54 protein-coding genes (2 of these 54 cut by a window edge) are annotated in these 57,671 nt (G+C 43.5%); 29 read left to right on the forward strand and 25 right to left on the reverse strand.

All coding sequences use genetic code 11. From position 1 onward, the window contains the following. Window positions 1–119, forward strand: partial view of a translocation/assembly module TamB domain-containing protein gene (locus tag AC0J2F_RS00585; RefSeq protein ID WP_473008109.1) — the 3' portion only. Its footprint begins 4,324 nt before the window's first position; only the last 119 of its 4,443 coding nucleotides appear in the window; its start codon lies beyond the left edge, outside the window; the stop codon is at window positions 117–119. Here AC0J2F_RS00585 and AC0J2F_RS00590 read toward each other — a convergent pair. After that, the gene (locus AC0J2F_RS00590; protein ID WP_473008110.1) at window positions 116–499 is read right to left on the reverse strand and encodes a RidA family protein; all 384 of its coding nucleotides are present in this window, start codon (window positions 497–499) and stop codon (window positions 116–118) included. The genes AC0J2F_RS00585 and AC0J2F_RS00590 overlap by 4 nt on opposite strands. 10 nt (window positions 500–509) lie before the next feature. After that, the gene (locus tag AC0J2F_RS00595; protein ID WP_473008111.1) at window positions 510–3,290 is read right to left on the reverse strand and encodes a putative LPS assembly protein LptD; all 2,781 of its coding nucleotides are present in this window, start codon (window positions 3,288–3,290) and stop codon (window positions 510–512) included. A 181-nt stretch (window positions 3,291–3,471) separates the two neighbouring features. On the opposite strand from AC0J2F_RS00595, the gene AC0J2F_RS00600 reads away from it, so the two are divergent. The 9 genes from AC0J2F_RS00600 (at window position 3,472) to bshA (ending at window position 13,072) form a co-directional block, all read left to right on the forward strand. Next, window positions 3,472–4,545 carry an N-acetylmuramoyl-L-alanine amidase family protein gene (locus tag AC0J2F_RS00600; protein WP_473008112.1) on the forward strand — a complete coding sequence of 358 codons (1,074 nt, stop codon included), beginning with the start codon at window positions 3,472–3,474 and terminating at the stop codon, window positions 4,543–4,545. A gap of 56 nt (window positions 4,546–4,601) precedes the next feature. Further along, on the forward strand, window positions 4,602–5,558 hold the full coding sequence (locus tag AC0J2F_RS00605) for an MlaD family protein (protein WP_473008113.1): 957 nt from the start codon (window positions 4,602–4,604) through the stop codon (window positions 5,556–5,558). Window positions 5,559–5,561: 3 nt separating this feature from the next. Further along, complete coding sequence (locus AC0J2F_RS00610) at window positions 5,562–6,887, forward strand: 4Fe-4S dicluster domain-containing protein (RefSeq protein WP_473008114.1); 1,326 nt, start codon at window positions 5,562–5,564, stop codon at window positions 6,885–6,887. Then, window positions 6,880–7,212 (forward strand): hypothetical protein, encoded by a 333-nt coding sequence (locus AC0J2F_RS00615; protein ID WP_473008115.1) that lies wholly within the window; start codon window positions 6,880–6,882, stop codon window positions 7,210–7,212. Before AC0J2F_RS00610 ends, AC0J2F_RS00615 begins: the two co-directional genes overlap by 8 nt. Further along, window positions 7,193–7,627, forward strand: a complete 435-nt coding sequence (locus AC0J2F_RS00620) for an LNS2 domain-containing protein (RefSeq protein ID WP_087525317.1) — start codon at window positions 7,193–7,195, stop codon at window positions 7,625–7,627. The genes AC0J2F_RS00615 and AC0J2F_RS00620 overlap by 20 nt, the downstream gene beginning before the upstream one ends. Window positions 7,628–7,630: 3 nt before the next feature. Next, window positions 7,631–8,422: a (Fe-S)-binding protein gene (locus AC0J2F_RS00625; RefSeq protein WP_473008116.1), complete on the forward strand. Its 792-nt coding sequence runs from the start codon at window positions 7,631–7,633 to the stop codon at window positions 8,420–8,422. Between the two features lies 1 nt (window position 8,423). After that, the gene (locus AC0J2F_RS00630; RefSeq protein WP_087525315.1) at window positions 8,424–8,909 is read left to right on the forward strand and encodes an ABC transporter ATPase; all 486 of its coding nucleotides are present in this window, start codon (window positions 8,424–8,426) and stop codon (window positions 8,907–8,909) included. A gap of 20 nt (window positions 8,910–8,929) precedes the next feature. Next, window positions 8,930–11,848 (forward strand): glycoside hydrolase family 3 N-terminal domain-containing protein, encoded by a 2,919-nt coding sequence (locus AC0J2F_RS00635; protein ID WP_473008117.1) that lies wholly within the window; start codon window positions 8,930–8,932, stop codon window positions 11,846–11,848. 90 nt (window positions 11,849–11,938) lie between these two features. Beyond that, entirely contained in the window at window positions 11,939–13,072 is a 1,134-nt protein-coding gene (bshA, locus tag AC0J2F_RS00640; RefSeq protein WP_473008118.1) for an N-acetyl-alpha-D-glucosaminyl L-malate synthase BshA, read from the forward strand. Here bshA and AC0J2F_RS00645 read toward each other — a convergent pair. Next, window positions 13,052–13,555 carry a hypothetical protein gene (locus AC0J2F_RS00645; RefSeq protein ID WP_473008119.1) on the reverse strand — a complete coding sequence of 168 codons (504 nt, stop codon included), beginning with the start codon at window positions 13,553–13,555 and terminating at the stop codon, window positions 13,052–13,054. The two genes, bshA and AC0J2F_RS00645, sit on opposite strands and share 21 nt — an antisense overlap. Window positions 13,556–13,674: 119 nt before the next feature. Here AC0J2F_RS00645 and AC0J2F_RS00650 point away from each other — a divergent pair, with 119 nt between their 5' ends. Beyond that, window positions 13,675–16,584 (forward strand): FAD-binding and (Fe-S)-binding domain-containing protein, encoded by a 2,910-nt coding sequence (locus tag AC0J2F_RS00650; protein WP_473008120.1) that lies wholly within the window; start codon window positions 13,675–13,677, stop codon window positions 16,582–16,584. On the opposite strand, the gene AC0J2F_RS00655 is transcribed toward AC0J2F_RS00650, so the two are convergent. Further along, window positions 16,581–17,411 carry a UDP-2,3-diacylglucosamine diphosphatase gene (locus AC0J2F_RS00655; protein ID WP_473008121.1) on the reverse strand — a complete coding sequence of 277 codons (831 nt, stop codon included), beginning with the start codon at window positions 17,409–17,411 and terminating at the stop codon, window positions 16,581–16,583. The two genes, AC0J2F_RS00650 and AC0J2F_RS00655, sit on opposite strands and share 4 nt — an antisense overlap. Window positions 17,412–17,587: 176 nt before the next feature. Here AC0J2F_RS00655 and aroC point away from each other — a divergent pair, with 176 nt between their 5' ends. From aroC to AC0J2F_RS00680, 5 genes are all read left to right on the forward strand, one after another. Then, complete coding sequence (aroC, locus tag AC0J2F_RS00660; protein ID WP_473008122.1) at window positions 17,588–18,652, forward strand: chorismate synthase; 1,065 nt, start codon at window positions 17,588–17,590, stop codon at window positions 18,650–18,652. A gap of 18 nt (window positions 18,653–18,670) precedes the next feature. After that, the gene (locus AC0J2F_RS00665; RefSeq protein WP_473008123.1) at window positions 18,671–19,993 is read left to right on the forward strand and encodes a dicarboxylate/amino acid:cation symporter; all 1,323 of its coding nucleotides are present in this window, start codon (window positions 18,671–18,673) and stop codon (window positions 19,991–19,993) included. Window positions 19,994–20,107: 114 nt separating this feature from the next. Beyond that, window positions 20,108–20,269: a hypothetical protein gene (locus AC0J2F_RS00670; protein WP_473008124.1), complete on the forward strand. Its 162-nt coding sequence runs from the start codon at window positions 20,108–20,110 to the stop codon at window positions 20,267–20,269. A gap of 50 nt (window positions 20,270–20,319) precedes the next feature. After that, window positions 20,320–20,826, forward strand: a complete 507-nt coding sequence (locus tag AC0J2F_RS00675) for a hypothetical protein (protein ID WP_473008125.1) — start codon at window positions 20,320–20,322, stop codon at window positions 20,824–20,826. Between the two features lie 68 nt (window positions 20,827–20,894). Next, window positions 20,895–21,836, forward strand: coding sequence for a hypothetical protein (locus AC0J2F_RS00680; protein WP_473008126.1), 942 nt, complete (start codon window positions 20,895–20,897; stop codon window positions 21,834–21,836). A 47-nt stretch (window positions 21,837–21,883) separates the two neighbouring features. On the opposite strand, the gene AC0J2F_RS00685 is transcribed toward AC0J2F_RS00680, so the two are convergent. Then, a complete protein-coding gene (locus tag AC0J2F_RS00685) occupies window positions 21,884–22,690 on the reverse strand; it encodes a mechanosensitive ion channel family protein (RefSeq protein WP_473008127.1) in 807 nt (268 codons plus the stop codon). A gap of 120 nt (window positions 22,691–22,810) precedes the next feature. Here AC0J2F_RS00685 and gshB point away from each other — a divergent pair, with 120 nt between their 5' ends. The 3 genes from gshB to AC0J2F_RS00700 are packed head-to-tail and all read left to right on the forward strand — an operon-like array spanning window position 22,811 to window position 25,830. Then, on the forward strand, window positions 22,811–23,839 hold the full coding sequence (gene gshB, locus AC0J2F_RS00690; RefSeq protein WP_473008128.1) for a glutathione synthase: 1,029 nt from the start codon (window positions 22,811–22,813) through the stop codon (window positions 23,837–23,839). After that, complete coding sequence (locus tag AC0J2F_RS00695; protein ID WP_473008129.1) at window positions 23,839–24,669, forward strand: N-formylglutamate amidohydrolase; 831 nt, start codon at window positions 23,839–23,841, stop codon at window positions 24,667–24,669. Before gshB ends, AC0J2F_RS00695 begins: the two co-directional genes overlap by 1 nt. Before the next feature lie 3 nt (window positions 24,670–24,672). After that, a complete protein-coding gene (locus tag AC0J2F_RS00700) occupies window positions 24,673–25,830 on the forward strand; it encodes a flavohemoglobin expression-modulating QEGLA motif protein (RefSeq protein WP_473008130.1) in 1,158 nt (385 codons plus the stop codon). 24 nt (window positions 25,831–25,854) lie between these two features. On the opposite strand, the gene AC0J2F_RS00705 is transcribed toward AC0J2F_RS00700, so the two are convergent. From AC0J2F_RS00705 to AC0J2F_RS00715, 3 genes are all read right to left on the reverse strand, one after another. Further along, window positions 25,855–26,568 carry a DUF4139 domain-containing protein gene (locus AC0J2F_RS00705; RefSeq protein WP_473008131.1) on the reverse strand — a complete coding sequence of 238 codons (714 nt, stop codon included), beginning with the start codon at window positions 26,566–26,568 and terminating at the stop codon, window positions 25,855–25,857. Between the two features lie 156 nt (window positions 26,569–26,724). Beyond that, window positions 26,725–27,132, reverse strand: a complete 408-nt coding sequence (locus AC0J2F_RS00710) for a thiol-disulfide oxidoreductase DCC family protein (protein WP_473008132.1) — start codon at window positions 27,130–27,132, stop codon at window positions 26,725–26,727. Next, window positions 27,129–29,300, reverse strand: coding sequence for an endonuclease MutS2 (locus AC0J2F_RS00715; RefSeq protein WP_473008133.1), 2,172 nt, complete (start codon window positions 29,298–29,300; stop codon window positions 27,129–27,131). Before AC0J2F_RS00715 ends, AC0J2F_RS00710 begins: the two co-directional genes overlap by 4 nt. 52 nt (window positions 29,301–29,352) lie before the next feature. On the opposite strand from AC0J2F_RS00715, the gene ung reads away from it, so the two are divergent. Then, a complete protein-coding gene (gene ung, locus AC0J2F_RS00720) occupies window positions 29,353–30,018 on the forward strand; it encodes a uracil-DNA glycosylase (RefSeq protein ID WP_473008134.1) in 666 nt (221 codons plus the stop codon). A 225-nt stretch (window positions 30,019–30,243) separates the two neighbouring features. Here ung and AC0J2F_RS00725 read toward each other — a convergent pair whose 3' ends face one another. The 4 genes from AC0J2F_RS00725 to AC0J2F_RS00740 are packed head-to-tail and all read right to left on the reverse strand — an operon-like array spanning window position 30,244 to window position 33,281. Then, window positions 30,244–31,119, reverse strand: coding sequence for a substrate-binding domain-containing protein (locus tag AC0J2F_RS00725; RefSeq protein ID WP_473008135.1), 876 nt, complete (start codon window positions 31,117–31,119; stop codon window positions 30,244–30,246). Then, window positions 31,116–31,985, reverse strand: a complete 870-nt coding sequence (locus AC0J2F_RS00730) for a nucleoside phosphorylase (RefSeq protein WP_473008136.1) — start codon at window positions 31,983–31,985, stop codon at window positions 31,116–31,118. The genes AC0J2F_RS00725 and AC0J2F_RS00730 overlap by 4 nt, the downstream gene beginning before the upstream one ends. 12 nt (window positions 31,986–31,997) lie before the next feature. Then, complete coding sequence (locus tag AC0J2F_RS00735; protein ID WP_473008137.1) at window positions 31,998–32,330, reverse strand: translation initiation factor; 333 nt, start codon at window positions 32,328–32,330, stop codon at window positions 31,998–32,000. Further along, the gene (locus tag AC0J2F_RS00740) at window positions 32,331–33,281 is read right to left on the reverse strand and encodes an isopenicillin N synthase family dioxygenase (protein WP_473008138.1); all 951 of its coding nucleotides are present in this window, start codon (window positions 33,279–33,281) and stop codon (window positions 32,331–32,333) included. A 177-nt stretch (window positions 33,282–33,458) separates the two neighbouring features. On the opposite strand from AC0J2F_RS00740, the gene AC0J2F_RS00745 reads away from it, so the two are divergent. The 6 genes from AC0J2F_RS00745 (at window position 33,459) to AC0J2F_RS00770 (ending at window position 39,371) form a co-directional block, all read left to right on the forward strand. Beyond that, the gene (locus AC0J2F_RS00745) at window positions 33,459–35,465 is read left to right on the forward strand and encodes an alpha-ketoacid dehydrogenase subunit alpha/beta (protein WP_473008139.1); all 2,007 of its coding nucleotides are present in this window, start codon (window positions 33,459–33,461) and stop codon (window positions 35,463–35,465) included. A 12-nt stretch (window positions 35,466–35,477) separates the two neighbouring features. Beyond that, window positions 35,478–35,966, forward strand: a complete 489-nt coding sequence (locus AC0J2F_RS00750; RefSeq protein WP_473008140.1) for a 3-hydroxyacyl-ACP dehydratase FabZ family protein — start codon at window positions 35,478–35,480, stop codon at window positions 35,964–35,966. A gap of 6 nt (window positions 35,967–35,972) precedes the next feature. After that, window positions 35,973–37,178 carry a class I SAM-dependent rRNA methyltransferase gene (locus AC0J2F_RS00755; RefSeq protein WP_473008141.1) on the forward strand — a complete coding sequence of 402 codons (1,206 nt, stop codon included), beginning with the start codon at window positions 35,973–35,975 and terminating at the stop codon, window positions 37,176–37,178. 48 nt (window positions 37,179–37,226) lie between these two features. Beyond that, entirely contained in the window at window positions 37,227–37,901 is a 675-nt protein-coding gene (locus AC0J2F_RS00760; protein WP_473008142.1) for a DUF2461 domain-containing protein, read from the forward strand. 83 nt (window positions 37,902–37,984) lie between these two features. Beyond that, window positions 37,985–38,647, forward strand: coding sequence for a hypothetical protein (locus AC0J2F_RS00765; RefSeq protein ID WP_473008143.1), 663 nt, complete (start codon window positions 37,985–37,987; stop codon window positions 38,645–38,647). Next, window positions 38,640–39,371 carry a DUF3307 domain-containing protein gene (locus AC0J2F_RS00770; RefSeq protein WP_473008144.1) on the forward strand — a complete coding sequence of 244 codons (732 nt, stop codon included), beginning with the start codon at window positions 38,640–38,642 and terminating at the stop codon, window positions 39,369–39,371. Before AC0J2F_RS00765 ends, AC0J2F_RS00770 begins: the two co-directional genes overlap by 8 nt. Here AC0J2F_RS00770 and AC0J2F_RS00775 read toward each other — a convergent pair. The 3 genes from AC0J2F_RS00775 to AC0J2F_RS00785 form a co-directional block, all read right to left on the reverse strand. Further along, window positions 39,348–39,755 carry a glyoxalase gene (locus tag AC0J2F_RS00775; RefSeq protein ID WP_473008145.1) on the reverse strand — a complete coding sequence of 136 codons (408 nt, stop codon included), beginning with the start codon at window positions 39,753–39,755 and terminating at the stop codon, window positions 39,348–39,350. The genes AC0J2F_RS00770 and AC0J2F_RS00775 overlap by 24 nt on opposite strands. 128 nt (window positions 39,756–39,883) lie before the next feature. Then, window positions 39,884–42,961 carry a WD40/YVTN/BNR-like repeat-containing protein gene (locus AC0J2F_RS00780; RefSeq protein ID WP_473008146.1) on the reverse strand — a complete coding sequence of 1,026 codons (3,078 nt, stop codon included), beginning with the start codon at window positions 42,959–42,961 and terminating at the stop codon, window positions 39,884–39,886. Window positions 42,962–43,081: 120 nt separating this feature from the next. Continuing rightward, a complete protein-coding gene (locus AC0J2F_RS00785; RefSeq protein WP_473008147.1) occupies window positions 43,082–43,840 on the reverse strand; it encodes an outer membrane lipoprotein-sorting protein in 759 nt (252 codons plus the stop codon). A gap of 129 nt (window positions 43,841–43,969) precedes the next feature. On the opposite strand from AC0J2F_RS00785, the gene AC0J2F_RS00790 reads away from it, so the two are divergent. Further along, window positions 43,970–44,371, forward strand: coding sequence for an acyl-CoA thioesterase (locus AC0J2F_RS00790; protein WP_473008148.1), 402 nt, complete (start codon window positions 43,970–43,972; stop codon window positions 44,369–44,371). Here AC0J2F_RS00790 and AC0J2F_RS00795 read toward each other — a convergent pair. Both AC0J2F_RS00795 and AC0J2F_RS00800 read right to left on the reverse strand, forming a co-directional pair. After that, window positions 44,368–45,621 (reverse strand): mechanosensitive ion channel family protein, encoded by a 1,254-nt coding sequence (locus AC0J2F_RS00795; RefSeq protein WP_473008149.1) that lies wholly within the window; start codon window positions 45,619–45,621, stop codon window positions 44,368–44,370. The two genes, AC0J2F_RS00790 and AC0J2F_RS00795, sit on opposite strands and share 4 nt — an antisense overlap. Before the next feature lie 3 nt (window positions 45,622–45,624). After that, on the reverse strand, window positions 45,625–45,906 hold the full coding sequence (locus AC0J2F_RS00800) for a DUF3817 domain-containing protein (RefSeq protein WP_374959667.1): 282 nt from the start codon (window positions 45,904–45,906) through the stop codon (window positions 45,625–45,627). A 164-nt stretch (window positions 45,907–46,070) separates the two neighbouring features. Here AC0J2F_RS00800 and AC0J2F_RS00805 point away from each other — a divergent pair, with 164 nt between their 5' ends. Further along, the gene (locus tag AC0J2F_RS00805; protein ID WP_473008150.1) at window positions 46,071–48,902 is read left to right on the forward strand and encodes a M16 family metallopeptidase; all 2,832 of its coding nucleotides are present in this window, start codon (window positions 46,071–46,073) and stop codon (window positions 48,900–48,902) included. Window positions 48,903–48,911: 9 nt separating this feature from the next. Here AC0J2F_RS00805 and AC0J2F_RS00810 read toward each other — a convergent pair whose 3' ends face one another. The 7 genes from AC0J2F_RS00810 to AC0J2F_RS00840 form a co-directional block, all read right to left on the reverse strand. Then, entirely contained in the window at window positions 48,912–49,523 is a 612-nt protein-coding gene (locus tag AC0J2F_RS00810) for a M15 family metallopeptidase (RefSeq protein WP_473008151.1), read from the reverse strand. A 35-nt stretch (window positions 49,524–49,558) separates the two neighbouring features. Further along, window positions 49,559–49,984: a hypothetical protein gene (locus AC0J2F_RS00815; protein ID WP_473008152.1), complete on the reverse strand. Its 426-nt coding sequence runs from the start codon at window positions 49,982–49,984 to the stop codon at window positions 49,559–49,561. 872 nt (window positions 49,985–50,856) lie between these two features. Continuing rightward, on the reverse strand, window positions 50,857–52,125 hold the full coding sequence (locus tag AC0J2F_RS00820) for a dipeptidase (protein ID WP_473009350.1): 1,269 nt from the start codon (window positions 52,123–52,125) through the stop codon (window positions 50,857–50,859). Window positions 52,126–52,225: 100 nt separating this feature from the next. After that, window positions 52,226–52,780, reverse strand: coding sequence for an ExbD/TolR family protein (locus tag AC0J2F_RS00825; protein WP_473009351.1), 555 nt, complete (start codon window positions 52,778–52,780; stop codon window positions 52,226–52,228). A gap of 60 nt (window positions 52,781–52,840) precedes the next feature. After that, the gene (locus AC0J2F_RS00830; RefSeq protein ID WP_473008153.1) at window positions 52,841–54,184 is read right to left on the reverse strand and encodes a GntP family permease; all 1,344 of its coding nucleotides are present in this window, start codon (window positions 54,182–54,184) and stop codon (window positions 52,841–52,843) included. Further along, a complete protein-coding gene (gndA, locus tag AC0J2F_RS00835) occupies window positions 54,181–56,043 on the reverse strand; it encodes an NADP-dependent phosphogluconate dehydrogenase (protein ID WP_473008154.1) in 1,863 nt (620 codons plus the stop codon). The genes AC0J2F_RS00830 and gndA overlap by 4 nt, the downstream gene beginning before the upstream one ends. Before the next feature lie 8 nt (window positions 56,044–56,051). Continuing rightward, window positions 56,052–57,062: an SMP-30/gluconolactonase/LRE family protein gene (locus AC0J2F_RS00840; RefSeq protein WP_473008155.1), complete on the reverse strand. Its 1,011-nt coding sequence runs from the start codon at window positions 57,060–57,062 to the stop codon at window positions 56,052–56,054. 62 nt (window positions 57,063–57,124) lie between these two features. On the opposite strand from AC0J2F_RS00840, the gene AC0J2F_RS00845 reads away from it, so the two are divergent. Continuing rightward, window positions 57,125–57,349, forward strand: coding sequence for a hypothetical protein (locus tag AC0J2F_RS00845; RefSeq protein ID WP_473008156.1), 225 nt, complete (start codon window positions 57,125–57,127; stop codon window positions 57,347–57,349). On the opposite strand, the gene AC0J2F_RS00850 is transcribed toward AC0J2F_RS00845, so the two are convergent. After that, window positions 57,346–57,671: the final stretch of a multidrug effflux MFS transporter gene (locus tag AC0J2F_RS00850; RefSeq protein WP_473008157.1), read on the reverse strand. 898 nt of this gene lie beyond the right edge of the window; 326 of the gene's 1,224 nt are visible here — the last part of the coding sequence; the start codon falls outside the window, past its right edge — the gene reads right to left on this strand; the stop codon is at window positions 57,346–57,348. The two genes, AC0J2F_RS00845 and AC0J2F_RS00850, sit on opposite strands and share 4 nt — an antisense overlap.

Consider the following 57,671-nt stretch of genomic DNA (forward strand, 5'->3'; position numbering starts at 1 on the left):
AAAAGATCTTCAATAAGAATATCGAATTGGAGGCAGACAGTACCTTGAATGTGGTCCCAGACGACTCAGACCCAGATCTAGGTCCTGTAAATTTTGGCGGTAGGAAGAACGATAATTAACGTCCGGCGATCATCCCGATCTCCACATTGACGTATTTTGGCAAATTGGCCACTTGTACCGTTTCTCTGGCTGGCGCGGTATCTGCATCAAAGTATTCTCCGTAAATGGCATTCACCTCGGCAAACTGACCCATATCGTTTAAGAAAATGGTCGTTTTAATAACGTTCTCAAAGCTCATATCCGCAGCAGCTAAGACAGCCTTTAAGTTCTCCATGACCTGTCTGGTCTCTGCCTGAATCGACTCCATCACCATTTCGCCACTCTTAGGATCAATGGCGATCTGTCCGGAAGTATACAGCATATCGCCGTACATCACAGCTTGAGAATAGGGCCCAATAGGTGCAGGGGCATCGGTAGTATTGATGATCTTTTTTGCCATAAGAGAAGTATTAAAGTCGCTGATCGGGTCGGCGTTGTTTGTCGTATTTGATATCGCTGAGCACATCCGCAGAGATCCCAACATAAAAGTACCAAGAACTTCGGTTGCTAAAAGGAACCCAAGTAAAGTTCATGTTCCAACTCTCCAGATCTCTATTGAACCGAAACTGTGTAAAGGTGAATCCTTTGTTGGTAAAATCATAACCCGAGGACGCTCCGACAGACCAGCGCGGAGATAGCTCCACATTTCCACTGAACATGAGCGAGTGGGAAGAGATGGTATTCTCGCGTTGGCGGTTGGAATAGGTTATGGTATAAGCCAGGCGCAGGTCCCAAGGGAAACTATAGCGGTAGCGCTGAAACTCAGAAGGGTCTTCCTTATCATCAGGGTCTCTGTTTCTGGCGTTGTTGCCAAATTCGTTGGAATTACCAAAAAGGTCATCCGGGCGACCTCCGTTTCTGAAGGTTTCATTGTCTAGGCGGTCCTCGTCTGTTGCTCCTCCAGTTAAGAAATCTTTACTGTTAAAGGCGTAGTTCATACTCATGTTAAAATCTGTGAGTCGAAACAAACTCCCGCCATTGTTAATGTTCAAGGTGTTTATGCGCTGATTGTTATTGTTGAGTGCGTAGGGGTCCAAACTACCGCCAAAGTTCAGATCCAGCTTGGGCAGTACAGGTAAACTCCCTCTAAAGCTAACAGGAGCTAAATTCAAGGAATCTGCCAAGAGGTTGTAATTGGTGCTGAACGAAAGGTTGTTCAGAAGTATGATCTTTTTAGGCTCTGTAGCTGTCGAGTCTTTGTCGCGAACCTTGGCCTCTATGGTGTTACTGACACTAAAGCCAATATTGCTACTCGCGTTGAGACTAGGAGCTCCGTAGAGCGTGTTTTCGAATCTGGAGTATTGGACAACTTCCTCTCGATCTGGAGTCCCGGCAACCTGAGCTGTATACTCGTCGTAGAACTGCTCAAAACTCGGGGTGTTGCTGTAACTTAGGGTAGGCCGCACTACATGCCTTATGGCTTGGATCTTTCTAGCCGTAGAATCTTTTTTGAGTCCGAAGGGGAAGTTCCCATAAACAGTTGTTCCTAAACTAGCAGAGAAATTATAAGTGCGGTAAGAATCAAAGCCGCGTAAGGTGTCTACGGCAACTCCACCGGCTCCTTCATTGAGCTCCGGATCAAAACTTTGCTCAAAGGTTTTGAAAACCCAAGTCTCCTGATAGTTTGCGCTCACAGAAGCACTGATGTAATTGAGCAACTTAAAGTTAGTGGTAATGGGAATGGTGTGGCGAGCACCCAAACGCGCATCTCGGAACATTTCTGGTTTAAAGAACAGGCTGTCTGTAGTGTTGTACTGATTAATGGCCTGCACATCGTATTGCAGGTTAATGTTTTGAATGATGCCTTTTTTACTGCCAGATTTAGGCGCAAAAGGGAAGACCCTAGAGACATTACCAGTAAAGGTAGGTAAGGTCATAGAGATCTGCTCACTTTGCGAGTTTTGGGTATGTGTGGCCGTTAAGGCTAAGTTTATCTGCGGATTTCCTTGTAGCACTTTGGTGTAAGACACCGAAGAACTCAAGTTGTTGTTCAAAAAGTTGGCCGTGTTGTTTTGGTTCACCGATTGGCGATAGAATTGAGAACTCCCCAGGTTTACAGAGGCCGAGAAACGAGAATTAGGATTGGCTTTAGCGTCTTGGGAATGATTCCAACGCAGGTTGTATATGGTCTGTTGAGCAAAGTCCGGGAATCCGCGTTCGCTGGTCAGGTTGTTCTCGTATCTAAAACTCAGATTTCCGTTGAACTTATAACGCACGCGATACGCACTCTCTACTTTAACTCCGTAACTTCCGTTGGTGAAGTAGTCTCCCATTACGGTGAGATCCGCATAGTCTGCAATAGGAATATAGTATCCGAAGTTCTGAAAAAAGAAACCGCGGTCATTGTCTTCGCCAATAAGCGGTAAGATAAAGCCAGATTTCCGATCTTCAGTCAGTGGAAAAAAGGCAAAAGGCAAACCGATGGGGGTAGGCACATCGGCAATATACATATTGGTGAGCCCGGTTACGATCTTTTTCTTAGGCACGAATTTTACCTTGCGCGCATAGAAATAGTACTCCGGATCGTCCACGTTCTCCGAAGTGGTAAAACGCACGTTACTCATATAGACCACCGAATCGTTCACTTTTTTAGCGACCTCTCCGCGAACGCGAAAACCATTTTGTACCGTGCGCGAATTGTAAATTAGCGCTTTTTGGGTGTCAAAATTAAAGATGATGGAATCCGGTTCTACTTCGCTAGGGCCTTGTGTAAAGACCGGCATTTGGGTATAAGTGCCCGCGGTGTCTACGATTCCCTTGGCGGTGACCTCGTTTTTGTTGTAGTCTAGGACTATGATACCAGCTTCTATCTTCATATCCTGATAGGTCACAAAGGCCTCGTTATAGAGATATACTTTGTTTTCCCTGCGGTTGATAAAAACATAGTCTTTGCCAAAATAGTCGACCACATCGGTGATCACTTCTTGCTCAGGGACCAAACTGTCTCCGGTAATACTGTCTCTTTGAGCAATATTTACCGGCTGGGTGAACAAGCTGTCCATGGCCACACGGGTAGAATCTCTTCTGGCTCTTGGGATAACCACTGACGTACTATCTGGCAAGTCTTGTGCCTGCATCTGGCTCGGCGCTAACATAATCAGCAACAATCCGATCACAAACAAATAAGGCTTTGTCAGAACAGGCAATGCAGTATTATTTTTTAAAACGTGGCTCAATTTTTGACGACTCAAAATTACATTAATTTTTTAGGCCGTTCTTTTAAAAATGCCCTAAATTCATACCATGAAGTAAGTGGCGGTTATTTAGAAGCCTCCAACCTATAAAAAACAGACGCAACTTTGCTGTAAAAGCTGCGTTATTAACAGAAAGATTAACGATTTGCATAGAATACTTTTAACATTTGGATTGCTGATGCTTGGAAGCTTGGGGCTCCAATCTTTTGATGATTCAGCTGTACAAGATTTTGTGGTTGTCCTCGATGCAGGCCATGGAGGTCATGATAGTGGAAAATATTACAACGGCATCAAGGAAAGTGAAATTGCCTTGGCCATAACCTTAAAAGTAGGTGCACTTTTAGAGAAGCAGCCAGGGATCAAAGTGATATACACCCGCAAGACCGATAAATTCGTAAACCTATACGAACGCGGAGCTATAGCCAACCGTGCAGATGCAGACCTTTTTGTTTCCATTCATTGTAATGCGCACAACAGTCAGGCCTATGGAGCAGAGACCTTTGTCTTAGGTTTACACGCCAACAAGCAGAATTTAGAAGTTGCCAAGAAGGAGAACGAGGTGATCTTCTTAGAGGACAATTACGAAGAGAACTACGCCGGATACGACCCAAATTCGCCAGAATCTTTTATTGGTTTAACCTTGATGCAGGAGGAATATCTGGACCAAAGTATCCTATTGGCCAGTTTGATCCAAAACAACTTTGTCAATCAATTGGGACGCAAGGACCGCAGCGTAAAACAGGCCGGTTTTATTGTTTTACACCAGAGCTATATGCCATCTGTTCTAATTGAGACTGGCTTTATAACCAATAAGAAAGAAGGCGCTTATCTGAGCTCCAACAAAGGAAAAACAGAGATGGCCAAGTCCATTAGCGATGCCATTCTATCGTATAAGAAGAGCATCCTTTTGGCTACCCAAGACAGTAAGAATCCGGAGATCACCGAAAAGGAGATCGAAACGGCCATAGCTACCACAGAACAAAACATCTACGAAGGAGTAATCTTTAAAGTCCAATTGGCGGCCAGCAGTAGAGAGCTGGAGCTTCAATCCTATAATTTTAAAGGCCTGCGTGAGCTCAGCATGAGCAAAGAGGAAAATTTGTACAAATATTACTACGGAGAAACCTCAGATTACAACAAGATCCAACTCATGAAGACCTATGCCCAAGAAAAGGGTTATGATTCTTGTTATATCGTTGCTTTTAAGGATGGTAAAAAGCAAAAACTCTCCTCGATTATAAATTCGAATTAGCCCCTAGCGGTTCTGAATTTATTTCTACCTTTGTTTAAACCCAAAAAACACACTTTTTGAAACTTTCCAGAGAACTCAAGACAGGGATACTTGCCGTGGTTTTTTTGCTATTGGCATTCTTTGGGTTTAATTACCTCAAAGGCTCTAACCTCCTAGAAAACGAACGAATTTTTTACGCGACCTATCCACACGTTGGCGGTTTGGCTGTATCGGCTCCTGTTTCTATAAACGGATTGGATGTTGGTAAGGTGCTAGATATTGAGCTACAAGGCGAAAAAGGGGAGCTGCTTGTTAAATTTTCTGTGGCTACGGATTTCGAATTTACCAACAAGAGTGTTGCAAAGATTTTTAGCGGTGGACTTATTGGAGGGCGTTCATTAGCGATCATTCCTGATTTTTCTGATGCACCTACGGCCAAGAGCGGTGATATGCTTACCGGTGAGTTAGAACAAGGTATGATGGATGCGGTTTCTGATCGCCTCTTACCGATAGAACAAAAAGTAAACTTCAGTTTAGAGCAGCTTGACACTATTTTGGTTGGGCTTAACAACGTACTTGACGATAACGGCCAAAAGGCCTTGCAAGAAACTCTGCAAAAGCTAAATGCTACTGCTGGTTCTTTTCAAAGTGCTTCTGCTGAGCTCAACGGGCTAATCAAAGAGAATCGTGCCAAACTCGATAGAACCTTTGCCAACTTGGACAAGACAGCAGAGAATGTCGCAGTACTCTCAGATTCACTATCTAAATTAGAGATCAACGCTATGGTTACCAGTTTGCAGCAGACCATAGACAATGTGAACGATATCATGCTGGCTATTGAGAATGGCGAAGGCAGCATGGGCAAGCTTATAAACGACAACGAACTATACGACAATCTCTCCGGAGCCTCCGGACAATTGGAACAACTGCTAGAGGATATGAAACTCAATCCGAAGCGCTATGTTCATTTCTCGCTCTTTGGTAAACGCGCCAAGCAGTTCGAGGCACCAGAAGAAGCTACAGACGACAACTAACCTATGGAATACCTACCCAACATTCTTTTTGTGATTGTCCTTGTTTTGGGCATTGGCTATTTTACACTGAACATCCGCAAGGTCATTCGCAACATCAAATTGGGTCGCGAAGTAGACTACGGTGACCACAATAAGGAGCGCTGGGGTAATATGGCTCGTATTGCCATGGGACAATCTAAAATGGTTAAGCGGCCAATAGCGGGTTTATTGCACTTTGTGGTTTACGTTGGATTCATTGTGATAAATATCGAGGTCTTAGAGATCATTATTGATGGAATTTTCGGAACCCACAGGATCTTTTCCTTTTTAGGCGGCCTTTACGATGTTTTAATAGGAACCTTCGAGATCTTGGCACTTTTGGTTTTGGTAGGAGTTATTCTATTCTGGACCCGCCGTAATGTGCAACGCATTAAACGTTTTATGAGCCCGGAGATGAAAGGCTGGCCCAAAAACGATGCCAATATCATCTTGTATTTCGAAGTAGTGCTTATGGTCTTGTTCTTGACCATGAATGCTGCGGACTTGAATTTACAACAATTGGGTGCAGCGCATTATACGGCTGCTGGGAGTTATCCGGTAAGTAGTTTTATAGCCCCACTTTTTGAGGGGATGAGTGAGTCGAGTTTGATTTTGTTAGAAAGAACAGCCTGGTGGTTGCATATCATCGGGATCTTGGTCTTCTTGAACTATCTATACTTCTCTAAGCATTTGCACATCCTCTTGGCTTTTCCGAATACTTTTTATGGTAAAGTAACACCCAAAGGGCAATTCGCTAATCTAGACGCAGTGACCAAAGAGGTACAACTCATGATGGACCCAAATGCGGATCCCTTTGCGGCACCAGACTCAGGAACAGAAGAGGAGGCTCCTGCAAAATTCGGCGCCAGTGACGTGATGGATCTGTCCAGAACTCAACTACTTAACGCATATACCTGTACAGAGTGTGGTAGATGTACCAGTGAATGTCCGGCCAATCAGACGGGTAAAAAACTGTCTCCACGTAAAATCATGATGGACACACGTGACCGCTTGCAAGAGGTTGGAAAGAATATAGATGCCAACGGCGAGTTCAAGGACGACGGCAAGCAATTGTTGGGCGATTATATAACACATGAAGAAATTTGGGCCTGTACTACTTGTAATGCCTGTGTAGAGGCCTGTCCGGTTAGTATAGATCCACTTTCCATAATTATGGATATGAGACAATATCTGGTGATGGAACAGTCTGCTGCGAGCAACGAGCTCAACGGCGCCATGACCAATATAGAGAACAATGGAGCCCCGTGGCCGTATAACCAAATGGACCGACTAAATTGGGTGAATGAATAAATGGTTGATTACACTGATCTTTGTTTGTATAGGGACTCTGGCACATGCACAGAGCTACCGCAAGGACTCCTTACAGATAAAAGTGTACACAGTGATCAATTATCAGGGCAGCCATCCGCAGAAAATAGATGTGACCAAGGTCTTTTGCGATTACTGCAACCAGGAGCAGATAGAAGTCATTAAAAAACGAGCTTGGAGTATGACCTACGATCAACGTTATGCTCCAGAAAATAGAATAGAGGAAGGCGAGCGCCGTTTGGCCTTGTTTATCCGGATAGCTAAAAAGGATTTTTCAAAACTAAACAATGAAGAAGGAAGAAGTTGATAAGCTACTCCAGCAGAAAATAGATCAAGGAGAACAAGTAAGCCCAATTTTGCCAGAAGGGGTCAAAAATTATTTGATCGATATAGACGGCACCATTACAGAAGATGTACCCAACGAACAACCGGAGCGCATGGAGACCTGTGAACCATTTCCGGATGCGTTGGAAACTTTGAACAAATGGTACGACGAAGGACACATTATTTGTTTTTTCACTTCCAGAACAGAAGAGCACCGTGAAGTTACCGAGCGTTGGCTCAACAAGCACGGTTTTAAATTCCACAGCTTACTGATGGGCAAACCCAGAGGTGGCAACTATCATTGGATAGACAATCATTTGGTAAAGGCTACCCGTTACAAAGGTAAATTTACCGACCTGGTAGAAAAAGATGTAACCATTCAGGTATTTAAAGAATAATATATGAGCGAAACATTGCGAGTTCCCACTATGGCGCAGATGATGGCCGAAGGTAAAACCCCAGAAGTACTGTTTTGGGTGGGTTGCGCCGGAAGTTTTGACGATCGTGCCAAGAAAATCACCAAAGCCTTTGTGAAATTGCTCAATAAGGCTGAGGTTGACTTTGCTGTGTTAGGAACCGAAGAAAGCTGTACCGGAGATCCGGCAAAACGCGCTGGGAACGAATTCTTGTTCCAGATGCAGGCCATGACCAATATCGAGGTCATGAATGCTTACGAGATAAAAAAAGTGGTCACCGCCTGCCCACACTGCTTCAATACCATAAAGAACGAATATCCGGGGCTTGGTGGGTATTACGAAGTGATGCATCACACCCAATTTCTAAAGTCGCTCCTTAATGAAGGACGCTTAAGCGTTGCTGGTGGCACCTATAAGGGTAAGAAGATCACCTTTCACGACCCTTGTTATTTAGGTCGCGCCAACGGTGTTTATGAAGCTCCGCGCGAGCTGCTGCAAAAATTAGAGGTGGAATTGGTAGAGATGAAGCGCTGTAAGAGTCGCGGGCTTTGCTGCGGAGCTGGAGGAGCGCAAATGTTCAAAGAGCCAGAGCCTGGTACTAAAGACATTAACATCGAAAGAACCGAGGAGGCCTTAGAGACCAAACCAGAGATCATAGCTGCGGGATGCCCTTTCTGCAATACGATGATGACAGATGGCGTTAAGAATGCAGAAAAAGAAGATAGCGTCCAAGTATTGGATGTGGCAGAAATGATCGCAAACGCTCAAGATTTGTAATATGCTAGTTCCTTTTGATTCTTTACCGGATGAAGCTCGGGTCTGGATCTACCAAGCAGATAGAAAAATGACAGAAGACGAGGTGGGTACTATCCTGCCTAAGTTGGAGGAGTTCTTAACCCAATGGACAGCGCACGGCGCTAATCTAAAGGCAGCCTTTAAAATGATGTATCAACGATTCATCATCATTGCCTTAGACGAATCAGAAGCTGCGGCCTCTGGCTGTAGTATTGATGCTTCTGTTCACTTTATCCAGGGCTTGGAGCAACAAATGGGCCTGAGTCTTTTAGACAAGCTGAATGTGACCTATTACAATGGCCCGCATATAGCACATAAATCTTTGGCCGATTTTAAAAAAATGGCTAAGAATCGATCGGTCTCTAAGGAAACCATAGTGTTCAATAATTTGGTCAACACTAAAGGCGAGTTTGAGGAGTTTTGGGAAGTTCCCGCTAAAGAGAGTTGGCATGCTAGATTCTTAGCATAGTTTTTGATCCGATTATAGCTATGAAGAAGGTTCTTGTTATCATTTTGGGGATGATTGCCAGCTGGGCTAATGCACAGCAGATCGATCCTTTACTGCAAACCTCCGGAGACCAATTGGCTCAGGTGGCTTGGGTGGATTCCATTTACAACAGCATGTCGCTACAGGAAAAGGTCGGGCAGCTGTTTATGGTAGATGTATTCTCTCAGGACCCAAAAGCTAAGACAGATAAGGTCAAAGACCTTATAGCGAACTATCATTTAGGTGGGATAATCTTTTCCAAAGGTGGGCCTTACCGCCAGGCCAAACTCAACAATGAATTACAAGCAGCCTCTAAAATACCCTTATTAGTAGGTATGGATGCTGAATGGGGGCTGGCCATGCGTTTAGATAGTACCTATGCCTTTCCTTGGAATATGACCTTGGGGGCGATCCAGAATGATTCTTTGATACGGGCCGTGGGTCGTCACATTGGAGAGCATTCAAAAAGAATGGGTGTACATATCAATTTTGCACCTGTGGTGGATATTAACACCAATCCTAAGAATCCAATTATCGGTAACCGCTCCTTTGGAGAGTCAGCTGCTAATGTTACGGACAAGGCTAGTGCTTTCTTTAGAGGCATGCAAGATGCTGGAGTTTTGGCTAATGCCAAGCATTTTCCGGGACATGGCGATACAGACACCGATTCTCACAAAACCTTACCGACCATAGGTTTTGACAAAGCGCGTCTAGACAGTTTGGAACTCAGTCCGTATAAAAGGCTTATCAGAGAAGGAATTGCCAGCGTTATGGTAGCCCACCTCAATGTTCCTGCCTTAGAGGCCAAAGACGGTTATCCTTCTTCTATCTCTACCAACATAGTTACCAACCTACTCAAAGGAGAATTGGGTTTTAATGGGCTGATCTTTTCCGATGCCCTAAATATGAAAGGGGCCTCGAACTTTAGCGAGCCAGGGGAGATCGATCTCGCAGCCTTTAGGGCTGGTAATGATATTTTATTGATCTCTGAGGATGTGCCCAAAGCGCATGCCAGGATCATTGCTGCTTATCGGGCAGGCGATATTTCCGAGGAGCGATTGGCCTTATCGGTAAAAAAGATTCTTAAGGCAAAGTATTGGGTTGGTCTTAATAATTATGAGCCCGTAGCAGAAGAAAACCTCTTTGAGGACTTGAACACTCCCAAGGACGACGCCTTGAACGAGCTGTTATTAGAAAAGGCCATGACCTTGGTTAAGAACGACTCCGCAGTACTACCAATTAAGGACCTTAAAAAACAGCGCATCGCTTATGTGAATTTCGGAGATGATTCTGGAGCCACCTTTTACGAGCAATTAAAAGCTTATACCAAGGTAGATTGGGTAAAGGCCAATTCTTTGGAGCAATTGATCACTAAACTCAAGCGCTATGACAAGGTGATCGTTGGCTTTCACAAGTCTAACGAAAACCCTTGGAAGTCCTATAAAATGGCCGACAATGAAGTTGTTTGGCTTTATGAGATTGCCCGACAGAACAAAGTGATATTAAGCGTATTTACCTCGCCTTATGCCTTGTTGGACTTAGATACACTGGCCAATTTTGAGGCCGTATTAGTTGCTTATCAGAACAGTGATGTGGCACAACAACTGGCTGCCCAGGCCATATTTGGTGCTCGTGGCATTGACGGTAGACTTCCTGTTGGTGTCAATGCAGCTTATCCGGCTGCTGAGGGTTTAGATACTAAGGCCATAGGCCGTTTACAATACGGTACTGCAGCCTCTGTAGGTTTGGATCCGAAGCTGTTAAAAAAAATTGACACCTTAACTAGAAATGGGGTATGGGCAGGTATGATGCCTGGGGCTCAGGTTTTGGTAGCACGTAAAGGGAAGGTTGTATATCAGCGCAGTTTTGGCTACCACACCCCAGACAAGAAACGTCGCGTAAAGAACGACGATATCTACGATCTGGCTTCCCTGACTAAGATTTTGGCAACACTTCCTATGGTTATGAAACTCTACGATCGTGGAGTGATCAATATGGATACCGAGATTCAAGAATTACTTCCAGATTGGAGCCGTTCTAACAAGGCCACCATTAGTTTGCAGCGCATGCTAACCCATACGGGGAGACTTCAGGCTTGGATCCCTTTTTACTTGCAGACCTTAGATACTGTGATGGATGGACCTTCAGAGCTGTATTACAGCAAGGTACCCACTGACACTTTTAATCTTCAGGTCGCCAATGAGCTTTATATGCGCAAGGATTATCGGGATTCTATTTACGAAGCCATCAAAGAGAGTGAACTCCGCAGCAGAAAAGGATATAAATACAGCGACTTGCCTTTTTACATCCTCAGAAAATATTTAGAAGAGTTTTACGGAAACCCTTTAGAGGATATCGTACAACGTGATATTTACGAACCCTTGGGAGCCAACCTTACCGGCTATAAGCCCTTGGAACGGTTCTCTGCAGATCGGATTCCGCCTACAGAAGACGATTATTATTTTAGAATGCAAGCCGTTCAAGGATTTGTGCACGATCAGGGTGCAGCCATGTTAGGCGGCGTTAGCGGTCATGCAGGGCTTTTTGCCAATTCCAACGATGTGGCAAAGATCATGCAGATGTATTTGTGGGAAGGGACTTATGGAGGAATCCAATTCTTTAAACCCGAAACTTTAGAAGCTTTCAATACTTGCTATTTTTGCGAAAATGATGTGCGACGAGGGGTAGGCTTTGACAAACCACAACTAGGCGATGTAGGTCCTACCTGCGGTTGTGTGTCTATGACCAGCTTTGGGCATTCGGGCTTTACCGGGACCTTTACTTGGGCAGATCCAGAAGAAGAGATCGTTTATGTATTCTTATCTAATAGAACCTACCCAACAGCCGATAATAGAATGCTCATTAGCAGCGATCTGCGCTCACGTATCCAGCAAGCTATCTACGACGCTATTATCCGATAACTCCTATTCGGGTTGTTAAAAAAACCTTAGAGCAGGGCTAGAGTACCAACATTCCTTGTACTTTTACTTTCGAAACTTCAAACCGATCAAGTGAAAATTGCAATTGTATGTTACCCGACCTTTGGCGGGAGTGGAGTAGTTGCTACCGAATTGGGTATAGCTTTGGCTGAGCGCGGTCATGAGATCCATTTTGTGACCTATCAGCAACCCGTACGTTTGGACTTTTTAGCCAAGAACATACATTTTCACGAGGTACATGTAGAGAAGTATCCGCTTTTTCTCTATCAGCCCTACGAATTGGCTTTATCCTCTAAATTGGTAGAAACCGTTAAGCAATACGGTATAGAGTTGTTACATGTACACTATGCCATTCCACACGCATATGCAGGCTATATGACCAAGAAAATGCTTGCAGAGTCTGGCATTCACTTGCCCATGGTGACCACTTTACACGGTACGGATATTACTTTGGTGGGCAATCATCCATCTTTTAAAACTGCTGTTACTTTTAGCATTAATAAAAGCGATGTGGTTACCTCAGTTTCTGAAAGTTTAAAACAAGACACCTTGAGACTTTTCGACATCAAAGTCCCTATAGAGGTAGTGCCAAACTTTATCGATATAAGCGCCCAGCCTCAAGGCTTTACGGAATGTCAGCGCGAACTTATGGCTAGTCCAGAAGAGCGTATCATTACGCATATCAGTAATTTTAGACCGGTTAAACGCATACAAGATGTAGTGCATGTCTTTGAGGCCATAGCCAGAGAGATCCCGGCTAAATTGATCATGGTTGGCGAAGGTCCGGAACGTGAATATGCAGAACACCGCTGCCGCGAGATAGGAATTGCAGACAAGGTGCGTTTTGTGGGTAATAGTAACGAGATAGATAAGATCCTTTGCTTTAGTGATCTGTTCTTATTGCCTTCTGAAAAGGAGAGTTTTGGTTTAGCGGCTTTAGAGGCTATGGCATCTGGAGTTCCAGTAATATCTAGCAATACGGGCGGATTACCAGAAGTGAACAAGGCCGGTGTATCCGGTTACTTAAGCCAGGTAGGCGATGTAGAAGATATGGCGCAAAAAGCTGTAAGTATCTTAAAAGACGATGAAACTTTGGCGCGCTTCAAAAAGCAAAGTCAGGCGCATGCCGCCCAATTCGACATCAAAAAAATAGTGCCCCTTTACGAGGCACTATATCAAAGTGTTTTAAATACAGCTTCGCTTTAGAACTGATAGCGAATTCCCCAGTCCCAAGTCGAAATCGAAATCATCGTTAAAATCTCCGAAACCAATCTCTGGTCTCACGTCTAAGGACAACATTAAGGGAATATTGAAATTGTATTCTATCCCTGCATTTCCCGCAAGAAAAGCAAATGAATCAGTATCATCTGTTCCCGGGATAGGATTATCTATACTATATACTCCAGCACCACCACCAGCACCTACATACCAATTGAAGTTCCCGTCTAAAGGAAAAACCCATTGATGTAGTCCAGTAAGTTTGAATCCGTCGTAATTATTTCCACTGCGGATTCCCAAATCGAATTCTAGTTTTGTGTCTTCAGAAAGACCGCGCTGGTAACTTACTTCGGCGCCAAATCCGTCGTCATCTCCTAAACGGACACCTAAGGCATTCTTTGAAATTCGTTGTGCGTTAGCGCTAAATCCTAAGGCAAATAAGCAGAGGAGGGTAAAAACTGTGGTTCTCATATTATGTCTGTTTAAGAATTACTTCTATAACGAATATACGACAGAATAATTACTTGTTATAGTTGTCTTAGGCTGTGTTTTTTTTGTTTGCTGACCAGATAAGTTAGTACCTTTAAACCATGGCCGTAGCGCAGCGCGAACTCATCCGTCTAAGTAAGAAACTAAAAGGGTCTATCCATTGGGATAGCCTTCACAAAAGCATGTATGCTACCGATGCCTCTGTCTACAGGGAATTACCTTTAGGGGTAGTGTATCCTAAGAATGTCGATGATCTCAAAGCATTGATAGGCTTTGCAGACAAACACAACCTAAGTTTAACGGCAAGGACTGCGGGAACTTCTTTGGCTGGGCAATGTGTTACCGACGGATTGGTTCTAGATTTTTCAAAACATTTTACGCAGATCTACGATATCGATATTGAGCAGCGCCGTGCGGTGGTTGCCCCGGGCGTAATCCGCGATGCCTTAAATGAGACCTTGTCTAAGTCTGGCTTGCATTTTGGCCCTAACACCTCTACTTCTAACCGCTGTATGCTAGGAGGTATGGTTGGTAACAACTCTTCTGGGACTACTTCTATTCGCTACGGAGTGACTCGAGATAAGTTGATCGCTTTAGAAATGGTTCTCTATGACGGCAGTGTAGTGACATTGCAAGACGAGACCATGACAAGTTTTGAGGCCGAAATTGCATCGGGTTCTACTATGGGTAGAATTTATCAAGGATTGCTAGAAAGCTTCAACAGTAAACAAGTGGCTGCAGCGATCTTTGAAGTTTTTCCCAAAGAAGAAATTCACAGAAGAAATACCGGTTATGCTTTAGACATACTCTACCAAATGCAGCCTTTTGGAGGAGACAAACCTTTTAACCTTGCCAAACTCATTGCCGGAAGCGAAGGTACTTTAGGCCTGGTTACCAAGATCACCTTGGAGTTGGATCCACTGCCACCAGCTTACAAAGCCTTGGTGGCTCCCCAATACCACAGTATTGCAGCCTGCCTAACAGATGTTGCTCCGACCATGCAACACCCTTTGTACAGTTGTGAGTTAATGGATAAGAAGATATTGGACTGTACGATCAATAATGCGAAGTATCGCCCATATAGGGCCTTTATCTCTGGCGATCCTAAAGCGGTTCTCTTGTTGGAACTCTGTGAATCCAGTCAACAGCAATTAGAAACTGCAGTAAACGAGCTTTTAGCAAGCTTGCAATCTTCTGGCAAGGCTTATGCCATGCCGGTCTTAAGAGGAGAGCAGATCGACCAAGCGATGGAGCTGCGCAAAGCCGGTTTAGGACTACTTGGGAACATGATTGGCGATAACAAGGCCGTGGCCTGTATAGAAGATACTGCTGTTGCGGTAACAGACTTATCTAACTACATCGCAGATTTTACGGCATTAATGGAAGACTTTGACCAAGAGGTGGTCTATTATGCCCATGCTGGAGCGGGAGAACTTCATTTGCGCCCCATATTGAACCTAAAGAAAAGCGAGGACGTACAGAAATTTAAAGCGATCACCAAGGCAGTGGCAGTACTGGTTAAAAAGTATCGCGGATCACTTTCTGGAGAACATGGTGACGGCATAGTCCGAGGGTCCTTGCTGCCCGAGATGATGGGGGAAACCGTTTACGGATATCTCAAAGCGGTAAAACAGTTGTTGGACCCTAAAGGAATCTTTAATCGCGGGAAAATTGTAGATGCTTGGGATATCGATACCCATTTGCGATACGAACCCGATAGAGAAGAACCTCAGGTAGAAACCTTCTTAGATTTTAGCGAAAGCCAAGGCTTGCTCAGGGCTGCAGAGCAGTGCAACGGTTCTGGGGATTGCAGAAAATTACCCGGAAATGGAACGCTCTGTCCGAGCTATCACGCTACGCGTGATGAAAAGGACACTACCAGAGCTCGCGCTAATGTATTGCGAGAGTTACTCACAGATCCGCAGTATAAAAACCCATTTGCGCATAGCGATCTTAAAAAGGTCATGGACCTCTGTATTAGCTGTAAGGCTTGTAGTAGTGAATGCCCCAGCAATGTCAATGTGGCCAAGTTTAAAGCGGAAATCCAATACCAATACCGCAAGGCAAAAGGCGAAAGCAAAAGAGATCGGTTCTTTGCTAAAAGCGACACGCGGATGGCTTGGCTATCACACTTCCCAAAGACCAGTAATAGGTTGTTTATTTCAGGCTTGTTTACCAATGCTGTTAAAAGTATTTACGGACTCGCTCCTGAAAGAAAATTACCCAAGTTGAGTGCACATCGTTTTAAGTTCAATGGCCCAGAAACAATGCAAAACTCAGATAAACCGCGCGTCTTTTTATTTATCGATGAGTTCTCTGAGTATTTTGACAAAGAAATTGCCCAAGATGCTTATGATCTGCTTCTTGCGTTAGGTTATGTGGTCAAGCCTATTCGTGGCCATAATAGTGCAAGAGCCTTATTGTCTAAAGGTTATTTGCAGGAAGCAACTGAGCATATCAATACCAATGTGCGCAAGCTTGCTCCCCAACTTGGTAAGCACGATCTGTTGGTGGGTATTGAACCCTCTGCTATTTTGAGTTTTAGGGATGAGTACCGCTATATGAGTACAGATAAACAGGCGGCAGAAGAACTCGCGCAGAAAACACTACTGATCGAAGAATTTATAGCGGCAGAAGCAGCGGCAGGCAGAATTAGCTCCGAAGCCTTTACTAAAGAAAACAAGCGTATCAAGATCCATAATCACTGCTACCAAAAGGCCTTGAGCGATCAGAAGTGTACCTTCGATATGCTGAATTTGCCTGAGAATTATAAACCTACTATCATTCCCTCGGGTTGCTGCGGAATGGCAGGTAGTTTTGGATACGAAAGAGAGCATTACAACATCAGCATGAAAATTGGGGAGCAAACCCTGTTCCCAGCTATAATAAAGGCCACTTCAGACACTTTATTTGCAGCCAACGGTACCAGTTGTAGGCATCAAATAGCAGACGGCACCAAACGCCATGCGCTGCATCCGGTGACTATATTAAAACAGGCCTTAAAAGCTTAATTAGTTTCTGCACGCAGCATAGCAGAAAAGGCTTCTGGAATAAGATCGGTTTCTGTATTCACTGTGCGATCTAGCTTCATCACACGCTCCCGTGTTTTGTACGAGAACAACTTCCAAGTTTGGTTGTTGTACTCTAAAGCTGTCAGATTTTCTACCCAATCGCCGCTATTGAGGTATAAGGTTCGTCCTTTCTTATTTTTCACCTTTCGGATAGCCGGTTGATGGATGTGCCCGCAGACCACAAAATCATATTCATTTTCTATGGCTAGTTCTGCAGCTGTGTCTTCAAAGTTACTGATGAACTTTACTGCCGATTTCACGCTGTTCTTGATCCGCTTAGACAGCGAGTATTTATCGCGCCCCACCAGACTCAGCAACCAATTCAACCCGCGATTCATCAGTATGAGTAGATCGTATCCCCAGCCGCCCAGTTTAGCGAGCCATTTGGCGTGCTTGATTGAGGCATCAAAGACATCACCGTGAAAGAACCATGCCTTTTTTCCATCCAAATTCAAGACCAGCTTGTCCATGATATGGAGATTGCCCATACGCGTATCGGTGAATTTGCGAAGTTTTTCGTCGTGATTCCCTGTTAAATAGTAAACCTTGGTGCCTTTAGCGGCCAAGGTCAGGATCTTTTTTATAACGAGCATATGGGACTTAGGGAAGTACCGCTTTCTAAACTGCCAGATGTCTATTATATCGCCGTTTAGGATTAAGATCTTGGGCTGTACTGAATTCAAATAGTACAGCAATTCTCTGGCGTGACAGCCATAGGTGCCCAGATGGACATCCGAAATTACAACTACTTTTACCTTGCGTTTCAATACTGCTGATTTTGTATAACAAAGGGCGTAATTTTTTAATGAGAATCAGTTAGTGATTTATTATCACTAAGTTGCAAAACTGTTACCCCAAATTCGGCTTTGTTTCGGCAATATTAAGCCGAATGGGGCTTTTTAAATTCAAGGTGAACTGTTACCTTTGGAATTCAAAGCAAATCATGGCAGGAAACACTTTCGGAAACGTATTTAAGCTTACTACATTTGGAGAGTCTCACGGTTTAGCCTTAGGGGGAATCATAGACGGATGTCCTGCAGGATTACAGGTGGATTTCGATGCTATTCAGACAGAAATGATCCGCAGAAAACCTGGACAATCCGCCATAGTTACCCAGCGCAAAGAACCAGATCAGGTCAAGTTCCTTTCGGGTATATTCGAGGGTTTGACCACGGGAACTCCAATTGGGTTTGTCATTGAGAATACCAATCAAAAATCCAAAGACTACAGTCATATCAAAGACACCTACAGACCTTCTCATGCAGATTTCACCTATCAGCAGAAATACGGCTTACGCGATTATCGCGGAGGAGGAAGATCTTCTGCTCGGGAGACTGCCTGTCGGGTAGTAGCCGGAGCCTTGGCCAAGCAAATGTTAGCGGGCATCAGTATCCATGCTTATGTTTCTGATGTGGGCGAGCTCAGCCTTAAAAAACCATATCAAGACTTAGACTTTGACTTAATAGAGAGCAACCCTGTACGTTGTCCAGACCCGGAAATGGCAGCCCAAATGGAAGCCTTGATCCGTGAAATTCGCAAAGAAGGAGACACTGTTGGAGGAAGTATAAGCTGTGTTATTCAAGGTGTTCCAGTTGGTTTGGGAGAGCCTGTATTTGACAAATTGCACGCAGAGCTCGGAAAGGCAATGCTTTCTATCAATGCTGTAAAAGGATTCGAATACGGAAGTGGTTTTGCGGGCACGCGATTAAAAGGGAGTCAGCACAATGATCTTTTTAATGCAGATGGTTCTACAAAGACCAATCACAGCGGTGGTGTGCAAGGAGGAATAAGCAACGGAGAAGACATTTACTTTAAGGTTGGCTTTAAACCTGTGGCTACTATCATGCAAAAACAAGAGGCTTTGAATAGCTCTGGCGATCTTGTTGAAATGCAGGGCAAAGGCCGCCACGACCCTTGCGTTGTACCTAGAGCCGTACCCATTGTTGAGGCTATGGCTGCCTTGGTTTTAGCAGATGCTTACTTATTAAATAAATTGGCTAAATTGTAAGCCAAACCTTTACTACAGATGAAAAAAATGGCTTTACATTGGAAGATCCTTATCGGGATGCTTCTAGGAATTATCTTCGGATTTATCATGACCGGGGTCACCGGAGGTAAGGAGTTTGTTGGCGATTGGATCAATCCCTTCGGAACTATCTTTGTAAAGCTGTTGAAATTGATCGCTATACCGTTGATCTTGGCTTCTCTGATCAAAGGAATCTCTGACCTAAAGGATATTTCCAAGTTTAGAAATATTGGTTTGCGAACCATAGTTACTTATATCCTAACCACAGTTATTGCCATATCTATAGGGTTGGTACTTGTAAATTTAGCCCAACCTGGCGATGGTATATCTGAAGAAACGGTAGCGAAACTCTCAGAGACTTATGCAGAAAACTCAGGCGTTACTTCCAAGATCCAAGAAGCGGGCAAAGACCGTGGCCCTTTACAATTCTTGGTAGAAATGGTGCCCGACAATGCTTTCAAGGCCTTTAGCGATAACGGACTCATGTTGCAGGTGATCTTTTTTACCATTTTGTTCGGTATATCTATGCTCTTGATAGGTGAGAAAGCTGCCAAACCTTTAAAAGATCTCTTCGATTCTTTGAATGATGTGGTCTTAAAAATGGTTGATCTTATTATGCTTTCGGCTCCTGTTGCTGTATTTGCACTTTTAGCTCAGGTAGTTGTCACCGCAGACGATCCGGAGATACTGAAACGATTACTTTACTACGCTGGTGTTGTTGTGGCTGGCTTACTTCTAATGATCTGTTTCTATATGGTATTGGTAGCTTTTATTGCCAAAAAGAATCCGTTGTGGTTCTTAAAACAGATTAGTCCTGCGCAATTGTTAGCATTTTCTACAAGTTCAAGTGCTGCCACCTTACCAGTTACGATGGAGCGTGTTGAAGAGCACATTGGAGTAGATAAAGAGGTATCGAGTTTTGTGCTACCAGTAGGAGCAACTATAAATATGGATGGAACCAGCTTGTATCAGGCAGTTGCTGCGGTATTTATTATGCAAGTACTTTGGCCAGAAGGGCTGATTTTTAGCAATCAATTGACTATAGTCTTAACCGCACTTTTGGCCTCTATTGGTTCTGCAGCGGTGCCTGGTGCCGGAATGGTTATGTTGGTAATTGTCTTAGAAGCGGTTGGTTTCCCGGCAGAAATGATGCCTATAGCTTTGGCTTTGATCTTTGCCGTAGACAGACCACTTGACATGTGTAGAACCGTTGTGAACGTTACCGGAGATGCCACAGTTTCTATGTTAGTTGCTAAATCTGTAGGGAAGCTGGGCAAGCCCAAACCAAAAGATTGGGACGACCACTACGAAGAAGTAAAATAAGGTCATATTCAGATTTCTTTCAACACTTTTATAAATTCTTGATAACTTAATTTACAGATAACTTAATTGTTGTCAGTACTTTATTATTTTGCAGGGTATCCGATTTGATTAACAATGCAAAAGATGATTCTTTTGTGTTTATTCATCCTCACAAACTGGAGCTTAATCACGGCTCAGGTTGGAATAAACACAACTTCTCCCAGTGATGCCGCGGTATTGGATATAAATAGCAGTGCGGACGGCATCAATTACGGAGGACTCTTATTCCTCGCGTAGACCTTACACAGCGGGCAGCAATCGCTGCCGGAGCAGCAGACGATGGTTTAATGATTTATCTAATTGATGGCGGTACGCGCTGTGTCCAGATCTGGGATGGCGTGAATTCGGTTTGGGATGATGTTTACTGCATGCCGATCATAGCTGCAGATCCTTGGATCAATGAATTCCACTATGACAATAATGGCGCCGACACCAATGAAGCTGTCGAGATCGCCGGGGAGGCTGGTTTTGATCTAAGCGGTTGGTCTGTATTGCTATACAACGGATCAGGTGGTATTGTCTACGCAACCATAAGTCTTAGCGGAACCATACCCGATGAAGGCAGTGGTTTCGGAACACTTGCATTTACTTCCACACTACAAAACGAACCAGATGGCTTCGCCTTAGTAAACCCTTCTGGTGCGGTGATTCAGTTTTTGAGCTATGAAGGCTCTTTCACTGCGACCGATGGAGCAGCAAGCGGCATGACTTCAGTTGATGTCGGCGTTGCAGAGAGCGGCTCAACGGCTGCCCGATTCTTTACAGTTAAGGGGTACAGGAAGTCAGTACAGTGATTTTACATGGTCTTCACCCGCTAGCAGTACTTTTGGAAGTATCAATACTTTCCAAACCATCAATTAGTATGATTTCCAAGTTAGCAATAGCCTTATCGCTTCTTTTTGGACTAAATGCCTTTGGTCAAGTAGCAATAGGAACAACGGTTCCAAACACTGCGGCCGTTTTACATTTGGAATCTCAGAATTTAAAGACCTTGAACTACGGCGGATTTTTAATGCCTGTAGTGACAGAGGCGCAACAAGCCAGTATACCGGTAAGCACTGCGGATGCATCCGATGATGGCCTTATGGTATACGTAAGTGACCCGATAACAGGCAAGCACTGCTGGGATATTTATGATGGTGTGCAACACCTGTGGCGCAGTATTAGCTGTCAAACTGTGGCCAGCTGTTCAGATATCTTGTTCGAGGAGGATTTTAATTCTTATGCGGAAAATTCCGGAGTTACTGGTGCCTCTTCGACCAATGGAGATTATCCGGCAAGTGTTACCAAATGGACTTTAACCAGTTTTGACAGCTTTGGGTCTTCAACTCCTGCTTTACCCGGCACATTGGTGGATGCAAGCGATTACGGCCTAGTGACCGGAGGAGCTTTAGAGATGCGCGATACCAACGGGGTGTTTCAATTCGAAACGGCCACTATAGACATAACTGGTTATACTGATATTGTAATTGGGTTTGATGTTAGCGGTAGAGGAGATTTTGAATATGATACCACTGCACATAGTGGCGATTATAACTGCGGATTCGACAATTCGGACTACTTAGATATCGAATATTCCATAGACGGAGCTGCCTTTGTAGAAGTGCCTAGCTTCTCGCTAGTGGGTACGCCAAACCATACCTTTGTGTTCGACGAGACCTTTGCCAGTGATGGTAGCTTGGTAAATTTCTCAACTACCTTATCGGGTTTAACGGGTACAGCTCTAGTGATCCGTATTAGAGCTCAGAACTGGTCTGGTTCAGAATATATCTCGGTAGATAATATTGTGGTAAGATGTAATTAAAAAAAGGGCCGGCAAGGCCCTTTTGATTTTTATTATTCAGAGGTTCTCTATTTCTGAATTTCCACTTGATGTGGGTAAGGAATTTCAATACCGGCAGCATCTAGGGCTAACTTGGCATTTTCCAAGGTGTTGAAATATACGGTCCAGTAATCTTCTGTTTTTACCCAAGGTCTAACGGCAAAATTTACAGAACTGTCGGCCAATTCACTAACATCCACAGTAGGGGCAGGGTCACTCAATACTTCTGCTTGGTCCGTAAGTACTTTCATCAAAACATCTTTGGTTTGTTTAATGTCTGAGTCGTAAGAAACTCCGATAGTGTGACGGACTTGAAGCGTTCCTTGAGCAGAGTAGTTGATAATATTACCATTGGATAATGCTCCATTAGGAAGGATAATCAACTTGTTTTCTGGGGAGGTTAATTTAGTTGTAAAGATCTCGATCTCTTTTACAACACCTAATTCTCCTTGCCCTTCAATTAGATCTCCTACTTTAAACGGCTTAAAGATCATGATCATCACTCCACCTGCAAAGTTGGATAGCGAGCCTTGAAGCGCCATACCAATGGCTAAACCTGCAGCAGCTAGAACCGCGGCAAAGGAAGTGGTTTCAATCCCTAGGTTTGCTAAAATGGCCAGGATGAGTAATACTTTTAGGATCCATCCGCAGAGATTCAACAAGAACTTCTGAAGACTTTCCTCGTAACTGGACTTGTTCATGGCTTTCTTGGCCACCTTGAGCAATCTCTTGATGATCCAGGATCCGACGATCCATATGACAATAGCCCCAATAACTTTTATGCCGTATTGGGTGGCTAATTCACTAAGCTGTTCTATAATCTTTTCAGTATCCATAAAGTGTGTTTTTTGTAAAAGTACGATTGCCATTAAAAATTCATAGGTCCCTAATTTAATTTTTATAACATTACAGTGTAAATTGCAAAAAAGTTCGATAAACTTCAATCGCCAGCCATTATGAATGTATGTTTTATCATGTATCCCTGGGAGGAAATGGACCCAGAAAACGATACAACACTATCCCTTATTCACGAATTTGTTCGCAGAGGCCACGGTACGGCAATGACTACACCGGCCAATCTAACCATACGCGACAGTGTTGCTTATGCTTTTTGTCGCTGTATAAAACGTCCGGATAAGGTTGCTAAGAATCTAAAGTCTTTTCACGCCAAGACAGAGCTCTACGAAGAGATGCTGCCCCTGGCCGGTTTCGACGTCATTATACTTCGGTCTAATCCACCTTTGGACATGATCATGTTGAACTTCTTGGATTCGGTCAAAGATGACGTATTCATTATGAACGATCTGGACGGAATCCGCAGAGCAAACAACAAATTGTACACGGCTGTATTTGAAGATGAGAACAATGAGATCATTCCGCGCACGCATGTGACCAAGAACAAAGAATATCTCAAAAAGATCATTAAAGAAGGGCCAGAGAAGATGATCCTTAAACCCTTAAATGGTTTTGGTGGCTCCGGAGTGATCCTTATTGAGAAACGCGCTATGCTAAGTATCAATTCACTTTTAGATTTCTATATAGACAACAACGATGGTACAACTAACTATGTGATCCTTCAGGATTATATAGAAGGGGCAGATCAAGGCGATGTTCGTATTCTATTGCTTAACGGACGCCCTATTGGCGCCATGAAGCGTGTTCCTGGAGAAGAAGATCACCGCTCGAATGTAAGCGCCGGTGGCTCGGTACAAAAACACACCTTGACCAAGCAAGAAAAAGAACTCTGCCGCAGAATTGGCCCAAAATTGGTTAAAGACGGCTTATACTTTGTTGGTATTGACGTGATAAACGGTAAACTGGTAGAGGTAAACGTGATGTCTCCCGGTGGAATTACTTATATCAATAAAGTATACAAGACCCGCCTTCAAGAAAAAGTGATCGACTTTGTAGAAGACAAAGTACTGGAGCGAGTAAAAGCATTTGAACGTCGCACCAAGTTGCGCAAACACGTTGATGACGCATAATGGAAAGACTTACGGTAGCACAGATCATTGCCAACATCAAGGCCGAGCGCCCATTTCATGCGGTAGCTGATGATTATTCCTTTACCCTAAAGATAGACGATTACGTGCCTTTTGTCTGCGGAGCCGTACATGACGGGCATCAATTTCGAGACGAACTTTGGGAGCACTGTTTACACACAGAATACGAGCGTTGGTTCGAGGAAGATCCGGAGACCAGGAATATGGTGATTAGTCATCCGATAATCATTGCAGGTTGCGATTCGCGCTTTGAATACGATCTGAACCGAGCGCCGGAAGTTGCTATCTACGACGACGCCTGGGGCAAACAGCTCTGGCGACAGCCTTTAGCACCGGCCATGAAGCAGCGTAGCTTAGACAAACACAGTCGCTTTTATCAAGTGGTCCATGCCCTTATTCAGAAGCTGGAGAAAAAAAATAAAAGTGTTATTGTTTACGATATGCATTCCTACAATTGGAAACGCTGGGATAGAGAAGTACCTGTGATCAACCTAGGGACCAAGAATATCGACAATGAGCGTTTTGGAGCCCATGTGGAGTCATGGCGAGCCAGTTTAGCAGAGCTGGACCTGCCAGGAGTGGCAGAGACCACAAGTAAGATCAACGACACCTTTTTTGGTAACGGCTATTTCTTAAAATACATCACCCAAAATTTTGACAACACTCTGGTACTGGCTACGGAATACAAGAAGATCTACTGCGATGAGCTTAAACAGATCATTTTTCCGGAGGTAGTACACGCGATCGAAGAGCAGATGAGAGACCGCGTAAAGGCCCACGCTACGGCCTTTTACAATGAATTTTCGCGTTAATTTATGATCGATTCCCTAAAAGAGACCCATCCGAAGTTATTTGAGATAGATCAGCAATTGCACCACTTGGTGCGAAAAATAGAGTTGTTGAACTATGTGAACCCTATAAACATTGAAGATCAGAAAAGGCAGTTCTTTGCACATCGCTTTAGCACAGAACCCAACTTTAGGTATCGCAAGATCGATTTTGACCCGCATTTATTGCAGCGAGAACTCTATTCCCTTAAAATAGACGAGATAGAAGACCAGGCGAGCTATAGTTTCTATAAAGAGGTAATAGATGAATACGCAGCCCTAATAAAGTGTATTGAGACCATTGGTCAGGGCAAGAAGTTCTATTATAATTCGCTAAGAAGTTTTGGAACACCAACGCAACGTGATGTTGAGAACGCTCGTTTTATCTTACACTTTGAGGACGAACCATACAACAATGAGATGTTCCCGGTTTATGGAGTAGAAGAAGCGGAGGCCTATTTTAAAGAATTCACCAAACGTTACGATTTTAAGTTCAAGATCAAACTGAGTACCAAGCTCAGTGCCGCAGCCATGGTTCTGAACAATACCCAAACCTTAGTTTTAAAGAAAAATCATCGTTTTAGTGCCAATCAGCTAAAAGTATTGGCCAATCACGAGATAGGGGTTCATATGGTGACCACCTTTAACGGAATGCGACAACCGGTGCAGTTGTTCTTTAATGGTTTTCCGAACAATGTAGAGACTCAAGAAGGCCTTGCGGTTATGAGCGAATATATGAGTGATTGCCTTACCTTGTATCGCCTTAAAGAATTGGCGTATCGCGTACTAGCGGTAGACAGTTTACTTAAAGGATATAACTTTTGCGATACTTTTGATTTGCTGCACGCCCAGTACAAGCTCAATAAGGACGAAGCCTTTTCAATTGCGTTGCGAGTGCATCGCGGAGGAGGTTACACCAAGGACTATCTGTATTTAACGGGCCTTAAAAAGGTATATGATTTTTACCACCGAGGCGAAGACATGAACACTTTGCTTACCGGAAAGGTGACTCTGGAACATAAATCGCTCATAGACCTATGGCTAAAAGAAGGGATAGCCTTAGCTCCGAAGTATGAAAATCACGCCTTTGAAAAGAACGACAATACCAACACTAAGATCGATTTTATCTTACAGAACTTAAAATAGAAAAGGCCCTTAGCGGGCCTTTTTTTATAGGTTGATTCTTTGTTGCTTCGGATGTTTTACAGTAAAACTAAAGTTCTTTTGTTCGGTTCCATGAGGAGCTAATTGCACTTCCCAACGAATGATTCCGGTCTGTTCATTGTATTGGCCATTGCCGAATTCAAGATCTTCTACCTTGATCTCTTTATTCTGAGAGATAGGGATACGATCTTCTATGATCAATGCTACCCCTATGGCTTTGTATAATATATTAACAGGAGCGGTCGTGCTGGTCGCTCTAACATCATAGGTTGGGTACCAACCTGCAGTAGCTACCGTATAACTCACACTCAGGTCAATAGGCGCAGCGTTAGGAGCATCAATGATAATTTCTATGACGCCGCGTTTTTCGTTCTTTTCGGTTTGCAAAGCGGTTATCTCCTTATACAGATCCACCTTGATCAGCTTTAAACTATCGATCTCGAATTCTAAATTGAGCAGTTCATTTTTGATCGCTGTAGTGCGGTCTCTATAATACAGTGTCATTTCTTTGACTCGTTCTATAGAGATATTGCTCTGATCTCCGTGAATGATCTGATTCTTCCCTAGAATCTTGAGTTCTTCGTTAAAGCCAGCCACGGTGTTGTTAATGCGTTTAATGGCCTTGTCTACTTGTTCTTGCCTTAATTTTAAGGTGTTGTATGATGCGGAGGGCTCTTTCTTTTCTAAATAGTCAATACGATATAGTTCTCTGTTGCCCATCCGCTAAAGGCAATAAATACTAGGAGTAATTGTACTATTCTTGTCATGGCTATACGTTTTAGTTCGTACCAAAACTAGCCCGATAGTATTGCCCCAAAAAGGCATAATGATTGAACAAGGCTTTTGAATAAGGCTGCCTCGCTTCTTAGTGAGGGATCAAAGAAATTTAGCCTTCAATTCTGGAGTTGGGATCATGCAAGATTCTTTTTTACCGTACCACTTATAACGGTTACGTGCCACAAAGTCGTAGACCCAATTGCGAATAAAGTTCGGAATGATCATAAATCCGTAGAGCAGGGGGTAAGCACCACTCATATATTTGGAAATGCGCAAAGCAGCTGCAGATTTACTATAAACCTTGTTGTTCTCTATCAAGATAATAGAATCCACCTTTGAAGTATCTATGCCGTGCTCTGCCACCAAGGCCTGTCCAATGTCACTTTGCAAGGCTGCAAAGCGAAAATTATCTTTTGGATCGCGTTTTATAACAAAGGTCACAGCGCCATTACAGAGGTTGCAAACCCCGTCAAAGAGAATGATCTTATGTGTGGCTGTATTGCTCATACCTTTTCTAATTGCGTCACTGCTACTTTAGTCGTAAAGATACCGTAATTCACTACAGCGGTGTCCTTTTCAAGTGAATCTAGGGTTCCTATGGCCTTTCCGTCTATCATTCGGACCCTATCTCCAACCTTAGGCAGCACTTTTGGTTTGGCGGCTTCTTGTTTCTTTTGCTGAGCTTTCTCTTGCTTTTTACGCTTGCGTATCACCGCCATTTCCTTTTCTACCTCTTCTTTAAGCTGATGTTTTTTTGCCTTTTCTTCTTTTTTTTGTGCTGGAGCTTTGGCTTTCTTAAGGGGTTTGCGCTTGGCGTTTTCCACGGCGACCAATTTCATAACTTCGTCTATAAGCTGGCGCTTGCGCTTGTGGTTGGCGTAAGATGCAGCTATACTGTCTATTTTCTTGCCGAGTTGAATCATGCGCTGTTGGCTGTCAAAAAGCTCCTGATAGCGTTCCAGTTTTTGCTGCACCTTTTGTTGGGCTTCTTCTAATTGGCGGGTCTCTTCTTTAGCCTTTTCTGCTTCGGATTTTAAACTGGCCGTGGTCTTTCGAATTACAGAGCGTTCCTTCTGCAGATTGGCAATAGTCTTGTCAAAACGGACCTTGCCGGCAGCGATCTTCTTTTTTGCTCTGTTGATAAGGCCATAGGGAATACCGTTCTTTTGTGCCACCTCAAAGGTATAGGAACTTCCAGCTTCCCCAATGAATAGGGTAAAGAGCGGCTCTAAAGACTTAGGATCGAATTGCATATTGGCATTTAGCGCATGGGGCAATTCGCTGGCCAGCAGTTTAAGGTTGGTGTAATGGGTAGTGATTATGCCAAAGGCTTCGCGCTCGTAAAACTCTTCTAAAAAGGTCTCTGCCAGCGCACCACCGAGCTCAGGGTCACTTCCTGTTCCGAATTCGTCTATTAAAAACAAGGTCTTGGCATTGCACTTCTTTAAAAAGTAGTTCATCTGCTTAAGACGATAGCTATAGGTACTTAAGTGGTTGTCTATGGACTGATTATCGCCAATGTCGCTCAATACGCGATCAAACCATCCGAAGCTACTGCTAGGATCTACAGGCACCAAGATCCCAGATTGCAGCATGAGTTGAAGCAAACCTACTGTTTTTAGGGTAATACTTTTACCTCCTGCGTTCGGCCCAGAGATCACAATAATCCTTTGGTCTTGGGTTAATTTTAGGGTCTGCGGAATCGTTTTTTCTTTGCGTTTGGCATTGCTGACCAACAAGAGCGGATGATAGGCATCCTTTAATATCAATTGTTTGTCATCTGCAATTCGAGGCATACACGCATTGATAGCCAAGGCGTATTTAGCTTTGGCATAGAGCACGTCTATTTGGGTCAAATAAGCCTGTCCATTGCGCAGATCCTCTAATGATGGTCGGTGCAAGTCCGTAAGTTCTTTTAAGATCTTCTTAATTGCTTCTGCCTCTTCGTAGAGCAAATTGCTCAGTTCATTCTCGTATTCCAAGGTAGCTCTGGGCTCCATGTAAACGATACTGCCGGTTTTTGAGCTACCAACCACTACTCCCATTACCTTGCGGCGGTGCATGGCCTTTACAGCCAAAACACGTTTACCTTCTACCACACTTTCTCGGATCTCGTCCAAATAATCACTTTTTATAGCGGCGGTAAGGGCTCTGTTGAACGAGCTGCTGATCTGTCCGCGAACGTGCTTCAGGCGTTTGCGAACCTCAAAGAGTTGCTCGGAGGCATCGTCCTTGATAAGACCGTGTCGGTCTACCACCTGATCTATTGCAGTCTTTAAATGGACACAGAGAACAACACGACTAGCCTGATCGTTGAGCTGCACATAAAACTCCTTATTCTTATCAAAAAAACGCTGTAAGCTATCTATGGTAGCGATTTGAGCGGCTATCTTTCTAAAACCTTCAAGTTCGATCTGACTGTTCTCAATATCCAATAGGTGGAGTTCTTTGTCGATCACGTCAAAATCGTGGTTGGGAATTCGGTTGTCTCCGCTTAAAGAGGCCAAGAATTCACGGGTCTGTTCTAATGCGATCAAAGCAGCCGCTTTGCCCTTATAAGGCTGTAACTGAATTGCAGCTGCTTTACCTGGTGCGGTAATGCAGCCTTCTGCAATTTGCGTTAGCAATTGCGGAAACTCCAGATCTTCTAAGGTCTTTTTAGGTATAGAAACCACCTTGATATTAAGTTGTAAATTCGTGTTTTAAAAGGCTACAAAAATACGGATTATGCAGCTAAAAATCGAACCGAGTTGGCAAGGGGTGCTCGCACCTGAGTTTGAAAAACAATATTTCGAGTCTTTGATAGCTTTTGTTCGATCTGAATACAAGAACTACAGCTGTTATCCGCCCGGAAAGTTGATCTTTAATGCCTTTAATGCTACCCCTTTTAATAAGGTAAAAGTGATTGTTATAGGTCAAGACCCTTATCACGGTCCTGGACAGGCAGAGGGATTGTGCTTTTCAGTTCCTCAGGGAGTCGCGTTGCCACCTTCTTTGGTCAATATTTACAAAGAACTGCAAGACGATCTGAATGTCAGCCCTCCGCAGCATGGGAGTTTAAAACATTGGGCCGAGCAAGGAGTCTTGCTTCTAAATGCTACTTTGACCGTGAGAGCCCACCAAGCCGGCTCGCATCAGAACAAAGGATGGGAATCATTTACCGATGCTGCCATAGCAGCGCTGAATCGCGATAGAGAAGGATTGGTTTTCTTACTCTGGGGAGGCTACGCCAAAAAGAAGGGCAAGAAAATAGACCGAGAAAAACACTTGGTATTAGAAACCGGACACCCTTCGCCTCTGAGTGCCAATCGCGGTTATTGGTTTGGAAACAAACATTTCAGTAAAACAAATGACTATTTGGAGGCCCGGGGATCGGCTCCAATTCAATGGTAAGTTTAGAAGATGTCTATTCTTCTTCTGGAACTTCTACTTCGCTGCAATCGTTGCAAGAGAACTGCAACAGGAGGAAGTTTGTTAGAAGCAATCCGCCTAATATGATAAAGAAGTAAGTCATGCTTAATTGTTAATTAGTACCTAATTAGATGCAGGAACTCAAAAAGGGTTGCGCAGATTCTTAAAAAAGATCAAAAAAAAATTTAACTGCAGCAAAAACGGAATTTAATCTACTGTAAATGTGTAGTTTAAATCGAAAATAATTTTAGAGGGATCCAAAGAATTTTCAATCAGTTCTAAATGCAGCAGTTGCTCTTGCACGGCTATTACTTGTTCAGGACTCAAGTTTTGCTGGCTCCACTGGGTTTGAGAAAGCCAAAGTTGAATATCCTCCAGTTTCTGATCGTATCTGTTGGCCAGCATTCTGTCAATGGCAGGAATTTGCTTGAATTCAAAGGTAGTTCGGTTGATGATCTCTAAAATATCTGTCACCATTTCCGGTTGGTTCTCCAGCAAATCCTCACGCACTGCGATCACAAAACAGGGCCAAGGTGTAGGGCATTCTCCTACCAATCGAAAAGTACCATCGTCTACATAAGGTTTGGTGGTAAACTTTTCCCACATGAAATAGTCACCTATACCTTGGGGTAGCTTTTCTAAAGCTCCACTCAAGTTTTTAACTAGTTCGAAATCCAAGTCCTTTTCCAAATCCCAACCTGCTTGTTGTGCGTGTACATAGGCCATCAGGTGAGATCCTGACCCGTAACGGCTTATCGCTGCTTTGGTGCCTTTGAGGTCATCGATCTGCTTATAATCCGAATCCGCAGCAACATGGATTCCCCAACGCAAAGGAGAAGAGACGAAGATCTGTACAATTTTAGACGGATTCCCTTTAACGATATCGGCAATAATACCCTCGGTAAGTATAACGGCCATATCAATACTACCGTCGCGAAGAGCTTTACACATGGCGCCCGTACCTCCTGGAAAATCTTTCCAACGCAAGTTGATTCCTTTTGGATGGTAGGCTTTTTCACGCAAGGTGAGATACCATGGGAGGTTAAAGTGTTCCGGCACTCCTCCGATCATTAAATTCGTCATTTCACTAATTCGTTTAAAGCAGTGGTTATCAATCTGTCGACAGCAGCCCCTGGATCCTTACTGAAAGTTCCTAATTCTCTATTGGCAAGAATGACATTCAATGAAAGTGCGTTGTGCCCCAAGAGATCTGCCATAGCGTAGATTCCTGCAGTTTCCATCTCCAGGTTTAAAATCCTATTGCCTTGAAAACTAAAGTTCTTCATGGCAGTATTGAGTTCTGGCTGAGCTAGAGGTATACGTAAGGTACGTCCTTGAGGTCCGTAAAAACCAACATTGGTAACCGTGATGCCCGGTAAAAAGCCCACTTCGGTGAATTTTTCTAACAAAGTACTATTGGCACTTACTGCATATGGATCAGAAAGGGGAGAAGCCCATTTAGAGGCCTTCATAAAGGTCTTGCTAAGGTCGGTATTGAAACGCCCCTTGTGCTCGTAGAAATACACAAAGTTGTCAAAGCCAATGGCATGGGCGCTAACCACTAAAGAATCCAAAGGCACATCTTCTTGCAAGCCGCCACAAGTACCTATGCGGATAATATCCAGACTGGTATGTGTGGTTTTAGCCGTACGATTATGCAAGTCAATATTAACCAGGGCATCTAATTCCGTCAGTACAATATCAATATTGTCCGTGCCTATTCCCGTAGAGATCACAGTGATCTCTTTTCCTTTATAGGTTCCGGTATGGGTTACAAATTCTCTCTTGGTGGTTTTAAAGCGAATACTGTCAAAATGAGCCGATACTTTTGCCACTCGAGCAGGATCGCCCACGGTAATGACGGTATTGGCAATGTCCTCAGGTTTGAGATGCAAGTGGTAAACGCTTCCATCTGGGTTTAAAACCAATTCGGATTCCGGTATATTCATAAATCTGTAGTATTAACCGCCTACGCGTTTTACCTGAAACCCCTGTGCTTTTAAGAATTCCATGATCTTGTCCCTATAATCCCCTTGGATAATGATCTGTTCGTCTTTAATACCGCCACCAACGCTAAGCAATTGCTTGATCTGTTTGGCTAACTCCTTAAAGTCGGAGGCAACTCCATTATAACCCGCAATGATAGTGGTAGGTTTGCCACGGCGCTTCTCATACTTACACAATAATGGTTCGTCCTGTATCCAAAAATCAGGCTTAGGCGAACTTTTGGGCGAAGATTCCGGCTCCGGCACATGATCCGGAAAGAGATTTTTTAATTGGTCCTGAAGATCCATTTATTTCTTAATTAAACCGATATCCACCAAGCGTTCATGCAAGAATTCACCAGCGGTAATATCGTCAAAGGCTTTAGGATGATCCGCATCCACACATTCAGGCATACAATCCAAACGCATATCGCTTCTTGGGTGCATAAAGAACGGAATGGAATACCGCGGTTGGTCCCATTGTTCTTTAGGAGGATTCACTACACGGTGGATGGTAGACCGCAGTTTGTTGTTGGTGTGTCTTTCTAGCATATCTCCAACGTTGATCACCAATTCGTCTTCATTTGGGATAGCATCTATCCATTCTCCATCTTTGCGCAATACCTGTAAACCTCCTGTGGAAGCGCCCATTAACAGGGTGATCAAGTTGATATCACCATGAGCTCCCGCACGTACGGCACCATCGGGTTCTTCAGTGATTGGAGGATAATGTATTGGTCTTAATATACTGTTCCCATTACTCGCCCAATGATCAAAATAGTGTTCGTCCACACCGATGTATAAGGCTAAAGCTCTGAGCACATAGATCCCTGTTTTTTCTAGCATGCGATAGGCTTCCATCCCAGTTGAGTTGAACTCAGGCAATTCATTTACATGCACGTTTTCAGGATATTCCTCTATCAGATTAGCATCCTCGTCTGGTTCTTGTCCGAAGTGCCAAAACTCTTTCAAATCTCCCTTCTTTCTGCCTTTGGCGTGTTCTTTTCCAAAGGAGATATAGCCGCGCTGTCCGCCAAGCCCTTCAATTTCATACTGTTGCTTGGTTTCTAGTGGGAGGGCGAAAAATGCCTTAACTTGCTCGTACAGCTTTTCGACCAATTCGTCTTTCAAAAAGTGATTCTTCAAGGAAACGAATCCGATCTCCTCGTAGGCAGTTCCGATCTGATCTACAAATCGCTGTTTGCGAGATGGATCATCAGACAAAAAATCGGCGAGATCAACGCTTGGAATATTGTTCATGTCGGTGGGTTTATTGTAATTGCAAATATATCAAAAATCCCACTCAACCTACAAATAATGCGGGTTCGGCTCTAAAGTCTTCTGCATCTGCTAGCTGTATTTTTACAAGTAAAATAAATACCCGTAGTCGTGCAGCATCGACTTAAATTTTCTACATTTGACCAGAAGAAATTTCCTATGAAATCAACGGCTGAGCATTCCATTCCATTCGATTATTCTACGGCAGCTTTATCTAATGAGACACTTTTGACGCTTTATCAGCGCATGCTCAAACCTAGAATGATCGAAGAGAAAATGCTCATTTTGTTGCGTCAAGGCAAGATTTCCAAGTGGTTCAGTGGCATTGGGCAAGAGGCCATTTCGGTTGGTGTAGCCTCTGTTTTAGATAAAGAGGAGTACATTCTGCCTATGCACCGCAACCTGGGCGTTTTTACCACTAGAGAAATCCCTTTAAATCGTCTTTTCTCTCAATGGCAGGGTAAAGCCAATGGTTTCACTAAAGGCCGTGATCGCAGTTTTCACTTTGGAACACAGCAATACAAGATCGTGGGTATGATCTCCCATTTAGGGCCGCAATTTGGTGTTGCTGATGGAATATCGCTGGCGAATCTTCTTAAGAAGAATAATCAGATCTGTGCTGTGTTCACCGGCGAAGGGGGGACTAGCGAAGGAGATATACATGAAGCATTGAACGTGGCCTCTGTGTGGAGTTTACCAGTGCTATTCTGTATAGAGAACAACGGCTATGGACTATCTACCCCTACATCAGAGCAGTATAATTGCGAACATTTGGCCGATAGAGGCAAGGGCTATGGTATGGAGTCGCATATTATAGAAGGAAACAATGTCGTAGAAGTTTACAGCCAATTAAAGGCAATTACCGACGATATGCGCGTTAATCCGCGGCCGGTTTTGGTAGAATTCAAGACCTTTAGAATGCGAGGCCATGAAGAGGCTAGTGGTACCAAATATGTTCCACAGGATCTTATGGACCAATGGGCTGCTAAAGATCCGGTAGAAAATTTCGCTGCCTATTTAAGACAAGAAGGAGTCCTTACCGAGGCTATGGAGGTGGAATACAAATCTGTCATAGTACAGGAAATAAATGACAATTTGGAGCTTGCATTTGGTGAGAACGCAATAGAATCCAGTGAAAGTGAAGAGTTGGGTGATGTTTATCAAAGATTTGTATACCAAGAAGTTGAAAAATCAGAAAACACCCAAGAACTCCGTTTTGTAGATGCGATCTCTGAAGGTCTAAAGCAAAGCATGGAGCGCCATGATAATCTGGTTATCATGGGGCAAGATGTTGCAGAATACGGCGGTGTTTTTAAGATCACCGAAGGCTTTATTGAAAAGTTTGGTAAAGCTCGTGTAAGAAATACTCCCATTTGTGAATCGGCTATAGTTTCTGCTAGCATGGGACTTTCCATTAATGGTTATAAGTCAGTCATGGAAATGCAATTTGCAGACTTCGTGACCTCGGGTTTTAATCCGATAGTAAACTATTTGGCTAAATCGCATTACCGCTGGGGACAAGCCGCAGACGTAGTAGTGCGTATGCCTTGTGGAGCTGGGGTTGGCGCAGGACCTTTTCATTCTCAGACCAATGAAGCTTGGTTTACACATACACCTGGTCTAAAAGTGGTTTACCCAGCCTTCCCGGCAGATGCCAAGGGCTTATTAGCTACGGCTATAGAAGACCCGAACCCGGTACTTTTCTTTGAACACAAGGCCTTGTATCGCAGCATAAGACAAGAAGTACCTGTAAACTATTACACTTTACCACTCGGAAAGGCTGCGCAGCTCAAATCGGGAACAGATATTAGTATAATCACCTATGGAGCGGGAGTTCATTGGGCATTGGATGAGATCGAAAAACGTCCGGAAGTATCTGTAGACCTTATAGATCTACGCACTTTACAACCATTGGATATAGAAGCTATCTATGCCTCTGTAAAGCGTACAGGGAAAGTACTGCTATTGCAAGAAGATTCTATGTTTGGTGGTATAGCTTCGGATATAGCTGCTTTGATCGCCGAACATTGTTTTGAACATCTAGACGGACCAATCATGCGCGTGGCGAGTTTGGAGACGCCAATTCCTTTTGCTGCTGCCTTAGAAAAGAACTATTTACCCCAACAACGACTTACTGCTGCCATTGACAAACTTTTGGCCTACTAAAAATTTATAGCTATGGCCATGACGCCACAAGAAATACAAGATTGTTTACCCTACAGCGCTCCTTTCTTGTTTGTAGATAAGTTACTAGAAGTCACTGACAACGGGGCAAAAGGTGAATATACCTTTCCAGAGGACTCCTATTTTTACAAAGGACACTTTCCGGAATACCCGATAACACCAGGGGTTATACTAACAGAATGTATGGCGCAGATTGGAGTAGTTTCCTTTGGTATTTATCTGTACAACTTGGAGCGCCCAGGAGCGCGCATTAGCATGGTAGATCCAGAACCCATAGATGTGAGTATCGCCCTTGCAGATACCTATATCGACTTTAAAACTCCAGTATTTCCAGGGGATAAGGTAAGTGTACAGTCAACTTTAGTGTACTACAGATTCAACAAGTTGAAGTGTGAGGTGATCATGCATAAAGAAGATGGTAAAGTAGCTTGCAAGGGGACTATCAGCGGCGTGATCTTTCCGTACGCTAAAATGAAATCCTAACTGCTTTTGGAGGCTCAGGAATTCAAATCGAAACGCATCGCGGTAAAACTGAGCAAAGCCGGACAGCGCAGCTTAAAACAAGGACATCCCTGGCTTTTTAAAGAATCTATTGTCAAGGCCAGCCCAGAACCTAGGACTGGAGACCTCGCGGTCATCTTTGACAATCATACCGATAAGCTTATTGGCTTAGGCTATTTTGACCTTGAATCTCCTATCAATATAAAGGTCTTACAGCACCAAGGTCCGGCAACTATTGATGCTTCTTTTTTTAAGGATAGAATTCAGCTGGCATATACGAATAGAGCAACATTAAGACAAAAAGAGACTAACGGTTATCGTTTGGCATTTGGAGAGAATGATGGGCTGCCAGGCCTTATCATTGACCTGTATGCGGCGGTGGCTGTTGTTAAACTCTATAGCGGTATCTGGGTCCAGCATTTAGATTGGATGTCTGAATTCCTTGCCGAGCTGACGGGAGCTAAGGCAGTGGTGCTTCGATTGAGTCGCAATATGCATCGGTATATTGAAACATTCGAAGACGGAACCGTGTTGTGGGGCGAGCTTGCAGATCCTAATGTTGTCTTTAAAGAACACGGCTTGAATTTTCACGCCAATGTTATAAAAGGTCATAAAACAGGTTATTTTTTAGATCACAGACACAACAGGAAGCAAGTGGGCGACCTCGCTCACGGGAAAACTGTTTTAGATGTTTTCGCTTACGCGGGAGGTTTTTCTGTGCACGCATTGGTGGGCGGAGCCAAAGAAGTAAGCAGCGTAGATCTCAGTGCGCAAGCCTTGGAATTGGCCAAGGAGAATGCGCAGGCTAATCCGCATAGTGGAATTCATCAATGTTTACAAGGTGATGCTTTTGAAATTCTCACAGACTTACAAGAGGCAGGTAAACGCTATGATCTGGTGGTTATAGATCCGCCTGCATTTGCCAAGAAACAAGATGAAATTCCTCGAGCTAAGAAAGCATATGCGCGCTTGGTAGCTCTTGGAGCGAGTTTGGTTGCACCCAAAGGAATGTTGGTAATGGCTTCGTGTTCTTCGCGTATTGGATCCCAAGCCTTCTTTGATCTGGTTGCAGATCAACTCGCTAAAGCAGGGGTGTCCTATACGCTGTGGAAGCAAACCACCCACGACCTCGACCATCCGATCGGATTTCCTGAAGGCGCTTATCTCAAATGTGGTTACTACAAATTTAAGTAAGCCACAGCCCGGGATTTCCGTATCTTTAGAAAGCTTAAAAAAAGCCTTATGAACCAGATTCCAAAGAGCTGTTTTGAGTTTCTCAAGGCGCTCAAGCACAACAACAATAAAGAATGGATGGACGCCAACAGGGCCGAGTACAAACGCAACGAGGCTGCGTTAAAGGCTTTTTATCAAGATCTTACCGATGGGCTTAACACCAAGGACGTTATAGAACGAACCAAGGTTTTTAGGATCAATAGAGACATTCGTTTTAGTAAGGACAAGACACCTTATAATGTGCATCGTTCTGTGAGTTTTAGTAGAGAAGGCGCTCACAGACGCGGCGGGTATTATCTGCGGATAGAACCCGGAGCGTCTGCTATGGCAGGAGGTTTTTGGGGTCCAGAACCGGCAGATCTATTGCGTATTCGCAAGGAATTTGAGTTCGACGCGGAGCCGATTCGAACTATCTTGTCAGATCCGAATTTTAAAAAGGCCTTTGGAGGCTTCAACACCGAATATCAGGTCAAAACTGCTCCCAAGGGATTTAACAAGGATCATCCCAATATCGATCTGATCAAGAATAAGGCTTTCTTTGTCGTGCATCCCTTTACCGATAAGGAGGTTTTAGCCCCTGATTTTGGTGAAAAAGTATTGTATCATTTTGAGTTGCTTCGACCATTTTTCGACTATATGAGTGAGGTCTTGACCACAGACCTCAACGGGGAATCTTTATTATAAGTCATATAGCTTATAAAAATAAATAATAAGTCAAAAGGCTTATATATAAAAATTATAAGTATTTTAGCTTATAAATTAATATTATGATCGCTGTAATTACTGCCGATTTAATCGACTCTACCAAATACAAGAAGAAGCAGCTAGAATTCATCTTAGAAGAACTACAGGAAGAATTTGCAAAGCTTACTGAAGAGTTCCCTGGAGCCGTTCGTTTTGATATGTTTCGAGGAGATAGCTTTCAAGTGGTGCTGCAAGAACCTAGTTTGGCACTGCGCATTGCCTTGCGATTAAAAGCTACAGTTACCAAGGCTCAAATTGACCCTATGATCTCTAAGGCTGTGATCCCGATGGGCGATGTGCGACTAGCCATAGGTGTAGGGGAGGGTGAATTTCCGCAGCAAGAGGTACATACCGCTAACGGAATGGCCTATCAATATTCTGGAAGACTTTTGGATGGTATGAAATCCTTAGGAAGAAAAACCCAGTTTCAGTGTGCCGATGCGGATATCAACGCCGAGTTCGACACTACTTTTGCCTTCTTGGACAATGTCACAGATCGCTGGTCGGTAGCATCTTCTGAGGTAGTGTACTACCTATTAAAAGGCTATAAGGAACAAGAGATCGCAGACCAACTAGATCGCAGTCAGGCGGCTATAAATCTTAGAAAGAAGGCAGCTAGCTGGCAGGAGATCCAAGGTTTGCTGCGGCGTTTTGAAAGTCTTATAAAAACACATTGCCATGAATGATTCCTTATTGATCGCTTTACAGTTGTTGTTGGCTCATGTTCTAACAGACTTTGTCTTTCAAACCAAAGCTTGGGTAAGCCATAAACAGCAATTAAAGGCCAAGTCTTGGTTCTTGTATTTTCACGCTATTCTCGCAGGACTGTTGACCTACTTGCTCTTACAACAATGGACGAGTTTTTTGGTGCCCATTGGCATTGCGGTAACTCATTTCTTTATCGATCTCTGGAAACTACGGGCAAAAGAAGACAACCTCAAGGTGTTTCTTATAGATCAGTTCCTTCACGTGCTGGTACTGGTATTGGCCTGGTGGTATTTGAATGCTGAGCACGTCGAGGTATTTGAGGTACTAAAGGAATTCTTTACTAGCCCGAACTTTTTGGCAATTACAACGGGTTATTTACTAGTGATCTTCCCCGTGGGATTCATTATAGGAAAGGCAACCAAGAAGTGGCAGGAAGAAATCGCAGAAGAAGAGGCCTTGAGCAGTTTAGAGAGTGCAGGTAGAGTGATCGGGATCTTTGAGCGTATTTTGATCTTTACCCTAATTCTCACAGATAACTTTGGAGCTATCGGTTTTTTGATAGGCGCTAAATCTATCTTACGCTTTGGTGATTCTAAGATTGGAAACGCTCGTAAACAGACCGAATACGTACTAATTGGTACGTTGATGAGTTTTGCATTGAGTATTTTAATAGGAAGCCTAGTACGCGTACTGATATTCTAAGACCTGCAGCTGACTTTTAAGGCGTTCCTTTACAAGGTTCATCATGCGCTTGTTCAAAGCGCTAGAATGTAAGGTATATAGTCTGTATTCCTCCACAGTGAATTGCCCGATGATCATCCCTTTTAAAGAATTTCTGAACTTCATGTCTTTGTGGATGGCATTTTCTATATAATCCAAGCGTTTCTCTACAGACAGCTCATAGAAAACATTCTTATGCTTGCGGATATAGTTTCTGAACATATCTAGCAAGAGCTCGTTCTGAAGTTTGGCAATAGGGCGGAGGGTGCTGTTTTGAAAATACTCTTCTGCACTCATAGAATCTAGGATTCTGGCAGAAGGGATCTGAGGTCTGATGTCCAATAAATGGCGGTCTCTATCATCCATGGCAGTAAGGTTTATTAAAATTACAATAAGAAGCCTCGAGCTAAGCGGAATTTACCTACAGTTATGAACAGTTCTATCAACAAAAAAGGGCTCCCGAAGGAACCCTTAAATATTTGTTTATAAGACAATTAGTTCTCGAGGAACTCGTCTTTGGTCTTCAGGCTTACCATAGGAAGGTCATTTTTGCTCAAGAAGCTGTTGAACTTCTTCCCCTCTTTGTCCATAATGACCTCTAAACGCCCAAGCGCCTCTTGGTACTCCGTGCTGATCAGATCAAAACTCGCCATATCGGAAGCACTTACTCCATCAAAGTTCGTAGCTACATTACTGTAGAGTTCGGTCATTTTTTCGCGAAGCTCAGGCTCGGCAGAAGCCACATAGTTATCACCTGTGGTTACAACCATATCCTTCATCAAGGCTGTTAAGGCATCGTGTAAGTTCTGTGCTACCTTTTTTGACTTCGGATTGGACTCCATCACACTTTCTGCATAATCCATGGTCTCGTTCATGGTATAGACCACGTAGGCCATATCTTCTACCATATCGTAAAGCGTTTTGGTCATTTTTTCCTGCTGCTTGCGTTCCTCAAGAGTAGTTAAAGAATTCGGATCGTATTTTAACTCGATCTCTGTTTCGTAGACATCGCTCTTTTTGGTCATTACCACCTTGTACTTTCCGGCAGGCACTCTAGGGGAGGTAAATCCTCCAAAACTCAAGGTCTTGGCCTCTGCAACTTTTGGCTGTGCCGAAGTGTAGTTCCAATACACCACATTGATACCCTTAGATTTTCCAGGACCTAAAGTTGAGATCACATTACCTTCCATATCTTGGATCTCCATGGTCATCTTACCAAAAGTATGGCGCTTTTTAAGGTAGTATACAATACGTGCAGAAGTAGGGGAGTTCTGCCCCACAAATTGGGTTTCTCCTCCAAAGCTACCGCTAAAACCACTTTCTTCTACCATTATGGTCGGTTCTGAAGCAAAGAAGTGAACGTCCTTGCTCAATACCTCTTGGCTCAACTCACGCAAAGGAGAAATATCGTCAATGATGATCACCCCGCGACCGTGTGTACCCATTACCAAATCATTGGTCTGCTTTTGCAGATCGATAAAGTGAACCGCAACCGGAGGCATATTGTTGGTGAACTGCGACCAGTTATTTCCGCCGTCGATACTCACATAAAGTCCAAATTCAGTACCCAAGAAAAGCAAGTCTTCGCTTTCGTAATCTTCTTGGATGTTGCGGACAAAACCAACTACATCATCAGAAATGATGTTCTTCCAAGTTTTACCGTAATCTGTGGTCTTTAGTGCATAAGGCTTCATGTCACCTGAGGTGTGTCCTTCAAAAACTGCATAAGCAGTGCCTTCTCCATGCACACTAGCTTCTATGTGATACACCCAAGTATTGGCAGGAATCCCTACCAAATTTGCGGTTACGTTTTCCCAGTTCTTTCCGCCATCACGAGTAACTTGTACGTTTCCATCGTCTGTTCCTACCCATAGTACGTTCTCGTTCAATGGAGATTCTGCAATGGTAAAGATAGTCGTGTGATTCTCCGCTCCGGAGTTATCAATAGAAAGTCCACCAGATTGTGACTGATCTTGCTTAGCAGGATCATTGGTCGTAAGGTCCGGAGAAATGATCTCCCAAGTATCGCCCATATCTTCCGATTTGTGAACGAACTGGCTACCCATATAGAAACGATCTGGTTGATGTGCGCTTACCGCCATAGGAGCGTTCCAATTGAAACGTAGCTCCGGATCTCCTTTTTTAGGACGCGGCTGAATGGTACGCGTACGATTCTTGTCAACATCGTAACGCCAAACATTCTCGGCACCTTGCATTTCTGAATAAATGATGTTTTTGGTCGGGTGCTTCAGCACGCGGAAACCGTCGCCAGCACCAACGCTGTTCCAGTCGCGAGCGTTTACACCACCTGGAGAAGAGTTAGGTCCCCACCAAGATCCATTGTCTTGTAAGCCACCATAAACATTGTATGGTTCGGCATCGTCAACACTGATCTGATAGAATTGAGAAAGCGGCAAATTCTCTACGATCTCAAAAGTAGTTCCGCCATTCCAAGAGCGGTAAACACCACCATCGGTTCCGGCATACATTATATCGCTATCGTTGATATGGAAAACCACATCGTGGATATCGCTGTGCATATTTCCTAGTGATTTAAAGGTCTTTCCTCCGTCACGACTAATAGAACCACTCAAACCACCTTTAACCACTACATCAGGGTTTCTAGGGTCTATGGTAATTCTAGAAAAGTAGAACGGACGCACAGTGAGTCCAAAGTCGTTATTTAGATGCTCCCAGCTCGCGCCTGCATCTGTAGACTTCCAAAGTCCATTTTTAGCTTTGTCTTCGGTCTCCAGAACTGCATATAAGATACTGTTGTCGCTAGGAGCAACTGCTACAGCGATCCTTCCTAGATCGCCAGCAGGGAATCCGTTGTGTATCTTGTTCCAGGTCTTACCTGCATCGGTTGATTTGTAAAGGGCAGAATTAGCGCCTCCTGAGCTAAATCCCCATCCGGAGCGTCTAAACTCCCACATGGAAGCATAGAGCACATTCGGATTTTCCGGATCCATTATGACATCTGCAGCACCGGTGGTTTGGTCTACATAGAGGATCTTATCCCAGGTCTTCCCGCCATCTGTAGTTTTGTAAACACCGCGTTCGTCGCTGTCACTCCACAGGGCTCCCAGCACTCCAACATATACTATATCTGTGTTTTCTGGGTTGATCACAATAGAGGCAATGCGTTCAGATTTCTCGAAACCGATCTTATCCCAGTTCGCTCCTCCATCGGTAGACTTGTATAGTCCATCGCCGATAGAAACAGAATTACGGGTCCAGATCTCTCCGGTTCCTACCCAGATCACTTGGTCCGGATTTTTAGGATCCACGGCAACACTGCCAATAGATTGTGCATGCTCGTCAAAAATAGGAGAGAAGGTGGCTGCTCCATCACTAGATCGCCATACACCACCACCAGCGGTTCCGGCATATACGATGCGCGGATCTGTGGGGTGTGTTTCCATATCGATGATACGTCCACTCATTAGAGCAGGCCCAATATGACGGGCACGCATATCACCAAAGAGTTCTTTGCCTTTTAAAGCAATGTCTTGCGCATGAACTGCCGGGAGGCATAACAGCGCAGTCAGTGCAAAGAGAATTCTTTTCATCTGATTAAATTTTGTATTGGTTAGCAAAAAAAAAGCTGTTTAAACGCAAGTGCTATAAGTTTTTGTGAAGCACACGGCAGGAAGAACTCCCGCCTACGTTTAAACAGCCCTGAAGTGTATTTAGTCCTTATCGTCTTCGCCTTCTACAGTCTCTGGGAATGCGAACATGGCCTCTTCTAGATCTGGATTAAGAACAATATCTTTTACCATGATAGACTGACCGCCCATCCCCATATCAAATGGGAAGTAAAGTCCGTCTACCTCTTGGTAGTCACTCATAGTAGAAACCGCCATTTGTCCTGCAGCTGGTCCTGAAGGAATCTCGGTCTCTGACATGATAGGAACAAAGTTTTCCTTTTCAAAATAGTAGAAACTCACGTTAGGAACTTCTTTCCCGTCTACCATACGAGGCGCTTGAGTCAATTTGATCTTGTAGGTGTCTGTGCCTTCTTTAACCTCTTCGCCCAAAAGCTCTACAGTAAAGCCTTTTTCTTTGTAGTTCAAGAAAGGAGATGGAAAGTCTTTGGTCTGTAACTTCATGTTTGCAGTAGCTTCAGCATCGGCCTTTTCTGGCTGCTGAGTCATAAAGTTAGTAGCCCACATGGTTTCTCCATCATAAGCTTGTTGTACTATCTCTTGCCCTTGGAAGTTGATCTTGATCAACATTTTTCCATCTTTGGTTTGAATTACCGTAACCGGGATCTCCATACCTTGAGCGTTGGCCATAGCAGTCATTTGCATGGCTTCTAGTTTGTTCCAGGCTTCGATTCCGCCGGTATTCTCAAAATAGTTGTTGAGAATTTCGTCGACAGTTTGTGCCTGAGTTGGAACGGCAAATGCCATTACCAAAAGAATGCTTAGTGTTTTTAAGATTTTCATCGGATAATTTTTATTTTTTTTGATCACAAGTGTTAGACCTCATCAGGCCGAAAATGTTACATGTAAGATACGGATTTTACAATTTTTAACAGCATCAAAGCAGTATCTTTGTGGTAAACCCTTAAGCTTATGCGATTTCACACCAGAAAGTGGATCAAGCCTGAAGATCTAAACCCCAACGGAACCTTATTTGGAGGCCGTCTTTTAGAATGGATAGACGAAGAAGCGGCGCTCTATACCATCATTCAATTGGAAAACCCTAAAGTGGTTACCAAATACATATCAGAGATCAATTTTGTGAGCTCGGCTCAGCCGGGAGATATCGTGGAAATAGGGATAGATGTTGTCCATTTTGGTACTACTTCCATAAGTCTTCAGTGCGAGGTGCGTAATAAAATGACCCGAGAAGTGATCATAACTATAGAAAGAATAGTTATGGTTAGCATGGGACCCGATGGCAAACCAAAACCCCACGGAAAGACAAAAGTGGAATACGTAACCGACAGGCTAAACGACGAGCTAGATGACTAGTCCTCGCCTTTGAGATCTGCACCGGATGGGTATTCGTAGATCTCCAGGTCAAAATACTTCACTGCAGCGATTAGATGGTCGAAAATATCGGCTTGGATATGTTCGTAATTCACCCAGTTCTTGTCATAGCTAAAACAGTAGATCTCCACAGGAATACCTTTAGGAGTAGGCTGCAAATGACGCACCATTAAAAACAATTCCTTATTGATAGCATTGTTCTTATGCAAATAAGCGTCTATATATTTTCTAAAAACCCCCAAATTGGTCTGTTGACGTCCGTTTATGATCAGGGAACTGTCGTACCCATGTTGTGCATTGTACTCTAAATGGGTCTTTTGTCGCTGCTCTATATAAGAAGTTATGAGTTGGATCTTTTTGAGTTCTTGCAGATCGGTATCGGTCAAATAACGTACCGAATTCTGTTTTATCAGTAAGGAACGTTTAATTCTTCGCCCTGCGGATTCCTGCATCCCTCGCCAGTTCTGAAAAGAGTCCGAGATCAAGGAGTAAGTTGGAATGGTGGTATAGGTGTTGTCAAAGTTTTGCACTCGTACCGTAGCCAGATTGATCTCTGTCACATATCCATCAGCGCCATAACGGTTAAAGGTGATCCAGTCACCAATACGGACAATATCGTTTACTGTGATCTGAATACTGGCAATAAAACCAAGAATGGTGTCTTTAAAGATAAGCAACAATAAGGCCGATACGGCCCCTAAACTGGTCAAGGATACAAAACTCTCTCCAGATACACGGTATGCTATTACTAGCATGGCAATTATCCAGATAATGATCATCATCACCTGAACATAACTGTCCAATGGCTTATCGTTAAATAAAGGCTTGGTCTTTAAGTATTCTCTTAAACTTCTCAAGACACTTCTGCAGATAAGCGCTGCGAGAATGACCGAGTAGACGTCTACTGCAGTAAGGCTGATTCCTCTCGTTACTGGCAAGTCTTCAAAGAGGTGCCCTAAGGTATATCGGACAATAAGTACAGGGATGACATGCGCGACAAAGCGCGGGAAATTACTCTCGGATAGAAAATCGTCAAAGCTTGTCTTGGTCTTGTCGCTAAACAGTCTAAAGACGGTTACAATACTCTTCCGCAGTATAAAATCCACCAGAAATAAAACTAGCAATAGCACTATCAAGACTATCGCTGCATTGAGATAGACTGCCCAATCTGAGCCTACTCCTTGCTCTAAAAATAGATCTCTAAACCAATGTAGCCAGAGTGTTTCTTGCATGTTTTACAGATATTTGCGTTCTGCATAGAACGGCCCAAAGGGCAATATGGCACAGACCATAACGATAAGCAGCGTACGCGTGGACCAGTTTAGCTTTTCTCCCACATAGTAGGCCAAGAGGAGATAGAGTACAAACAATACTCCGTGAGCCATTCCTATAACGGAAACCGCCTCTGGTTTACCCCATATGTATTTTAAAGGCATGGCGATACCCAGAAGCAATAAAAAAGAGATGGCTTCTAATGTACTAACCAACCGAAAGATTCGTATTAATGATAAGGACATCCTTATTTTTTTTGCAAAGATACTGGGCTGCTTATATATCGCCCATTATTTAGCATAATTTTTAAATTCAATTTGATCAAAAGGCCTTATCTTGAAATCATCTATTCTTAAGCAATTCGATTTGAGAATCAGCAATATCCAAACCTTAAAAATTTAAACTATCAATGAGATACCGAATTCTTATGAGCCTATTGACCCTTGCTCTAATTACACAATCCTGTAAAGAATCTTCTAAGACTGAGACAGCGACCGAGTTCAGTCTGGAGTACGAAAAGTTCGTTTTAGACAATGGTCTAGAAGTTATTCTTCATGTAGACAAGAGTGATCCCATAGTGGCGGTTGCAACTATGATGCACGTTGGATCTAATCGCGAAAAGCCAGGACGCACTGGCTTTGCCCACTTCTTTGAACATATGTCTTTTAACGATTCTGAGAATGTTCCGGTAGGAGCGAACAGGAAGATGATCCCAGAATGGGGTGGAAGCCGAAACGGAGGTACCTGGAGCGATGGTACGGTCTATTATGAAGTAGTGCCCAAAGATGCCTTTGAGAAGATCCTTTGGATCGATTCCGACAGATTCGGTTATATGATAAACACGGTTACAGAAGCTGCGTTAGAGCGCGAAAAGCAGGTGGTTAAGAATGAAAAACGCCAACGAGTTGACAACGCTCCGTATGGCTATACCGATGAGATCATTAGAAAGAACTTGTATCCAGAAGGACATCCGTACAGCTGGACAGTTATTGGTTCTTTACCTGATCTGCAGGCGGCTACCTTGGCCGATGTAAAAGAGTTTTACAACGAATTCTACGGAGCAGCCAATGCTTCTTTGGTGATCGCTGGAGACATAGAGATCGAAGAGACCAAACAGTTGATAGAGAAGTGGTTTGGGGAAATTCCTAGAGGGCCAGAGGTTAAACCTATGGAGCCTATGCCGGTAACATTGACCGAAACCAAATCTTTGTATTTCAAGGATAACTTCGCAAAACTTCCAGAGCTGCGTATGGTATTCCCAACGGTAGAAGACTATAACGAAGAAATGTATGCCTTAGATGTTTTAGGATCATTGTTGAGCGGCAGTAAGAAATCGCCACTGTATAAAGCGGTGGTAGAAGAGGGCAAACTCGCTCCGAATGTAGGCAGTTATCAGAACAGCCAGGAATTGGCTGGGGAGTTTGTGATTCGAGTTCGCGCCAATGAAGGTGTTGCCTTAGATGATGTGAAAGCTGCGATCGATGCAGGTTTGCAAGATTTTGAAACCAACGGATTTACCGATAACGAATTGCAAAGGATTAAAGCGGAACTAGAAACCCAGTTATACAATGGAGTTTCAACTGTTTTGAATAAGGCCTTCCAGTTGGTTCAAGACAATGAGTTTGGTCAAGATCCTGCCTACATTAGCAAGCGCACTAAATTCTATCAGGAAGTAGATCGTGAGGCTGTAATGGCGGCCTATGAGAAATACATCAAAGGGAAGAACTATGTGATGACCAGCGTAGTTCCTAAAGAAAACCCTGAGCTTGCCATTAGCGGAGCAAAAGAGGCGGAAGTGTGGATAGAGGAGGTCACAGCCATGAAAGACAACGAGCAAGTGGGCCAAGGCGAAGAGGCTCAATACGAGAAGACACCTTCAAAGTACGACCGATCTGAACCGCCATTTGGAGAAGCGCCTTTGTTTAAGATGCCAGAAGTATGGGAAGGAGAATTGGCCAACGGCATGAAAACCTATGGCATTGAGAATAGCGAATTGCCACTGATAAACTTCACCATCACTATTGCTGGTGGACATCGTTTAGATCCGATGGATAAAGCGGGCTTGGCATCTCTTACCGCAGATCTTATGAGCGAAGGAACAGCTTTAAAAACTCCTGCAGAACTGGAAGAGGCCATTGGACTTTTAGGCTCAAGTATTGGGATATATTCAGGTTTAGAAGAAACCGTGATAAGCGGAAATTGCTTGGCCCGTAATTTTGAGCAAACCATGGCATTAGTAGAAGAAATGGTATTGCAGCCGCGTTGGGATGAGAAAGAGTTCGAGCGTTTAATGCAAGAGCTTAAAACCGGCCTTAAAGGACGTGAAGCGAATCCTACGGCCATAGCGGCGATAAACTTCAATAAATTGATCTACGGCCCAGATCACATCTACAGCGTACCTACCAATGGAACCTTAGAGACCGCGGAAAATATAACATTAGACGATGTTAAAGCCTTTTATGAGGCCAATATTAAACCTGGGAATGCATCTTTTCATCTAGTAGGAGATCTGTCTCAAGCGGAAGTTGAGGCCGCTTTAAGTGGTCTAAGCGAACGTTGGACAGGGGAAGCCACAACCCAGGCCAATTGGACTGTTAATCCTGCTGGAGATGCCGGTACCTTGTACTTTATAGACGTGCCGAATTCCAAGCAGTCTGTCTTAAATATAGGCAAAATGGCCTTGTCTGCCGGTGAAGCCGACTCACCTAAACTAGGTTTTGCCAATGAGATTTTAGGCGGAGGATCTAGCGGTCGCTTGTTTCAAGTGCTTAGAATTGGAAAAGGCTATACCTATGGTGCCTACTCCAGAGTTCCAGCAAGGGCAGATATAGCTCCATTTACCATAAGTACCAGTGTGCGAGCAAATGCAACCTTGCCATCTTTAGAGATCATTCAAAAGATGGTACAAGATTATGGCCCAGGATTTACCGAAGCTGATGTAGCACTCACCAAGAACAAAGTGGTGAAACAGAATACCAGAGCCTTTGAATCTTTTGGAGCTAAGCTCGGGATCTTACAGAGTATCTCGAAATACGGACTCTCCAAAGATTTTGTAGATAAAGAACAGCAATTGCTTATGAACATGAGTTTGGAAGACTTTAAAGCCGTTATTGGCGATTATATCCAAGAATCAGAGATGATCTATGTGGTGGTCGGCGATAAGGCCACACAGTTTGAAGAGGTCAAAAAGCTCGGTTTAGATGTAGTAGAACTGGATATCTTTGGGAATCCAGTGAACTAAGATATAGTCTTAATCAGTACAAGGCAGCGGCTGTTCGGAGATCGGATAGCCGCTGTTTTTGGTATAGCTAAAATGCCACCATTCTGTACGAATGCCTTTAAACCCAAATTTGGCTAAGCCTTCAGTTAAGAGTTTTCTATTTGCCAAAACTTCTTCACTATGGCCGTAATAATCGACATGGGCTTCACGACCAAAATAATCGTAGTCGGTTCCAAAGTCCACTGGATTTCCATTTAAATCAACCAGGGTAAGATCAACCGCTGCACCACGATTGTGAACAGATCCACCATTGTAAGGATCCGCTACATAGGCCGGATTAGGTACTTTTTCCCATAATATCTTTTGTACAGGATAAGGTCTATAACAGTCAAAGAGTTGAATGCAATACCCCATTTCCATAAAATAGGCATTTGCCTGTTCTAAGGCATTGGCAGCATCAGGACGTAATAAGCATACGGCACATTCGTATACTACCTCTCCGACAAAGTTGTTGGTCGTGGCGTATCGTATATCGTAATAAAAATGAGGCGACAGACTGTCGAGTCTTATGAACTCGGCTTGCTGGGCAGAGGCTTGCAGCACGAATAATCTAGCAATTAAAGCAAGAAAGGGCTTGTTCATAGCCGGAAGATATTAAATATCTAGGGCTTAGCCAATCAATTGTTCAAGCTTGGATTCGTGTCAATGCGGCTGCGAATCCATGCTATGGCATGATCTAAAGAACTGAAGCGTTTGGTCGTAGTTGGGATAAACACCTTTTCAAAAAGTATATTTGTAAGTCCTACAGGCGTGTACGAGACTAGGCCCACGGCTTTTACGCGGTTGTCCTCTTTAAAGAAGCGAATCCAATCACGGGGTTTTACCGCATAATGATTTACCCTATTGGAGATATACCCAATTTCTACATTTTTTCCATATAAATGTTCGGCAAAGGTAATTACTGGCCGAGCTTTTTCTAAAGTAAAGGTAACGCCTTCATTTACCTCTGCTATAACTAATCTGTCTATGAAATAGAAGTTGCCATAGGGGAGTTCAAGGGTTTCAAATGCCTCTTGTGCGTGAATAGAGTCTGTGAATTGCATCCGGGGGAATTATTAGGTTGTTAATTCTATTGCTGTAAAACTAACTGATTCATATACATCCCCTTAAAAGAAACGCTAAATGCAATCTTAGTGTCGGCCAGTGGTAGATATCTTTCTATGCATGGATAAAATTTATTCTCCACCAACACCTTTATTTGTAGTGCGAAAACTACATACAAACTATTAAGCGCAGAGTACCTCTTCCTTCTGGAACTGTATAATTGGCAACCTTTCAGATAACCAATGCAACCCTTCCGCTAAACTTTGATGGCGCTTTACATGGGTTTTTATGAAGAGTTTCTCTAAAATAATGTTGGCAATATCGAGTTCAGAATACGCAACTATAGCCATGGCTTTGATATTTTTACGTTCGCCAAAGAACTTAAGCCAGTCCTGTGGTGCTAATGCATAACTATGAATGCGATTGGATAGGTATGCGATCTCAGCATCTTATCCAAAATAGGCTAGTGCCTCACCAATAACTGGTTTGGCTTGTTCATACTTAAATGATACGCCTTCGGCTATTTCTGAGATAATAAGATTGTTGCAAAAATAAAAGTCTCAGTATGGAAATGAGATCTTTTTCTCAATCAGATGCTTGAATGGGGAGAGTTCAAGTTTCATAAAATATTGATGGTAGATATTATGGTTTCGCAATCAACAATTGTAGGATTATAAATCAAAATATAATCGCTGTATTACATTATTAATCACCAAAACGCATATATATGTAAGTAAATTTACTTTAATATGTGAGGTTATTGTTGTTAATTATACCTTAAACCTAGAGAAATAAGCCTTAACTAATCAGAATTGTCGATAGTTCACAAATAACTGTCGATGAATGGATTATATTTTAGGATTATTGGTGATTATTGTGCTTCTTTTGCTTGTATGCGAGCCGCAACAGCCTGTACTTCATCTAAAACGCGAAGTAGATTCCCGCCCCACAGCTTTTCTATCTGCTCTTCAGTATACCCTCTTTTGACAAGTTCCAGGGTTACATTAAAGGTCTCTGAGGCGTCATCCCAGCCGGCAATTCCTCCGCCGCCATCAAAGTCACTGCTTATACCCACATGATCGATCCCGATCTTTGCCACCAAATAATCTATATGATCCACAAAGTCACCAACGTCTACCGCCGGTGGAAGGTCAGTCATCTTGGCCAACTTCTGTTTTTGGATAGGCATCATTTGCATATAGAAGTTAAAGTATTCACGACGCTCGGCCATTGGTAAAGCCATTACTTCTTTACGCTCCAGCCATTTTACCCCCATAGAATCGGCTATTTGCTTGGCCACAACGATCTCTGCTTCTTGACGGGTTTCGTATTTTTCTGTGTTCAAATAAGATTTAAAGGCTACTGTTTGCACCACGCCACCGTTCTCTTTAAGCCACATTAGCTGCTCATCGTCTAGGTTTCTTGAATGATTGCAAAGTGCCCGTGCGGAAGAGTGGGAGGCAATGATTGGCGCTTTGGTTAGCGCTATCATATCTTTCATTGACTTTTTAGACGGATGCGAGACATCTATCATCATGCCCCATTTGTTCATTTCTGCAATTACTTCTTTTCCTAGGTCCGAAACACCATCATGAAGCCAAACGCCGTCTTCCTCTCCGGTATTGGAGTCACATAACTGGCTGTGTCCATTGTGAGAAAGCGACATATATCTTCCGCCTAAATCGTAGAACTTCTTGACGTTGCTAATATCTTCTCCAACAGGATAACCGTTCTCTATTCCTATCATGGCTACTTTCTTGCCACTGGCGCTGATACGTCGCACATCGTCACTAGTATAGGCGAGTTCTATCTCATCCGGAGCAATAGAATCGCACAGTCTATGAATGGCATTGAACTTAGACATGGCATTATCATAGGCTCTTGCATATCCGTCTGTATTAAGGGAATCTTGTCCTGTATAAACTATAAACCAGGCTACATCAAGGCCTCCAGCCTTCATCTTGGGCAAGGTGACCTGGGTTTGCAGATCTTGGGTGTAATTGATAGAATCTGTAAAATTGGTCACATTGATATCGCAATGGGTATCCAAGGTTATCACACGCTCGTGTATATCCTTGGCTTGGGCCAATAATGCATCATCGCTCATAGTTTCGTTGGTTTGTTTGCAGGAAACAGCCAAGACTAGGCCGAGTCCGAAGAGTAGAAAATTTTTCACTTGTGGTTGGTTTATAAAAAAAGGCCGGAAATCTCCGACCTTCTAAAAATACAAATATTCTTTATTACAAAATCGATTCCATGATCTGAAAGGGGTAAGCATCTTTGACCTGTTTCAATTCCTGCGGAGTCAATTCATTTAGCGGCTTGTCGAATTGTAGGGCTGCATAACGTACACGCAATTCAAAATAGGCCGCTGTTATTTCATCTTGTACAGCTATATAACTATCATAGCTAGCATTGCGCATAGTCTCTATACTAATCATGGCCTTTTTTGGGTGATCTGAAGCCAATGGTAAGCCCACACCTAAACAGTAATCACAGCTTTTAGACGCATTGTTGTCTATAAAGTCCACCAAAATGTATTTGAGGTTTGAAATATCTTCAACCATATCATTTACAAGTAGTTGATTGTTTTCACCTAAAGCTATGTTTAGTAGATTATTCCGTGCTATGGATACATTACAGGGTGCTCCATCTGCGCAGGGTTTAGGGAGATCTCTTGCAATTCCTTCTTCTACACTAATGGTGGTGCATACCAAAAAGAAAATGAGCAATAAAAAGGCAATGTCGGCTACGCTACCGGCGTTTACATCCGGTCTGATTCTTGAATTTCGTATGAGAAAGCTTGTTTTGAGTTAACAAGTCTTTAACACACAAAGGTTGTGCCACAATAGATCTTAAATCAATAAGGATAAGAGACTTACCAAACTAAAACCTACTAAAGCCAAAATAACGGTCATTGTGGTAAAACTCTTAAAGGTTTGCTGCTCGGTCATACCCAGATACTTACTCACCAGCCAAAATCCGCTGTCATTTACATGCGATAATATGGTTGAACCTGCGGCTATTGCAATAACCAAGAGCGCTTTGTCCATTTCTCCATCAACCTGAGACAGTATGGGTGCTGTAACTCCTGCTGCTGTGATCATAGCTACTGTGGCAGACCCTTGTAAAATCCGTACTAGAGCAGCTACTATAAAGGCAAATAGGAGTAGAGGAAGCCCTTGTTCTGCAAAATAGTTGGCAAGCATTTCTCCGGCTCCTGTGTTGATCAGCATTTCTTTAAAAACCCCACCAGCACCTGTTAATAATATTATTATTCCTGCAGGTTCCATGGATTTTGTGGTGATCTTCTGCAGTGTTGCTGAAGCCATACCTCGCTTTAGCCCTAAGAAATACCAAGCGATCAAATTCGCCAGGATCAAGGCAAAGAAAGGATGTCCCACCATTTGCATCCAATTGCGAACCCCATCAGGTAAACCCCAGGAAGCTCCAAGTGGACTATTGACCAAGGTATTCAGTACAATAAGCACTATCGGAATTCCAATTATGGTAACGATCATCCCTACGGACGGTAGTTTGACCTCATCGGCAGGAGGAAGGTCTGCCTCCGGAGCATCCAAATGGATCTTTTTGGCAATGTACTTTCCAAAGATAGGTCCACAGACTATAGCTGTTGGTACGCCAACGATGAATCCAAACAAGATAACCCAGCCCAGATCGGCCTTTAAAATATCGGCTACGGCTACGGGTCCAGGAGTAGGAGGTATAAAGGTGTGTGTTATGGCAAGTCCTGCCAACAAAGGGATTCCGTATAGCAAGAGCGACTTCTTGGTGGTTCGCTGTAAGGAATAGATCAAGGGTACTAAAATGATAAAGGCCACATCAAAGAAAACAGGTATGGCTACCAAGAATCCTGTAGCCGTTAAGGCCCAAGAGATGCGCTTTTCTCCTGCCTTCCCAATGAGATATCGGGCTAAGGCTCCGGCGCCCCCTGAATGTTCAAGTATGGCTCCAAACATGGCTCCTAAACCAACTACCAAAGCCACAAACCCTAAGGTATTTCCCATACCGTCTTTCATAGTAGTAATTATATCTAAGGGAGGCATTCCCGCTAAGATACCAACGAGTATACTCGCTATCAACAAGGCGATGAAGGCTTGTATTTTAAAGCGCAGGATAAGTGCTAGAAGCACTGCTATACCTGCAAACACGGCTAAAAGTAAGTTGTAATCTATCATGGTTTGGTCCAGTCTGTGTGAAAGTTTTGTTCGCGGTCCTTGTCTTTGCGTTTATAAGTGTGCGCTCCAAAGAAATCTCTTTGGGCTTGTATGATATTGGCAGTAGTCTCAGGATCGTTAATGGCTAGCCCAAATTGTAAGGCAGCACTAAATACGGGCAAAGCTAAATCACTAGAAATACCAGTAGTTACTGCTACTTTTAGGGCTTCGATATATTGTTGGTACTGCGAAAAACACCAAGTTTCCAGCTGACTTGGATCTTCTTTTAACAGCAGATGTAATTGTTCTATCAAATGAGATTTTATGATGCAGCCGTTAGTCCAGATTCGGGTGACCTCGGCTAAATCCACCTGCCAATCATTAGCTTCACTGACCGTTTTGATAAGCCGTAATCCCTGCAAATGATTTAATATGCGCGCTGCTTGATATCCGTCAATGAGTTGTTTGAAATTCAAAACTATACTTGCCTTTCGATTCAAAGGCTTTGCCAATTCTCTAAACCATTGTGCAGTAGAGTGATAGCGCACATTCAAGGCAGTACTTATAATACTTGCATCTTGTCCGTAATCCAAGGCCGTATGTGCCGTCCAAGCTCCGGTTCCCTTATGTGCAGCTTCATCTAAGATCAGATCCACCAAATAGGTAGCTCCTTCTTTCTTGTCTAGTATAGCGGGCATTATACTCATTAAATAACTTGCCGTTTGCCCAGAATTCCACTGTTCGAATAGTGCGGCAAATTCGGCCCGGGGCAGATCGGTCAAACCGATCAAGGCATAGAGTTCTGCCAATAACTGCATCTCTGCATATTCAATTCCGTTGTGTACGGTCTTGACCAAATGTCCGCAGCCACCTCGGCCCAAATAACCCACACAGGCTTTGCCCTCGGGGTCTTTGGCAGCTATCTTCTCGAGAATGGGCTGTAGTGCTTCATAGGCAACATCGGAGCCACCTGGCATCATAGCGGGGCCAATTCGAGCGCCTTCTTCACCACCAGACACTCCCATGCCGAGGTATTCGATTCCTTGCTCTTGAAGTTTCTTTATGCGGTTTTCTGTATCACTAAAATGCGAGTTTCCACCATCCACTATACAATCTCCTGGGCTCAGAAAAGGCAATAAGTCCTCAATAACAGCATCTATGGCCTTCCCAGCAGGAATCATTAATAGGATCTTTCTGGGCAGTGTTAGTTTATCGGTAAACTCCTTCCAATCGGTGTAGCCATATAATTTCGGATTGGTATACTTGTTCAACATTTTGGCAATGACCAGTTCTTCTCCCGGAGCAATTCGGTTGTAAACTGCAGTGCGAATGTTGGAGTCTATTGCGTTTAAAGCAAGTGATTGCCCCATAACTCCCATGCCCACTATGCCACAATTTGCAGGGCCCTTGGTCTCGTATCTGGCACGGATCATATTAACGAGGAATTCAATTTCACTGTCGATATCGAGAGTTAAACCCTGTTCTAGAGGTTCTAGGGCATCAAACTGTGATTGGAGGAGAGCAGCCGGCATAAAATGCGAACGCAGCTGCATTCGAGCTTGAATGAGTTCAAAATCTCCTTGTAAATGTGTCCAATGGATCTTGATGTCCTTTTCTAAAAGCTCTCGATAAGCAGCCTTTAAAGCAGAACAAGCCAAAACGACTCCAGTATCTTTGTGTTTTCGCAGTTCTAGATTTAGCTGTTCTAGCCAAGGCTGACGATCGGTGTCATTTAGTGCTTTACCAGCCTGCATTTTAGCTATATTTTGCTGCGGATGGAAATCGTCAGCATCTAAAAATGGAAATCCTAATTGCTCAGCCAGGGCCTTACCTACAGTAGTTTTACCACTACCGCTTACGCCCATAATTAAGTAGATCAAACTCAATTTTAAGGAGTATTAGATGTGAATCTAGATTGGCCAAAAACGTCAGCTTTCTGACCTTTTACACCAGGGCTATAGCGAAAAACAGAACCAGCTAAAGGATACTGCTCTAATTCTTTTTCGGTCATATCCACTCGGGCAGTGGTGATGTACATTATATCCAGATCAGGTCCTCCAAAAGCAACCGCAGTCACATTGTGAGCCGGAATAGCTACTTTTTGAAGTGTTTCTCCTGTCTTGGAATCGTACTGTATTACAGCATTGCCATTCCATAAACCTACCCAAAGATTGTTGTTCTCATCTATGGCCATTCCGTCTGGAAAACCATCCGCAGGATCTACTTCTACAACAACACGCTCATTGCTAATACTAGCCGTGTTCTTGTCGTAGTCAAAGGCGCGTATCACTCCCGTAGGCGTGTCAATATAGTACATGGTCGTGGCGCGTCTATCCCAAACGATACCATTGGAAATAGTTATGCTATCTAACATTTTGGTGGTGGTGCCATCTGGGGCTATTTTATACAAATTACCTGTGGCGGCCTCTTCTGCCAGATTCATACTGCCTACCCATAGGTTACCATTGGGGTCGCATTTGCCATCGTTGAATCTGTTCTCTAACTGCGTAGCTTCTATATCAGAGACTAATTGCAGATCTCCACTTTTTAAATTGACCTTATAGATACCATTCTCTAAGGCCACGACAGCTTGGCGCGAGGTAAATGGAACAACAGTTCCTACCAGGCCTGGCAATTCAATACTGCGATTCTCTTTGTTGCTCGGATTGTAAATATGTAATAGTTTTCCCAGAATATCTACCCAATAAAGTTCTTGGGTCTTGGCATTCCACACCGGACCTTCTCCCAGAGAAGCTTGGTATTCGAGTTCCAGTTCCACTTTTGGTTCAGGGTCTTTAGTTTCTTGTAGTGATTGATCTTCTGAGTTTGATTTGCAACTGCTAGCAAGAATCAGCAATAAACCAAGAACAAAGGGTAGGCGTAGCCAAGGTCGAATCATTGAGGTAGTCGTTAGTTGGTTGCACTAAGGTATTCATTATTTTTAGGCTATAAAAAAAGTAAATGGATAAGCGTAGAAAACAATGGTGGTTCAATGGAGTAGTGGGCGCCTTATTGCTAGGCAGCGGACTCAGTATTGCCTTGGAATGTTCTCACATTAAACACAGTGGAGGAGATTTCTGGCTTTGGGCTTTGGGCGGTACAGTGGGCATAGGACTCCTGCTTAGTGGCGTGGTATTACTCATTAGAGCAGGTATTCTCAATGCCGAGATTAAGGCAAACAACTAGGCCTGTTGCGGATTAGAAAGTCCTTGTGGATTTTTTCGTTTTAGGTAGAATAATATCAGCAGTGCTACTAAAGAACAAATAGAAAAACCAATAAAGACCGGAAGCGCCGTATCGTCTAGATAACGTCCAATAAAGGTGCTTATAGGCACCGCCATTATGGTAGATATAAAACCGGTAATGGCTGCTGCTATTCCTGCTATATGCCCTACGGGTTCCATGGCTAAGGCTCTTAGATTTCCAAAAAGGAATCCAATACACAAAAATTGTAAAGCCATAAAAGTTAGCAAGACCCAAATGTGTGGATTTGGGCTACCCATAAAGA

The sequence above is a fragment of the Gilvibacter sp. CC01 genome (assembly GCF_055755295.1).

Excerpts from the sequence above, each read along its gene's own strand:
- AC0J2F_RS00590 (WP_473008110.1), bottom strand. The coding sequence starts at position 499 with ATGGCAAAAAAGATCATCAATACTACCGATGCCCCTGCACCTATTGGG.
- AC0J2F_RS00600 (WP_473008112.1), top strand. The coding sequence starts at position 3,472 with ATGCTTGGAAGCTTGGGGCTCCAATCTTTTGATGATTCAGCTGTACAA.
- AC0J2F_RS00610 (WP_473008114.1), top strand. The coding sequence starts at position 5,562 with ATGGAATACCTACCCAACATTCTTTTTGTGATTGTCCTTGTTTTGGGC.
- AC0J2F_RS00615 (WP_473008115.1), top strand. The coding sequence starts at position 6,880 with ATGAATAAATGGTTGATTACACTGATCTTTGTTTGTATAGGGACTCTG.
- AC0J2F_RS00620 (WP_087525317.1), top strand. The coding sequence starts at position 7,193 with ATGAAGAAGGAAGAAGTTGATAAGCTACTCCAGCAGAAAATAGATCAA.
- AC0J2F_RS00625 (WP_473008116.1), top strand. The coding sequence starts at position 7,631 with ATGAGCGAAACATTGCGAGTTCCCACTATGGCGCAGATGATGGCCGAA.
- AC0J2F_RS00630 (WP_087525315.1), top strand. The coding sequence starts at position 8,424 with ATGCTAGTTCCTTTTGATTCTTTACCGGATGAAGCTCGGGTCTGGATC.
- AC0J2F_RS00635 (WP_473008117.1), top strand. The coding sequence starts at position 8,930 with ATGAAGAAGGTTCTTGTTATCATTTTGGGGATGATTGCCAGCTGGGCT.
- AC0J2F_RS00645 (WP_473008119.1), bottom strand. The coding sequence starts at position 13,555 with ATGAGAACCACAGTTTTTACCCTCCTCTGCTTATTTGCCTTAGGATTT.
- AC0J2F_RS00650 (WP_473008120.1), top strand. The coding sequence starts at position 13,675 with ATGGCCGTAGCGCAGCGCGAACTCATCCGTCTAAGTAAGAAACTAAAA.
- aroC (WP_473008122.1), top strand. The coding sequence starts at position 17,588 with ATGGCAGGAAACACTTTCGGAAACGTATTTAAGCTTACTACATTTGGA.
- AC0J2F_RS00665 (WP_473008123.1), top strand. The coding sequence starts at position 18,671 with ATGAAAAAAATGGCTTTACATTGGAAGATCCTTATCGGGATGCTTCTA.
- AC0J2F_RS00670 (WP_473008124.1), top strand. The coding sequence starts at position 20,108 with ATGCAAAAGATGATTCTTTTGTGTTTATTCATCCTCACAAACTGGAGC.
- AC0J2F_RS00675 (WP_473008125.1), top strand. The coding sequence starts at position 20,320 with ATGATTTATCTAATTGATGGCGGTACGCGCTGTGTCCAGATCTGGGAT.
- AC0J2F_RS00680 (WP_473008126.1), top strand. The coding sequence starts at position 20,895 with ATGATTTCCAAGTTAGCAATAGCCTTATCGCTTCTTTTTGGACTAAAT.
- AC0J2F_RS00685 (WP_473008127.1), bottom strand. The coding sequence starts at position 22,690 with ATGGATACTGAAAAGATTATAGAACAGCTTAGTGAATTAGCCACCCAA.
- gshB (WP_473008128.1), top strand. The coding sequence starts at position 22,811 with ATGAATGTATGTTTTATCATGTATCCCTGGGAGGAAATGGACCCAGAA.
- AC0J2F_RS00695 (WP_473008129.1), top strand. The coding sequence starts at position 23,839 with ATGGAAAGACTTACGGTAGCACAGATCATTGCCAACATCAAGGCCGAG.
- AC0J2F_RS00700 (WP_473008130.1), top strand. The coding sequence starts at position 24,673 with ATGATCGATTCCCTAAAAGAGACCCATCCGAAGTTATTTGAGATAGAT.
- AC0J2F_RS00705 (WP_473008131.1), bottom strand. The coding sequence starts at position 26,568 with ATGGGCAACAGAGAACTATATCGTATTGACTATTTAGAAAAGAAAGAG.
- AC0J2F_RS00710 (WP_473008132.1), bottom strand. The coding sequence starts at position 27,132 with ATGAGCAATACAGCCACACATAAGATCATTCTCTTTGACGGGGTTTGC.
- ung (WP_473008134.1), top strand. The coding sequence starts at position 29,353 with ATGCAGCTAAAAATCGAACCGAGTTGGCAAGGGGTGCTCGCACCTGAG.
- AC0J2F_RS00725 (WP_473008135.1), bottom strand. The coding sequence starts at position 31,119 with ATGACGAATTTAATGATCGGAGGAGTGCCGGAACACTTTAACCTCCCA.
- AC0J2F_RS00730 (WP_473008136.1), bottom strand. The coding sequence starts at position 31,985 with ATGAATATACCGGAATCCGAATTGGTTTTAAACCCAGATGGAAGCGTT.
- AC0J2F_RS00735 (WP_473008137.1), bottom strand. The coding sequence starts at position 32,330 with ATGGATCTTCAGGACCAATTAAAAAATCTCTTTCCGGATCATGTGCCG.
- AC0J2F_RS00740 (WP_473008138.1), bottom strand. The coding sequence starts at position 33,281 with ATGAACAATATTCCAAGCGTTGATCTCGCCGATTTTTTGTCTGATGAT.
- AC0J2F_RS00745 (WP_473008139.1), top strand. The coding sequence starts at position 33,459 with ATGAAATCAACGGCTGAGCATTCCATTCCATTCGATTATTCTACGGCA.
- AC0J2F_RS00750 (WP_473008140.1), top strand. The coding sequence starts at position 35,478 with ATGGCCATGACGCCACAAGAAATACAAGATTGTTTACCCTACAGCGCT.
- AC0J2F_RS00760 (WP_473008142.1), top strand. The coding sequence starts at position 37,227 with ATGAACCAGATTCCAAAGAGCTGTTTTGAGTTTCTCAAGGCGCTCAAG.
- AC0J2F_RS00765 (WP_473008143.1), top strand. The coding sequence starts at position 37,985 with ATGATCGCTGTAATTACTGCCGATTTAATCGACTCTACCAAATACAAG.
- AC0J2F_RS00770 (WP_473008144.1), top strand. The coding sequence starts at position 38,640 with ATGAATGATTCCTTATTGATCGCTTTACAGTTGTTGTTGGCTCATGTT.
- AC0J2F_RS00775 (WP_473008145.1), bottom strand. The coding sequence starts at position 39,755 with ATGGATGATAGAGACCGCCATTTATTGGACATCAGACCTCAGATCCCT.
- AC0J2F_RS00780 (WP_473008146.1), bottom strand. The coding sequence starts at position 42,961 with ATGAAAAGAATTCTCTTTGCACTGACTGCGCTGTTATGCCTCCCGGCA.
- AC0J2F_RS00785 (WP_473008147.1), bottom strand. The coding sequence starts at position 43,840 with ATGAAAATCTTAAAAACACTAAGCATTCTTTTGGTAATGGCATTTGCC.
- AC0J2F_RS00790 (WP_473008148.1), top strand. The coding sequence starts at position 43,970 with ATGCGATTTCACACCAGAAAGTGGATCAAGCCTGAAGATCTAAACCCC.
- AC0J2F_RS00795 (WP_473008149.1), bottom strand. The coding sequence starts at position 45,621 with ATGCAAGAAACACTCTGGCTACATTGGTTTAGAGATCTATTTTTAGAG.
- AC0J2F_RS00800 (WP_374959667.1), bottom strand. The coding sequence starts at position 45,906 with ATGTCCTTATCATTAATACGAATCTTTCGGTTGGTTAGTACATTAGAA.
- AC0J2F_RS00805 (WP_473008150.1), top strand. The coding sequence starts at position 46,071 with ATGAGATACCGAATTCTTATGAGCCTATTGACCCTTGCTCTAATTACA.
- AC0J2F_RS00810 (WP_473008151.1), bottom strand. The coding sequence starts at position 49,523 with ATGAACAAGCCCTTTCTTGCTTTAATTGCTAGATTATTCGTGCTGCAA.
- AC0J2F_RS00815 (WP_473008152.1), bottom strand. The coding sequence starts at position 49,984 with ATGCAATTCACAGACTCTATTCACGCACAAGAGGCATTTGAAACCCTT.
- AC0J2F_RS00830 (WP_473008153.1), bottom strand. The coding sequence starts at position 54,184 with ATGATAGATTACAACTTACTTTTAGCCGTGTTTGCAGGTATAGCAGTG.
- AC0J2F_RS00840 (WP_473008155.1), bottom strand. The coding sequence starts at position 57,062 with ATGATTCGACCTTGGCTACGCCTACCCTTTGTTCTTGGTTTATTGCTG.
- AC0J2F_RS00845 (WP_473008156.1), top strand. The coding sequence starts at position 57,125 with ATGGATAAGCGTAGAAAACAATGGTGGTTCAATGGAGTAGTGGGCGCC.